The 55,844-nt window shown below is 67.4% G+C and carries 50 protein-coding genes (2 of these 50 only partly in view); 24 read left to right on the top strand and 26 right to left on the bottom strand.

Annotated elements, in window-relative coordinates:
- The 3 genes from BLQ28_RS16985 to BLQ28_RS16975 form a co-directional block, all read right to left on the bottom strand.
- On the bottom strand, positions 1-284 hold the start of the coding sequence (locus BLQ28_RS16985; protein ID WP_176801134.1) for an undecaprenyl-diphosphatase. It extends 307 nt beyond the left edge of the window; the window shows 284 of its 591 coding nt (coding positions 1-284); it begins with the start codon at positions 282-284; its stop codon lies beyond the left edge, outside the window.
- Positions 285-323: 39 nt separating this feature from the next.
- A complete protein-coding gene (locus BLQ28_RS16980; protein WP_093241804.1) occupies positions 324-2,273 on the bottom strand; it encodes a sensor histidine kinase in 1,950 nt (649 codons plus the stop codon).
- 118 nt (positions 2,274-2,391) lie between these two features.
- Positions 2,392-3,099 (bottom strand): response regulator transcription factor, encoded by a 708-nt coding sequence (locus tag BLQ28_RS16975; protein ID WP_093241540.1) that lies wholly within the window; start codon positions 3,097-3,099, stop codon positions 2,392-2,394.
- Between the two features lie 185 nt (positions 3,100-3,284).
- On the opposite strand from BLQ28_RS16975, the gene BLQ28_RS16970 reads away from it, so the two are divergent.
- From BLQ28_RS16970 to BLQ28_RS16955, 4 genes are all read left to right on the top strand, one after another.
- A complete protein-coding gene (locus BLQ28_RS16970) occupies positions 3,285-10,220 on the top strand; it encodes a YDG domain-containing protein (protein WP_093241537.1) in 6,936 nt (2,311 codons plus the stop codon).
- Between the two features lie 25 nt (positions 10,221-10,245).
- Positions 10,246-11,910: a ShlB/FhaC/HecB family hemolysin secretion/activation protein gene (locus BLQ28_RS16965; RefSeq protein WP_093241534.1), complete on the top strand. Its 1,665-nt coding sequence runs from the start codon at positions 10,246-10,248 to the stop codon at positions 11,908-11,910.
- A 161-nt stretch (positions 11,911-12,071) separates the two neighbouring features.
- Entirely contained in the window at positions 12,072-13,091 is a 1,020-nt protein-coding gene (locus tag BLQ28_RS16960) for a glycosyltransferase family 2 protein (RefSeq protein ID WP_093241532.1), read from the top strand.
- Positions 13,085-14,587 (top strand): ArnT family glycosyltransferase, encoded by a 1,503-nt coding sequence (locus BLQ28_RS16955; RefSeq protein ID WP_093241529.1) that lies wholly within the window; start codon positions 13,085-13,087, stop codon positions 14,585-14,587. Before BLQ28_RS16960 ends, BLQ28_RS16955 begins: the two co-directional genes overlap by 7 nt.
- 88 nt (positions 14,588-14,675) lie before the next feature.
- On the opposite strand, the gene BLQ28_RS16950 is transcribed toward BLQ28_RS16955, so the two are convergent.
- On the bottom strand, positions 14,676-17,042 hold the full coding sequence (locus BLQ28_RS16950) for a TonB-dependent receptor (RefSeq protein WP_093241526.1): 2,367 nt from the start codon (positions 17,040-17,042) through the stop codon (positions 14,676-14,678).
- Positions 17,043-17,355: 313 nt separating this feature from the next.
- Here BLQ28_RS16950 and BLQ28_RS33300 point away from each other — a divergent pair, with 313 nt between their 5' ends.
- The gene (locus BLQ28_RS33300) at positions 17,356-17,484 is read left to right on the top strand and encodes a hypothetical protein (RefSeq protein WP_256327328.1); all 129 of its coding nucleotides are present in this window, start codon (positions 17,356-17,358) and stop codon (positions 17,482-17,484) included.
- A gap of 49 nt (positions 17,485-17,533) precedes the next feature.
- Here BLQ28_RS33300 and BLQ28_RS16945 read toward each other — a convergent pair whose 3' ends face one another.
- Together BLQ28_RS16945 and BLQ28_RS16940 are read right to left on the bottom strand one after the other, a co-directional pair.
- Complete coding sequence (locus BLQ28_RS16945) at positions 17,534-17,881, bottom strand: c-type cytochrome (protein WP_371126678.1); 348 nt, start codon at positions 17,879-17,881, stop codon at positions 17,534-17,536.
- Positions 17,881-18,324 carry a DUF3592 domain-containing protein gene (locus BLQ28_RS16940; protein WP_093241523.1) on the bottom strand — a complete coding sequence of 148 codons (444 nt, stop codon included), beginning with the start codon at positions 18,322-18,324 and terminating at the stop codon, positions 17,881-17,883. The genes BLQ28_RS16945 and BLQ28_RS16940 overlap by 1 nt, the downstream gene beginning before the upstream one ends.
- 206 nt (positions 18,325-18,530) lie before the next feature.
- On the opposite strand from BLQ28_RS16940, the gene BLQ28_RS16935 reads away from it, so the two are divergent.
- A complete protein-coding gene (locus tag BLQ28_RS16935) occupies positions 18,531-19,202 on the top strand; it encodes a hypothetical protein (protein WP_093241520.1) in 672 nt (223 codons plus the stop codon).
- 75 nt (positions 19,203-19,277) lie between these two features.
- Here BLQ28_RS16935 and BLQ28_RS16930 read toward each other — a convergent pair whose 3' ends face one another.
- Genes BLQ28_RS16930 through BLQ28_RS16915 form a run of 4 tightly spaced genes read right to left on the bottom strand, consistent with a single transcriptional unit; the run spans position 19,278 to position 22,677 of the window.
- Positions 19,278-20,084 carry a PPK2 family polyphosphate kinase gene (locus BLQ28_RS16930; protein WP_093241518.1) on the bottom strand — a complete coding sequence of 269 codons (807 nt, stop codon included), beginning with the start codon at positions 20,082-20,084 and terminating at the stop codon, positions 19,278-19,280.
- 44 nt (positions 20,085-20,128) lie between these two features.
- On the bottom strand, positions 20,129-20,572 hold the full coding sequence (locus BLQ28_RS16925; RefSeq protein ID WP_093241515.1) for an RNA-binding S4 domain-containing protein: 444 nt from the start codon (positions 20,570-20,572) through the stop codon (positions 20,129-20,131).
- Between the two features lie 3 nt (positions 20,573-20,575).
- A complete protein-coding gene (locus tag BLQ28_RS16920; protein WP_093241512.1) occupies positions 20,576-21,997 on the bottom strand; it encodes a sensor histidine kinase in 1,422 nt (473 codons plus the stop codon).
- On the bottom strand, positions 21,994-22,677 hold the full coding sequence (locus BLQ28_RS16915) for a response regulator transcription factor (protein WP_093241510.1): 684 nt from the start codon (positions 22,675-22,677) through the stop codon (positions 21,994-21,996). The genes BLQ28_RS16920 and BLQ28_RS16915 overlap by 4 nt, the downstream gene beginning before the upstream one ends.
- A 136-nt stretch (positions 22,678-22,813) precedes the next feature.
- On the opposite strand from BLQ28_RS16915, the gene BLQ28_RS16910 reads away from it, so the two are divergent.
- The 3 genes from BLQ28_RS16910 to BLQ28_RS16900 all read left to right on the top strand — a co-directional run bounded on the left by BLQ28_RS16910 (position 22,814) and on the right by BLQ28_RS16900 (position 25,974).
- Positions 22,814-23,773 (top strand): tripartite tricarboxylate transporter substrate binding protein, encoded by a 960-nt coding sequence (locus tag BLQ28_RS16910; RefSeq protein WP_093241507.1) that lies wholly within the window; start codon positions 22,814-22,816, stop codon positions 23,771-23,773.
- Positions 23,774-23,915: 142 nt separating this feature from the next.
- Entirely contained in the window at positions 23,916-24,452 is a 537-nt protein-coding gene (locus BLQ28_RS16905; RefSeq protein WP_093241505.1) for a tripartite tricarboxylate transporter TctB family protein, read from the top strand.
- A gap of 1 nt (position 24,453) precedes the next feature.
- The gene (locus BLQ28_RS16900; protein WP_093241502.1) at positions 24,454-25,974 is read left to right on the top strand and encodes a tripartite tricarboxylate transporter permease; all 1,521 of its coding nucleotides are present in this window, start codon (positions 24,454-24,456) and stop codon (positions 25,972-25,974) included.
- 109 nt (positions 25,975-26,083) lie between these two features.
- Here the strand turns inward: BLQ28_RS16900 and BLQ28_RS16895 are convergent, their stop codons facing one another.
- From BLQ28_RS16895 to BLQ28_RS16865, 7 genes are all read right to left on the bottom strand, one after another.
- Positions 26,084-27,484 (bottom strand): dihydroorotase, encoded by a 1,401-nt coding sequence (locus BLQ28_RS16895; RefSeq protein WP_093241500.1) that lies wholly within the window; start codon positions 27,482-27,484, stop codon positions 26,084-26,086.
- Between the two features lie 40 nt (positions 27,485-27,524).
- Positions 27,525-28,085: a gamma carbonic anhydrase family protein gene (locus tag BLQ28_RS16890; protein ID WP_093241497.1), complete on the bottom strand. Its 561-nt coding sequence runs from the start codon at positions 28,083-28,085 to the stop codon at positions 27,525-27,527.
- Positions 28,082-29,002, bottom strand: a complete 921-nt coding sequence (gene folE2, locus BLQ28_RS16885; protein ID WP_093241495.1) for a GTP cyclohydrolase FolE2 — start codon at positions 29,000-29,002, stop codon at positions 28,082-28,084. The genes BLQ28_RS16890 and folE2 overlap by 4 nt, the downstream gene beginning before the upstream one ends.
- 108 nt (positions 29,003-29,110) lie before the next feature.
- A complete protein-coding gene (locus tag BLQ28_RS16880) occupies positions 29,111-32,221 on the bottom strand; it encodes an efflux RND transporter permease subunit (protein ID WP_093241492.1) in 3,111 nt (1,036 codons plus the stop codon).
- Between the two features lie 18 nt (positions 32,222-32,239).
- A complete protein-coding gene (locus BLQ28_RS16875; protein WP_093241489.1) occupies positions 32,240-33,445 on the bottom strand; it encodes an efflux RND transporter periplasmic adaptor subunit in 1,206 nt (401 codons plus the stop codon).
- Positions 33,442-34,938 (bottom strand): efflux transporter outer membrane subunit, encoded by a 1,497-nt coding sequence (locus BLQ28_RS16870; protein WP_093241487.1) that lies wholly within the window; start codon positions 34,936-34,938, stop codon positions 33,442-33,444. Before BLQ28_RS16870 ends, BLQ28_RS16875 begins: the two co-directional genes overlap by 4 nt.
- Positions 34,935-35,672: a TetR/AcrR family transcriptional regulator gene (locus BLQ28_RS16865; protein WP_176801133.1), complete on the bottom strand. Its 738-nt coding sequence runs from the start codon at positions 35,670-35,672 to the stop codon at positions 34,935-34,937. Before BLQ28_RS16865 ends, BLQ28_RS16870 begins: the two co-directional genes overlap by 4 nt.
- A gap of 137 nt (positions 35,673-35,809) precedes the next feature.
- Between BLQ28_RS16865 and BLQ28_RS16860 the strand changes: the two genes are divergently transcribed.
- From BLQ28_RS16860 to BLQ28_RS16800, 13 genes are all read left to right on the top strand, one after another.
- Complete coding sequence (locus BLQ28_RS16860) at positions 35,810-37,351, top strand: sigma-54 interaction domain-containing protein (RefSeq protein ID WP_093241795.1); 1,542 nt, start codon at positions 35,810-35,812, stop codon at positions 37,349-37,351.
- Positions 37,348-37,710 carry a hypothetical protein gene (locus BLQ28_RS16855; protein WP_143012499.1) on the top strand — a complete coding sequence of 121 codons (363 nt, stop codon included), beginning with the start codon at positions 37,348-37,350 and terminating at the stop codon, positions 37,708-37,710. The genes BLQ28_RS16860 and BLQ28_RS16855 overlap by 4 nt, the downstream gene beginning before the upstream one ends.
- A gap of 23 nt (positions 37,711-37,733) precedes the next feature.
- The gene (locus BLQ28_RS16850) at positions 37,734-38,069 is read left to right on the top strand and encodes a hypothetical protein (RefSeq protein ID WP_093241482.1); all 336 of its coding nucleotides are present in this window, start codon (positions 37,734-37,736) and stop codon (positions 38,067-38,069) included.
- A 56-nt stretch (positions 38,070-38,125) separates the two neighbouring features.
- Positions 38,126-38,329 (top strand): hypothetical protein, encoded by a 204-nt coding sequence (locus BLQ28_RS16845; protein WP_256327327.1) that lies wholly within the window; start codon positions 38,126-38,128, stop codon positions 38,327-38,329.
- A gap of 156 nt (positions 38,330-38,485) precedes the next feature.
- Positions 38,486-39,673, top strand: coding sequence for a substrate-binding domain-containing protein (locus BLQ28_RS16840; RefSeq protein WP_093241477.1), 1,188 nt, complete (start codon positions 38,486-38,488; stop codon positions 39,671-39,673).
- A 253-nt stretch (positions 39,674-39,926) separates the two neighbouring features.
- On the top strand, positions 39,927-41,378 hold the full coding sequence (locus BLQ28_RS16835) for an extracellular catalytic domain type 2 short-chain-length polyhydroxyalkanoate depolymerase (protein ID WP_093241475.1): 1,452 nt from the start codon (positions 39,927-39,929) through the stop codon (positions 41,376-41,378).
- A 44-nt stretch (positions 41,379-41,422) separates the two neighbouring features.
- A complete protein-coding gene (locus BLQ28_RS16830; RefSeq protein WP_093241472.1) occupies positions 41,423-42,190 on the top strand; it encodes an ABC transporter ATP-binding protein in 768 nt (255 codons plus the stop codon).
- Positions 42,191-42,335: 145 nt separating this feature from the next.
- On the top strand, positions 42,336-43,073 hold the full coding sequence (locus BLQ28_RS16825; RefSeq protein ID WP_093241470.1) for an ABC transporter ATP-binding protein: 738 nt from the start codon (positions 42,336-42,338) through the stop codon (positions 43,071-43,073).
- A gap of 148 nt (positions 43,074-43,221) precedes the next feature.
- Complete coding sequence (locus BLQ28_RS16820; protein ID WP_093241467.1) at positions 43,222-44,205, top strand: branched-chain amino acid ABC transporter permease; 984 nt, start codon at positions 43,222-43,224, stop codon at positions 44,203-44,205.
- Between the two features lie 17 nt (positions 44,206-44,222).
- Positions 44,223-45,290: a branched-chain amino acid ABC transporter permease gene (locus BLQ28_RS16815; protein ID WP_093241465.1), complete on the top strand. Its 1,068-nt coding sequence runs from the start codon at positions 44,223-44,225 to the stop codon at positions 45,288-45,290.
- Between the two features lie 14 nt (positions 45,291-45,304).
- On the top strand, positions 45,305-46,177 hold the full coding sequence (locus BLQ28_RS16810; protein WP_093241792.1) for an alpha/beta fold hydrolase: 873 nt from the start codon (positions 45,305-45,307) through the stop codon (positions 46,175-46,177).
- Positions 46,178-46,233: 56 nt separating this feature from the next.
- Complete coding sequence (locus BLQ28_RS16805; protein ID WP_093241462.1) at positions 46,234-46,740, top strand: DUF1993 domain-containing protein; 507 nt, start codon at positions 46,234-46,236, stop codon at positions 46,738-46,740.
- Positions 46,741-46,878: 138 nt separating this feature from the next.
- Complete coding sequence (locus BLQ28_RS16800; RefSeq protein ID WP_093241789.1) at positions 46,879-47,442, top strand: thioredoxin family protein; 564 nt, start codon at positions 46,879-46,881, stop codon at positions 47,440-47,442.
- A 29-nt stretch (positions 47,443-47,471) separates the two neighbouring features.
- Here the strand turns inward: BLQ28_RS16800 and BLQ28_RS16795 are convergent, their stop codons facing one another.
- From BLQ28_RS16795 to hemH, 3 genes are read right to left on the bottom strand one after another with little or no spacing between them, the layout of a single operon-like run.
- Complete coding sequence (locus BLQ28_RS16795) at positions 47,472-48,581, bottom strand: hypothetical protein (protein WP_093241460.1); 1,110 nt, start codon at positions 48,579-48,581, stop codon at positions 47,472-47,474.
- Positions 48,578-49,426 (bottom strand): class I SAM-dependent methyltransferase, encoded by an 849-nt coding sequence (locus tag BLQ28_RS16790; RefSeq protein WP_093241457.1) that lies wholly within the window; start codon positions 49,424-49,426, stop codon positions 48,578-48,580. The genes BLQ28_RS16795 and BLQ28_RS16790 overlap by 4 nt, the downstream gene beginning before the upstream one ends.
- Entirely contained in the window at positions 49,423-50,454 is a 1,032-nt protein-coding gene (gene hemH / locus BLQ28_RS16785; RefSeq protein ID WP_093241455.1) for a ferrochelatase, read from the bottom strand. The genes BLQ28_RS16790 and hemH overlap by 4 nt, the downstream gene beginning before the upstream one ends.
- Before the next feature lie 17 nt (positions 50,455-50,471).
- Here hemH and BLQ28_RS16780 point away from each other — a divergent pair, with 17 nt between their 5' ends.
- Complete coding sequence (locus tag BLQ28_RS16780; RefSeq protein WP_093241452.1) at positions 50,472-51,203, top strand: HAD family hydrolase; 732 nt, start codon at positions 50,472-50,474, stop codon at positions 51,201-51,203.
- A 16-nt stretch (positions 51,204-51,219) separates the two neighbouring features.
- Here the strand turns inward: BLQ28_RS16780 and BLQ28_RS16775 are convergent, their stop codons facing one another.
- Positions 51,220-51,525, bottom strand: a complete 306-nt coding sequence (locus BLQ28_RS16775) for an NIPSNAP family protein (protein ID WP_093241450.1) — start codon at positions 51,523-51,525, stop codon at positions 51,220-51,222.
- A gap of 111 nt (positions 51,526-51,636) precedes the next feature.
- Between BLQ28_RS16775 and BLQ28_RS16770 the strand changes: the two genes are divergently transcribed.
- The gene (locus tag BLQ28_RS16770; RefSeq protein ID WP_093241447.1) at positions 51,637-52,281 is read left to right on the top strand and encodes a LysE family translocator; all 645 of its coding nucleotides are present in this window, start codon (positions 51,637-51,639) and stop codon (positions 52,279-52,281) included.
- A 24-nt stretch (positions 52,282-52,305) separates the two neighbouring features.
- Here BLQ28_RS16770 and BLQ28_RS16765 read toward each other — a convergent pair whose 3' ends face one another.
- The 5 genes in view from BLQ28_RS16765 to hpnC are tightly spaced (at most 11 nt apart) and all read right to left on the bottom strand, a layout consistent with a single transcriptional unit that may run on beyond the window.
- Entirely contained in the window at positions 52,306-52,608 is a 303-nt protein-coding gene (locus BLQ28_RS16765) for a hypothetical protein (RefSeq protein WP_093241444.1), read from the bottom strand.
- Positions 52,605-53,870 (bottom strand): hydroxysqualene dehydroxylase HpnE, encoded by a 1,266-nt coding sequence (hpnE, locus tag BLQ28_RS16760; protein WP_093241442.1) that lies wholly within the window; start codon positions 53,868-53,870, stop codon positions 52,605-52,607. Before hpnE ends, BLQ28_RS16765 begins: the two co-directional genes overlap by 4 nt.
- Positions 53,867-54,691: a hypothetical protein gene (locus tag BLQ28_RS16755; protein WP_093241439.1), complete on the bottom strand. Its 825-nt coding sequence runs from the start codon at positions 54,689-54,691 to the stop codon at positions 53,867-53,869. Before BLQ28_RS16755 ends, hpnE begins: the two co-directional genes overlap by 4 nt.
- A gap of 11 nt (positions 54,692-54,702) precedes the next feature.
- Complete coding sequence (gene hpnD, locus BLQ28_RS16750; protein WP_093241437.1) at positions 54,703-55,542, bottom strand: presqualene diphosphate synthase HpnD; 840 nt, start codon at positions 55,540-55,542, stop codon at positions 54,703-54,705.
- Positions 55,539-55,844 carry the 3' end of a squalene synthase HpnC gene (gene hpnC / locus BLQ28_RS16745; protein WP_093241786.1) on the bottom strand. It continues 609 nt past the right edge of the window, so only the last 306 of its 915 coding nucleotides appear in the window; its start codon lies off the right edge, out of view; its stop codon occupies positions 55,539-55,541. The genes hpnD and hpnC overlap by 4 nt, the downstream gene beginning before the upstream one ends.

Raw genomic sequence — 55,844 nt, 5'->3', positions numbered from 1 at the left:
ACATGCGCCAGGTACTGGTGGCCCATGTGCAAGGCGAACGGCCGTGGCGAGGGCCATGCCAGGCCCACGAGCTGCGCGAGGCCGAGTGCGATGAATACGGACAGCGCCACATGCAGCAGGTCGAGCCGGGTGCGCTGGCCACCGCGCAGCCAGAGCACGCCGCCGACGAGCGGAAGGGCGACGATCAGCCATTGCGCGACGAAGCGCGCGAACGCCAGCGTCAGCGGCGCCGGTTGCGTGCCTGCGTTGAAGAGTTCGAAAAGGTGTGCGTTGCTCAGGACCATGGGGTCGGGCATCGTCGATGGCCGACCCTTAAGTGCGCCTTAAGCCCTTGCGCGCGTGCCGGCGTTGGCTGACTGCATGGATGACTGCACGGCCGGCGCCACCTTGCCCGCACGCTCCAGCGGCAACCACAGCATGAACCGCGTTCCGCTCGCACGCGATTCCCATGTCACCGTGCCCTTGATCGCCTGCGCCCGGCGCAACTGGTTCTGCAGGCCGCGGCCCGAGGCGGATGCATTGCCCAGCGCCTTGTCGACATCGAAACCCTGGCCGTTGTCTTCGATGGTCACCTGCACGCCCGATGCCGACAGCGCGGTGCCCACGCGGATCTCGGTGGCGCGCGTGTGGCGCAGGATGTTGGCGATGCTCTCCTGCACGATGCGAAGAATGTGCAGTGCGCTGGACGGGTCGAGCCACGGCAGGTCGGGCAGTTCCTGCACCTCCCATTGCAGCGACACGCCCGTGCCTTCGAGCCGTGGCTCCAGCCGGTAGCGCAAGGTGGCGAGCAGCAGCAGCAGATCGGCCTCGACGGGCTCCAGCGAATCGAGCGTGAGCTTCAGGTCGTCCAGGCAGCTCTTGAGAATCTGCGAGACCTTGGTGTCGCTCATGCCGCCACCTTCCACCGAGCGGATGGCGCTGATCAGCGACGAGCCGAGTCCGTCGTGCATGTCCTGCATGAGGCGCTGGCGTTCGTCGCTGATGGTCTGGCGGCGTTCCACCTCGCGCAGCCGCCGGTGGCTGTCTTCGAGTTCGGCTTCGCGCTTCTGCAGGCGCTCGGCCAGGCTGGCATTGAGGTCTTCCACCTCGGCGATGGCATCGACATAGCGCCGGTACATCAGCGCGCCGAACACGCTGAACGCCACCGCGCTGGTGTAGGCGCCCAGGTACCAGGATTCAGGGCTGATGAAGTTGTTCTGCAGCAGCCAGTCGGTCACGCCGAGCAGCGTGCACACGCCGATGCCGGCCGCGACCAGCCGGCCTTCGTTGGAGCGGCGCCAGGCGCTGATGCCGCCCACCAGGCAAACGGCGGCGCCCATCAGCGCGGCAACGGAGTAGATGAGCGGCGTGACCTGCGGCGTGTTCCGCAGGATGGCGAGGTTGGGCATCGTCAGCACCGCGATGGTGGCCGTGATGCCCACCACGCCATAGGTCAGCCATTTGAGTGGCCGGCCATGCAACTGGCGCAGGAAGAAGTGCACCACCATCACCAGCCAGAACAGCGCGTTGACGGTCAGCCAGGCAAACCAGTCGTTGGCGACCGGCAGGCCCACGTAGAAATGCAGGCCCCGCAGGAAGGACGTGGCGGCGAGATTGAAGAACAGCAGGTAGCCCATTTCATGCTGCCGCTTGAACCACACGAACAGCGCGAACACGCCCACGGCCATGAAGGCCGCGCCGAGCATCGCGGGCAGCTCCTGCTGGAGCCATTCGCGCAGGCGGTAGCTGCTTCGCAGTGCTTCGGGAGGGCCCAGCCACAGGGAAGACAGCGCCACCTGCGCGCTCTGGGTGTGCTCCAGGCGAAGCAGGATTTCTTTCAGCGGCGTGCCGTCGGCGTTCTTCTCCAGAATCACCCACAGCGGGGTGCGGGTGCTGTTCCACAGCGGGCCCTGTTGCTGCGCGCGGTGCACGAGGTGGCCGTTGGCGTAGACCGCAATGGTGCCGTCCGTCTTGACCCGCACGCCGTACAGCGCCAGAGGCCCCGAGGTGGGCGGCAGGTCGCGCGCGGACAGTCTGATCCACGTGATGCGGGTGGCACCGGTGGAGGCGCCGTCCTTGGCCTGGCGCAGCAGCGCGATGGGCAGCGCCAGCGGCAGTTCCACATGCGCCCATGTGTCCGGCAGGGCCGTGCTGTCTTGTGTGAGCGGTGGTGCGCTGAAGCCCGATGCGTCTTCGACCTGCCAATCGGCCTGCGTCATGTGCAGCAGCGCCTCGGGATGGCGCTCGCCACCGGCTCCGCCGAACAGGGCGCCCATGGCGGCCAGCAGAGCCATGGAAAACACAAGCACCACGATGGCGAGAAAGGGCGCGGGGCGATGGTTCAAGGGACGTTGGGAAGGGCGCGTTCGGAGTTGACGCACCGCATGTGTAACTTATTTTGTCGCGATGTTACTAATCGGCGAGTATTCCCTGGGTCCTTGCTTCGTAGATCGCTTCTGCCTTGGACGTGACTTTCAGCTTGGTGTAGATGCGCCGCACGAAGGTCCGCACCGTGAAGTGGGACAACTGCATGAGCTTGGCGATCTCGTGCGCGGTGAAGCCCTTGGTGATGAGGTCGAGCACTTCTTTCTCGCGGGCCGACAGCGGTGCCGAATCGCTGCCCGCAGGCGCCGCCTGTGAACTGGTGGCGGTGCCGCTGCCCGACACGCCTTGCCGGAAACGCTCCAGCACCTGCCGCGCGATGAGCGGGCTGATCGGGCTGCCGCCGCTGGCAAGGCTGCGGATTTCGTCGACGGTCTTGGTGGGGGAGCTGTCTTTCAGCAGGTAACCGGCGGCGCCGGCCTCGATCGACTGCATCACGTGCATCTCGTCGCCGAAATTGGTGCTGACCATGATGCTGCAGCTGGGCCATTGCTGCGCCGCGGCCCGGATGATGTCGATGCCCGAGCCGTCCGGCAGGCCCAGGTCGACCAGCAGCACATCGGCCGGCGGTCCCTGGAGCATGGCCAGCCCAGCGGCGCGCGTGCTGGCGATGCCTGCCAGGTGCATGTCGGGCGCGTCCCGCACGACCTTGCTCAGCGCATCGCTGAAGCAGGGGTCGTCCTCGACGATGACGACGTGGATGGGGGGCTGGTCCTGTTCGGTGCGCGCGCGTTGCATCGGGGCGCCATTTTGCGACGGATTCAAGAGGGAGGCCGTAGCGCATTCGTTCTACGGACAACTGCTGCCGTCGCTCATAGCATCCCGCCGCAGCCATGGAGCCGACGCCGGCCGTGCGCACGACATTGCTGCGCAGCGCCTCGGGCGCCCCCATTTCCATCTTTCAGTTTCGTTGAGGTCCTGCCTTGAACCACGCCTATCGCCTTGTCTGGAATCATGCGGCCCGTCGCTGCGTTCCCGCGCCCGAAACGGCCAGGGGGCGCGGCAAATCGGCAGGGCGGGGCGCTGTCGTCGTGGCCTTCTGTGCGGCCGTGTCGGGGGCGTGGGCTGCACCCAGCGGCGGCAGCGTCAGCGCGGGCAGCGGGAGCATCACGCAGAACGGCAGCACGACCACCATCGTCCAGGGCAGCCAGAACCTGTCGATCAACTGGGCCCGCTTCGGCATTGCGGCGGGCGAGAGCGTCAATTTCATCCAGCCGGGCAGCAGCGCGATTGCGCTGAACCGCGTCACCGGCACGGAGGCTTCGGCCATCCACGGCAGCCTCACAGCCAACGGGCAGGTGTGGATACTGAACCCCAATGGCGTGCTGTTCGGCAACGGCGCCAGCGTCAATGTCGGCGGGCTCGTGGCCTCGACGCTGTCGTTGAGCGATGCCGACTTCATGGCCGGCAAGCGCAGCTTCTCGGGTGACGGTACGCAGGGCACCGTGGTCAACCAGGGCCACCTGACCGGCGGCTACGTGGCGTTGCTGGGCAAGCAGGTGCGCAACGCCGGCACCATCACCACCGCCAACGGTACTGCCGCACTGGCCGCCGGCGACAGGGTGTCGCTGGACTTCAGCGGTAACCGCCTGCTGTCGGTGCAGGTGGACGAAGGCACGCTGAACGCGCTGGCCGAGAACAAGGGGTTGATCCGCGCCGACAACGGCACGGTGATCCTGAGCGCCAGCGCCAAGAATGCGCTGCTGGACACGGTGGTCAACAACGAGGGCGTGATCGAGGCGAAGGGCATCGACAGCAGCGGCGGCACCATCCTGCTGCTGGGCGGCATGAATGGCGGCACGGTCAAGGTGGCGGGCAGTCTCGACGCATCCGCCGCGGGCAGCCGCAACGGCGGCTTCGTCGACACCAGCGGCGCCCACGTGCAGGTGGCCGAGGGCGCCAGGGTCAGCACGCGGTCGGACAGCGGCAAGACGGGCACCTGGCTGATCGATCCGACTGACTTCACCATCAGCGCGGGCAGCAACACCGGCACGGCCAGCGGCATCGGCGCCGCCACGCTGGCGAGCAACCTCGCCAACAACAGCGTGACGCTGCGCACCAGCAACGGCGCGGGCAGCGACCCGGGCGACATCAACGTCAACGCGGCGGTGAGCTGGAGCGCCAACACGGTGCTCACGCTGGAGGCCTGGCGAAACATCAACGTCAACGCGCCCATCACCGCCACCGGCGCCACCGCTGGCCTGGTGCTGAACTTCGGCAACTACGCCAACACCGGGAGCGTCGCGAGCGGCACCGACTACCAGCTCGCCGCGCCGGTCACGCTCAGCGGCGCCAACGCGTCGCTGGTCATCAACGGCAATGGGTACCGGCTGATCCACAGCATGGCCGACCTGCTGACCATCAACAGCCAGGGCCTGGGCGGGCGCTATGCGCTGGCGCAGGACCTGGACGCGGCCGGCACGACCTACGGCGATGCGCTGGTGGCGTCGGGCGGCAACGCGTTCGGCGGGACCTTCGCGGGGCTGTACCACACCATCTCCAACCTGAAGATCGTTTCGACGAACGGGGCCGTGGGGCTGTTCGGCACCACGGGTGGCGGCGCGATGGTTCGCGACATCGGCCTGGCGGGCGGCAGCCTGAGCGCGGGCGGCACCATCGGCGGGCTGGTCGGGCGCAATGGCGGCAGCATCTTCAACGCCTACAACACCGGCACCGTCAGCGGGGGCGCCGATGGGGTGGGTGGACTGGTCGGCGAGAACAGCGGCAGCGGCAGCATCCGCAATGCCTACGCCACGGGCCAGGTGAGCGGCAGCGCGCGGTACGTTGGCGGACTGGTTGGGCGCAGCTACGGCGCGATCGACAGCGCCTATGCCACAGGCGACGTGAGCGGCGACCGCGGCATCGGCGGGCTGGCCGGCGGTGGCGACGGGCACATCGACAACGCCTACGCCACGGGCGCGGTGAGCGGCAACAACTACATCGGCGGGCTGGTCGGCATCACCACAGGCGGCGCCAGCCTCAGCAACGTGCGCGCGGGCGGCCAGGTGACCGGCACCGCCAGCTTCATCGGCGGGCTGGTGGGGCAGAGCGCCGGTGCGATCAACAACGCCTATGCCACGGGCTTCGTGACAGGCACTGGCAGCAGCGGCAACCACGTGGGCGGGCTGGTAGGCCAGAACTCCGGCAGCGGGTCTGTGCGCAACGCCTATGCCACGGGCAATGTGCGTGCGGCGGGCCACTCGTACGTCGGCGGGCTGGTCGGCTCCAGCCTTGGCACGATCGACAGCGTCTATGCCAAGGGCAACGTCGAGGGCCAGCAACGGGTGGGCGGACTGGTGGGGCAGAACCAGGGGGCCAGCCTCTCCAACGCCTATGCAACGGGCACCGTGACGGGCACTTCCTACGCGATCGGTGGCCTGGTCGGCACGAACACCAGCGGCGGCACCATCACCAGCGCCTTCGCCACCGGCAACGTGAGCGGCCAAGGAGCGAGCGTCGGCGGGCTGGTGGGTGAAAACACGAGCGGCACGATCGACACCGCCTATGCCACGGGCAGCGTGAGCGGCGGAGGCGACGGTACCGGCGGGCTGGTCGGGCAGAACCAGGGCAGTGTCAACAATGCCTACGCCAGCGGCCAGGTCAACGGCCCCTCCGCGACGGGTGGCCTGGTGGGCTGGAACCTGGGGGGAAGCACCAGCAACAGCTACTGGAACACCGAGACCACCGGGCAGGGCGGCAGCGGTGGCGGCGGCACCGGGCTGACCAGCGCGCAGATGATGCAGGCCAGCAGCTTCGCCGGCTGGAACATGGCAACCACAGGCGGCAGCTCGGCGGTCTGGCGCATCTACCAAGGCAGCACCGCGCCGATGCTGCGCGCGTTCATGACCGGGCTGACGGTGAGCGCCGACAGCGCCACCAAGACCTACGACGGAACCACCGCCTTCGGCAGCGGCAGCGGCTATGCGACCAGCGACCCCGGCGCGAATCGCGGCCTCATCCTCGGCACGGTGGCCTACGGCAACAGCAGCAGCAAGAACGTGGGCAGCTACAGCATCGGCATCGGCGGGCTGTACTCGTCGCAACTGGGCTACGACCTGAGCTTTGCCGCCGGTACGGCCACCATCACCGCCGCCACGCTGACGGTGAACGGCACGACGGCGAGCAACAAGACCTACGACGGCACCACGGCCGCGACCGTCGGCGGCGGCAGCCTGGGCGGGCTGGTCGCTGGCGACAACGTCACGCTGAGCCAGAGCGGCACGTTCAGCGACAAGAACGCGGGCACGGGCAAGTTGGTGAATGTGGCCAACAGCCTCTCCGGCAGCGACGCCGGCAACTACATCGTGGTGGCGGGCCTTACGCCCACCACGGCCGACATCCGCGCCGCCACGTTGACGGTGAACGGCACGACGGCCGCCAACAAGACCTACGACGGCACCACCGGTGCCGTGCTCAGCGGCGGCAGCCTCGGTGGCCTGATCGGTGGCGACATCGTCACGCTGAGCCAGAGCGGCAGCTTCAGTGACAAGAACGCGGGCACGGGCAAGACGGTGACCTACGCCAGCAGCATCGCGGGCGGCGATGCGGGCAACTACGTGCTGGCATCCGGCAGCGGCACGACCACCGCCAACATCGGCGCGGCGACCTTGACGGTGAACGGCACGACGGCCGCCAACAAGACCTACGACGGCACCACCGGCGCCGTGCTCGGTGGCGGCACTCTGGGCGGTCTGATTGCCGGCGACACCGTCACGCTGAGCCAGAGCGGCAGCTTCAGCGACAAGAACGCCGGCACGGGCAAGACGGTGAGCTACGCCAGCAGCATCGCAGGCAGCGATGCCGGCAACTACGTGCTGGCGTCGAACAGCGGCACGACCACGGCCGACATTGCCCGCGCCGCGTTGAGCGTCAGCGGGACCACGGCCGCCAACAAGACCTATGACGGAACGACCGCTGCCACGCTCAGCGGCGGCACCTTGGGCGGCGTGATCGGTGGCGACATCGTCACGCTCAGCCAGAGCGGTGTCTTCGGCAACAAAAACGCCGGTACCGGCAAGACAGTGACCATCGCCAACAGCCTCGGCGGCAGCGACAGCGGCAACTATTTCGTGGTGGCGGGCAGCACCACCGCGGACATCGGTGCGGCGACCTTGACCGTCAGCGGCACCACGGCAGCCAACAAGACCTACGACGGCACCACGGGCGCCGCGCTGAGCGGGGGCGCGTTGGGTGGCGTGATCGCCGGCGATACCGTGCTGCTCAACCAAAGCGGCAGCTTCAGCGACAAGAACGCGGGCACCGGCAAGACGGTGAACTACACCAGCAGCCTGTCGGGCGGCGATGCCGGCAACTACGTGCTGGCGTCGAGCAATGGAACGACCACGGCCGACATCGCCCGCGCCATGCTGTCAGTCAACGGCACCACCGCCGCCAACAAGACCTACGACGGCACGACGGTGACCACGCTGAACGGCGCAAGCCTCGGTGGGCTCATCGCAGGCGATACCGTCGTGCTCAGCCAGAGCGGCAGTTTCGGTGACAAGAACGCCGGCACGGGCAAGACGGTGAGCTACGCCAGCAGCATCACGGGCAGCGACGCCGGCAACTACCTGCTGGCGTCGAGCAGTGGAACCACCACCGCCGACATTGCGCGCGCCACGTTGTCGGTCAACGGCACCGCGGCGCTCAACAAGATCTACGACGGCACGACGGCCGCGACGTTGAGCGGCGGAGCCTTGGGTGGCGTGGTCGCCGGCGACGCCGTCACGCTGAGCCAGAGCGGCACGTTCGGCGACAAGAGCGCCGGCACGGGCAAGACGGTCAACTACGCCAGCAGCATCACGGGCAGCGACGCAGGCAACTACGTGCTGGCGTCGAACAGCGGCACGACCACCGCGGACATTGCCCGCGCTACGCTGTCCGTCAACGGAACGACGGCTGCCAACAAGATCTACGACGGCACGACCACCGCCACGCTGAGCGGCGGTGCGCTGGGCGGCGTGGTCGCCGGCGACACCGTGGTGCTCGGCCAGAGCGGCACGTTCAGCGACAAGAACGCAGGCACGAGCAAGACCGTGAGCTACGCCAGCAGCATCACGGGCGGCGATGCCGGCAACTACGTGCTGGCATCGAGCAGCGGTACGACCACCGCGAACATCGGCGCGGCGACCTTGACGGTGACTGGCACGACGGCCGCCAACAAGACCTACGACGGCAACACGTCCGCCACGCTCAGCGGTGCAAGCCTGGGTGGCCTGATCGCCGGCGACAGCGTGGTGCTCGGCCAGAGCGGCACGTTCAGCGACAAGAACGCGGGCACGGGCAAGACCGTCAGCTACGCCAGCAGCCTCTCGGGCGGTGACGCCGGCAACTACGTACTGGCATCGAGCAGCGGCACGACCACGGCCGACATCGCCCGCGCCACGTTGTCCGTCAACGGTACCACCGCCGCCAACAAGACCTATGACGGCACCACGAATGCCACGCTCAACGGTGGCGCGTTGGGTGGCGTGATCGCCGGCGACACCGTCACGCTGAGCCAGAGCGGCAGCTTCGGCGACAAGAACGCCGGCACGGGCAAGGTGGTGAACTACGCCAGCAGCATCGCAGGCAGCGACGCCGGCAACTACGCGCTGGCGTCGGGCAGCGGCACGACCACGGCCGACATTGCGGCAGCCATGCTGATCGTCAGTGGCACGACCGCTGCCAACAAGGTCTACGACGGCACCACCGGCGCCACGCTGAGCGGTGGGGCATTGGGTGGCGTGATCGCTGGCGACACCGTCACGCTCAGCCAGAGCGGCAGCTTCGGCGACAAGAACGCTGGCACCGGCAAGACGGTGAGCTACGCCAGCAGCCTGTCGGGCGTGGATGCCGGCAACTACGTGCTCGCGTCGGGCAGCGGAACGACGACGGCCGATATCGCGCGCGTGACCTTGTCCGTCAATGGCACGACCGCGGCCAACAAGACCTACGACGGCACTACTGCCACCACGCTGAGCGGCGGCACGCTGAACGGCCTGATCGCCGGCGACAACGTGATGCTGAGCCAGAGCGGCGCATTCGGCGACAAGAACGCCGCGACGGGCAAGACCGTCAGCTACGCCAGCAGCATCACCGGCGGTGACGCCGGCAACTACGTGCTGGCATCGAGCAGCGGCACGACCACGGCCGACATCGCGGCGGCCACGCTCACCGTCAGCGGCACGGTTGCCGCCAACAAGACCTACGACGGCTCCACCACGGCCACGCTCAACGGTGGCGCGTTGAATGGCCTCATCGCGGGCGACAGCGTGGTGCTGCAGCAGAGCGGCGCGTTCGGCGACAAGAACGCCGGCACAGGCAAGGCGGTCCACTACGCGAGCAGCCTGTCGGGCAGCGACGCAGGCAACTACGTGCTGGCATCGAACAGCGGCACGACCACCGCCGACATCGGCCGCGCCGCGTTGACCGTGACGGCCAACGACGACAGCAAGACCGCCGACGGCCGCGCCTACAGCGGTGGCAACGGCGTGCGCTACAGCGGCTTCGTGGTCGGCGAGAACAGCGGCGTGCTGACCGGAAGCCTGGTCTATGGCGGCACCGCGCAGGGCGCAACGGGCGCGGGCAGCTACGGCATTGCCGTCAGCGGGCTCGGCGCGGACAACTACGCCCTGAGCTTCGCGGACGGCACGCTGCTCGTGCGTGCCGCGCCCGTTGTGCCTGTCGCGCCGGCCGTGCCTGTCATGCCGGTCACAACGACCGATCCGTTGCTGCGCGTGGTCCAGCAGCGCTTGCAGGCCGACCCACCGGGTTCGGTGTTCGAGCCACCGGAGCGCGCCGCGCCGAACAGCCAGACGGCGGTGTTGAACGTGCAGGACTGCGGCCTGCGACTGGCTCCGGGCCAGACCTGCAATTGATGCCCCTTTCACGAGACACGCCCCGATGCCTTCCACGTTCCGCACCTGCCGTCTTCCGCAGGCCCTGTTGTCCAGCGCGCTGGCGCTTGCCGCAGCGCAAGCTTTCGCCGCACCGCCCGATGCGGGCCAGATCCTGCAGGAGCCGCGCGGCCCGGTGCCGTTGCCGCCTGCGCCGGCACCCACGCTGTCGGTTGCAGACCCTGTCGCCGGCCGGGTGCCTGAAGGCGGCCCGCGCGTGGCGCTGCTCGCCATCCGTTTCAGCGGCAACACAGCCTTCGCCACCGACGCTCTTCAGCGTCTCGTGGCCGACGCCGTGGGCAAGGAGCTGAGCTTTGCCGAACTCACCGGGCTGGCCGAACGCGTCACCCGCCACTACCGCGAAGCCGGCTACCTTGTCGCGCGTGCCTACCTGCCGGCACAGGAGGTCAAGGGCGGCGTGCTCGACATCGCCGTGCTCGAAGGCACGCTGGGCCAGGTCGAACTGCGCAACGCAGCGGGGCTCGAAGCTTCGGCGCTGGCGCCGCTGCAGCGCCTGCCGCTGCAGTCGGCCGTGCAGGAGCAGACGCTGCAGCGCAGCCTGCTGGCGCTGGCCGACCTGCCCGGCGTGGCGGTCCAGTCCACCCTGCGGCCGGGCACGGCGGTCGGTGCATCGGACCTGCTGGTCGAGGTGCAGAAGACCCGCGCGTTCCAGGGCAGCGTCGACCTCGACAACTACGGCAGCGTCTACACCGGCCAGTACCGCGTGGGCACCAGCCTGTACTGGAACAACCCGCTCGACCGCGGCGACCAGCTCAGCCTGCGGCTGCAAGCCAGCGACGCGCGACTGCACTACGAGCGCATCGGCTACCAGTTGCCGCTGGGCGAGTGGGGCACGCGGGTGGGCGTGGCGTACTCGAACATGCACTACCGGCTGGGCAAGAACTTCGAGGTGCTCGACGCGGACGGCAGCGCCCGCATCGCCAGCATCTACCTGCGCCAGCCCTTGCTGCGCAGCCAGACGGCAAACTGGTACGCGCAACTGCAGTTCGACGACAAGACCCTGCGCGACACCGTGGGCCGCACCGCGACCACGACGAAGAGCGATCTGCGCAACGTCGTGCTCGGCCTCAATGGCGACTGGCAGGACGACGTGGGCGGTGGCGCGCGCAACGCGCTGGCGCTGAACCTCACGACAGGGCGGCTCCAGCTCGATGCGGACAGCCTGCTGCAGGACGCGGCGAGTGCAAAGAGCGCGGGCAGCTTCAGCAAGTTCAACTACCAGCTGCAACGCCTGCAGGCACTGACACCGGGGCTCGCGCTGGCGCTGAGCCTGGGCGGCCAGCAGGCGAATCGGAACCTCGCGTCGGCGGAGAAGTTCAGCCTTGGCGGCAGCCAGGGCGTGCGCGCCTATGCGCAGGGCGAAGCGAACGGGGACGAAGGCTGGCTGGCCACGGCGGAACTGCGCTGGCAGGCCGCACCCGGCTGGCAGGTGCTGGCCTTCCATGACTCGGGTTCGGTGAAGACCAACCGCCGCCCCTGGACCCGCGACAGCAATCGGCGTCACCTCGAAGGCGCGGGGATGGGCGTGCTCTGGAGCACGGAGCGGCTGAGCTTTTCGTTCACCGCGGCGTGGCCGATGGGGCGTGAAGCGGCCCAGCCCGATATGAACCGCGGGCCGCGCCTGTGGGGTCAACTCGCCGCCATGTTCTGAATCAGCCGCTGGTCGAGCCGCCGGCTGCTGCCCAACTTCCGCAGGCGCAGCGCGATGACATATTCGTCATGTTCACGACGGATGACTGTCAGTTGCCTTTCCTAGAGTCGCGTCGCTCCCCATCGATGCCGTCCCGGCATCGCAGCGCCTCCCGGACTTCAATGAACCTGCTCTCATCGCAACTGCTTCGGTCGTCGGGTGGCCCGCAGCCGTCGGTCTCGCTCAGCGTCGTGGTGCCTGTCTTCAACGAACAGGCGGTGCTCGCCGAGTTCCATCGGCGATTGCGTCGTGTGCTCGAAGGCATCGGCTTGCCGTATGAAGTGGTGTATGTCGATGACGGCAGCGACGACGATACGCCGCGTTTGCTGCAACAGCTGCACGCGAGTCATCCGGAGATCGCATATGCACGCCTGACCCGCAATTTCGGCAAGGAAGCCGCCATGAGCGCCGGCTTGGAACTGGCCAGGGGCAGGGCGGTCGTCGTCATCGATGCCGACCTGCAGGACCCGCCCGAGCTGATTCCCCTCATGGTGGAGGCATGGCAGGACGGCTTCGATGTCGTCAACATGCGCCGCCGCAGCCAGGACGGGGTGTCCTGGCTGCGGCGCGGTATTGCCAGGGCCTTCTATCGTTTCATCGAACGCATCAGCGAGGTGTCGATTCCTCGCGACGTGGGCGACTTCCGCTTGCTGAGCCGTCGCGCGGTGGACGCGTTGAACCAGCTCCCGGAGCGCGGGCGCTTCATGAAGGGCTTGTTCGCCTGGATCGGATTTCCGCAGACGACCCTCGACTTCGACCGCGATGCGCGCGCGGCCGGCACCACCAAATGGCCCTTCTTCAAATTGGTCGGTCTTGCCGTCGAAGGCGTCACTTCGTTTTCGGCCATGCCGCTGAGGCTTGCCACCTGGCTCGGACTGGCCACTGCCGGTGGCGCCTTCGCCTATGCCTTCTACTTTTTCGTCAAGGCCCTGATCGTGGGCGACTCGGTGCACGGGTTTCCTACCCTCATCGTGAGCCTGCTTTTTCTTGGCGGGCTGCAACTGCTCTGCATCGGTGTGCTGGGCGAATACGTCGCGCGGATCTTCACCGAGGCGAAGCATCGCCCGATCTTTCTCATTGATGTCTTCCTGCCGGCGCAGGCGCCGAAGATGGACAGCCACATCGCCGGCAGCCCGTGCTGACCCCGGTGGCCCGTGCCTGGCACGCCGCGCGCCTGTCGCTCGGCGGTGGTGTTGCCGGTCTGCTGATCGTGCTGGCCTTGCTGCGCCTTGCATCGCTGGGTGCCTATCCGTTGATGGACACGACCGAGGGGCGCTATGGCGAGATCGCGCGCCGGATGGTCGAATCCGGCGACTGGATCACGCCGTGGATCGCGGACGGCGTGCCGTTCTGGGGCAAGCCGCCGCTGTCGTTCTGGCTGTCCGCCGGCAGCATGCGGATGTTCGGCGTTGGCGAGTTCGCGGTCCGACTGCCGCATTTCCTGATGGCCGTGACGATTGTGCTGCTGGCCTTCGACTGGGCTCGCCGCACCGGCATGCGTCGCGCCATCTACGTGCTGCCTGTTCTTGGAAGCACTGTTCTTTTCTGGGTATCCGCCGGGGCCGTGATGACCGACATGGTGCTGTGCCTGGGCGTGCTGCTGTCGACGCGCGGCTTTTGGTTGGCATTGCATGGATCGTCCGAAGACAGGCGGCGCGAAAGCTGGCTGTTCTTTGTCGGGCTCTGGATCTCTGCCCTGGCCAAGGGGCCGGTGGGGTGGGTGCTGGTGCTTCTGCCGCTCGGGGCCTGGTCCTTGTGGGCGGGCAATGTCCGGCTCGCGTGGCGCGCGCTGCCATGGCTGCGAGGTGGACTCCTGCTGCTCACCGCCGTTGCTCCGTGGTATGTGCTGGCCGAGTGGAAGACGCCGGGATTCCTGTCGTATTTCTTCGTCGGCGAGCATTGGAGCCGCTTCGTGGTGGCCGGCTGGCAAGGTGATCGCTACGGTTCGGCGCATGCCTTTCCGCGCGGAACCATCTGGCTCTTTGGCCTGATCGCCAGCTTGCCGTGGAGCATCGTGTTGCCGTGGGTCGCGTGGCGGGCGAGAAGGCAGGGGCGGCCCGTTGCGCGACAACATGGGCGCGAGTCGGCGGAGCGTTCCTTTGGCCTCTACCTGTTGATGTGCGGCATGGCGTCGTGTGTCGTCTTCACCGCGGCCGGCAACACCCTCTGGACCTATGTGCTCCCCGGCCTGCCGCCCATGGCACTGTGGGCTGCGCGGTACCTTGGCAGCCTCGATGCGCGGCTCGCGCGGCGCGCATTGTGGGCCGGTACGCTGGCCAGCACCACGCTGCTCGGCGCAGGACTGACAGCACTGACTCTGGGTGGCCGCGCCGGCAGCGAGTCGGCGAAAGCGGTGGTGCAACTCCACGCCGCGCAACGGCGTCCCGACGTTCCGTTGGCATTCATGCAGGCGCACATGCTCTCGGCGTCTTTCTATTCGAGCGGGCGTGCGCTGCAGATTCCAGATGTCCGGCAACTGGCCACTGTGCTTGGCGAGCCATCGCCCGCCCCCTTGTTCATTGCTGTGCCGCTTTCCGTTCTGCCGCGCCTGCCGCCGCTTGATATGCATGGTCTGCGGACCGTGGGCGATGCAGGAGCGTATCGCCTGTTCCTGCGAGAGGGCGTATCCGGCGGCTGATGCCGCCGGGCAAAAAAATACCCGCCGAAGCGGGTATCGCGAAGAGCGGGCGAAGGTACCGCAAAGGCGCGGTACCCGCCCGGCTTCATCAGAAGCTGAAGCTGCCCGTCAACGAGGCCGAGCGGCCTGCGCCCACGGTCGCGTAGTGCGATGCGTATGCCTTGTCGAAGTAGTACTTGTTGGTCAGGTTCTGGATGTTCAGTTGCAGGCTGAAGTTCTTGTTGACCACGTAGCTCACCATGGCGTCGTACTTCACGTACGACGGAATCCACTTGGTGTTGTTGACGTTGCCGTACTGCTTGCCCATGTACGTGGCGCCGCCGCCGATCGTCAGGCCCGGCATGATGGTGTAGGTGGTCCACAGCGTTGCGCTGTTCTTCGGCGTGTTCGGGAAGAAGTTGCCGTTGAAAGGCGAGGGCGTGCCCGTTGCCGTGTAGCCGTTGTCGGTGAGCTTGGCGTTCAGGTGCGTGAAGCCGCCGAAGACCTGCCAGTCGCGCGTGATGCTGCCAGCCACGCCGAACTCGATGCCTTGCACGCGCTTCTTGCCGACGTTCTGCGTCGAGCCGTCCGCGGCGGTGGTGCGGGCATTGTTCATGTCCGTGCGGAAGATCGCCGAGGTGAGCACAAGGCGGCGGTCCAGCACTTCCCACTTGGTGCCGATCTCGAAGCTGCGGCTGTCTTGCGGCTTCAGGTTGCGGATGGCGGCGGAAATGCCGTCAGCGCCGTCGCCACCGTCGGTGCCGGGCGGCGTCGACGAGGTGCCGTAGGACACATAGATGCTGCCGTTGGGCGCCGGCTTGTAGACCGCGCCGACCTGGTAGTTCAGGAACGAGGCCTTGTTGGCGAGTTCGATGCCGGGCACGAGGCGGCCGGCGGCAACGGCCACGCTGGTCGAGCCGGTTGCGGCAAGGCTCGGCACGGCGGCGGTGGTTGCGATCGGCGTGAGGTATGCGGGCGTGACGGCGTTCGTCTTGTAGTCGTCCCAGCGCAGGCCCAGGTTCAGCGACCACTGCGGGTTGAACTCGATGGTGTCGAAGGCGTAGACCGAGGTGGTCTTGGTCTTGACTTCGGTGCTGGCCGGCGAGCGCACGATGCCGCCCATCCACGGGTCATAGGGCGTGGGGCTGTAGGCCGAGGTGCAGTTGAAGTCGCTGCGGATGCCCGAACCCACCGCGCAGTTCAGCGCGCCGGCGGGTGCGCCGGGGACCGTCGCTCTCGGGTAGCTCTCGAAGCCCGTGCGGGCGTTCTGCAGGAACAGGTAGCTGGCCTTGGTCGTGGCCTCTTTGCCGATCTCCAGGCCGGCCACATAGGTGTGCTTGATGCCGGCGGCTTCGAACTTGCCCGACAGGCTGGTCTGGTTGACCAGCGATTCGGAGTCCGACACGCGGCTGTTGGGCCGGCGCCAGACCGTGCCGTTCAGCAGGAAGTTGCCGCGGCTGTCGTCGGGCTGCGTCCAGATGTAGTCGTTGCCCGACTTGCTGGAGCGCGTGACGTTGCGCAGCACCAGGCCGCCGCCGAAGTCGTGCTTCACGTCGACCGTGCCGGCATCGACCTTGGTGCGCTGGTAGTCGCGGTTGACCACGCCGTAGTAGGTGCCGCGCGGCACCACGATCGGCTGGCCGTCGCCGTTGCGCAGCTGGTTGACGCCGGAGGTGAACGGGTTGTTGTACGGAATGCCCGAATCGGGCAGGTCGTTGGTCTCGTAGTGGTAGTAGCTCAGCGTGACCTGGGTCGGCGTGCCGAGGCCGAAGGTGACGCTCGGCGCCACGCCCCAGCGCTTGACGTTGACCGGGCCGCGGCCGGCGACGTCCGACTTGAAGTTCATCACGTTCAGGCGGGCGGCGATCGTGTCGGACAGCTTGCGGTTGATGTCCAGCGTCTCGCGCTGGTACGAGTCGGTGCCCAGGCCGATGCTGCCGCTGAAGAAGTTTTCAGCTTGCGGCGTCTTGCTGATGATGTTGACCGAGCCGCCGGCCGAGCCGCGGCCGCCGAACGCGGAGCTGGGGCCCTTGACGACTTCGACCGATTCCACGTTGAAGATTTCGCGCGTCTGCGCGGCGCCATCGCGCACGCCGTCCACGTAGGTGTCGCTTTGCGAGTCGAAGCCGCGGATGAAGGGGCGGTCGCCGACGGGGTTGCCGCCTTCGCCCGCGCCGAAGGTGATGCCGGGCGTGGTGCGCAGCGCGTCGACCAGTGTGGTCGCGCCGGTCTGGCGGATGACTTCCTGGGGAATGACCGTGACCGACTTGGGCGTGTCCAGCAGCGGGGCGGTGAATTTCGGGGAGGCGGACTTTTCGACCTTGTAGTCGGTCGTGGCTTCGACGCGGACTTCGTTCAGCGTGCTTTGCGCCTGGGCCGACATGGAGGCGCCGAGCGCAACCAAGGTGGCAGTGGTGGCCGCGCGGCCAGGAATGTAACGCGCAGGCGAATGCTTGCGGCTCTTGATGTACGCCATGAATGCTCCAGAAGACAGGATGAGGTCGTGAACCTCTTGAATGGCTGTCCGGCGCGGAGCTCGGAGTGGCTAGAGGCGTGGCCGTGGGGCCAGACGACACGGAATGATAATGACTAGCATCTGACTTGCTCTCTGATTTTTGAGAACTTTACAATTCAGACGCAAAAAAACTGGAACCAAACATCCAAATTAAGACAGCAAGCGCTACTTGTTTGCCATTGTCGAAGGGATGCGAACCTTCTTTTGCGATTGACAACATCCTGGCCGCACGCGCATCGTCGGCGCCCGAACTACCTGCAAAGCGAGGGCCTCCATGACACACAACGATGTGCGCCGTTCGAGAACCCGGGCCAGCGCCCCGCGCCTTCCCTACGACGGCATCGCGCTGTTTGCCGTGCTGGTTTCGCTCGGTTCCTGGCTGTTCTTCTGGTTCGGGGACTGAGCCGGCAGTGACTGACGCGCCACGGTGACGAGCCGGTTGCCGGCCCGGTTCAACCCGGCGATGGCTGCGACAGCACCCAATGCGCCAGCGCCTGCGCATCGGCAGGCGAGACCTGCGTTTGCCGCGGCATGATGACCCGCCCCCAAGTGCCCACGCTGCCATCGCGGATCTTGTCGGCGAGCCGTGCGGGCGCTTCGGCGTCTTTCAGGTAGCGCTGCGCGATCTGCGCAAAGCCCGGCCCCACCTGCTTGTGGACCAGGCCGTGGCAGGCCATGCAGCCGTTCTTTCTGGCCAGTGCCTCGGGTGCAACCTGGGCCGAGGCCGGAAGCGAAAACGCAGCCAGCATCGCCGCGATTGCGATGAAGTGCCCCTGAAAGCATGGGAACTGCGTCGCCATCACGCAACCCCCGTCTTTTCGTTTTGCCCGATCTTCCTGAGGAGCCACGCGAAGCCGAGGAACACGGCTCCGATGACGCCCGCGATGGCCGCGCCGCCCCACAGTTCGAACAAGTCATTGAGCAGGGCGTTGTTCGGGTTCGACGGCTGATAGAACACATCGACCTTCTCGCCGATCTCGTAGCCCGGCGAGCCGCTGCTGCTCGAAGTCGTGAAATCGATGATCGCGCCCGACGGCAGCCGGAACTGCACGACCGGCCGCCACGTGCCGTCGGTGTTGTTCTTGTTGGTGCTGCGCACGTGCTGCAGATCGGTCACCTGGCCCTGCACCCGCTGGGCCGATGCAATGAAGGCCACCCGCTGGTAGAGCAGCACGCCGCACAGCGCGAGCAGCGCAATGCCGATGAGTCCGAAAAGGAATTTGGCGAGGGTCTCGAACTTCATGCAGCAGGCTTCGGCGCTTTCTTTTCTTGTCCGGGGCCGCAGGGTGCGGCTGGCCGCCGCATCGTCGCATGGCTTTGCTGGAGGGCCTGAAACAGCCTCCGTTCGCGCCAATGCGAGCCGTCGTGCATTCGCGACAAGGCGATTCAAGAGTAACTATATGTATGGTTAAATCCCCGCAACTATCGCGAAGAAGACGAGGGAATTCCATGAAGCTGATGCTGAGCGTTGCGTTCGCCGCCATGGCGCTGGTGGGCTGTGCAAGCACGCAGCCACCGACCGAACCCGGCACGGGCTCCGGCAAGTCCTACGTGCCCATGGTCGCGATGCAAGGCGTCGACAAGGTCCGCTACGACAACGACGTGGCCGAATGCCGGGTCGCGGCGAACCGCATCGAGGCTCGCAGTGACACCAACGACGGCGGCTGGGCCGCATTGGGCCTCGGCCTCGTGACTTGGTACAGCCGTGGCCTGGCCACGGGTGCCGCGGTGGCTGGCATCGGTGCTTCGATTGCCGACTGGGTCGGCCGTCCGCCGGACAGCGTGATCGCCGAGCACCAGCAGATCGCGATCGTGCATTGCATGGCCAAGCGGGGCTATCGCAACCTCGACCCGAACGTGCGGGACACCTTCTACGCGCATAACAACTTCGACCCCGCCGCCGTCACGGCCAAGCCGCGCCGCACCGGCGTCGACACGTACAACGTCGAGACCCTGGCCAAGGCCGGCCGCTGCAACCTGCAGCCGCGCGCCGAACTTACGGCCAAGGGGCCGGGCTTCGAAAACTACAACGTGCCTTGCGACAACGGCGGCACCTGGGCCGTGCGCTGCGAATTCGGCAAGTGCCGCGTGCTGGCACAGGCGGTGATTCGCCGCTCGTGAACTGAGTGAATCAGCGACGCCGCGTCTTTACGCACTTCGCGTCGCTTTCACCGGGCCGGGTCACCGGCGCCGGGCTCACTTGACGATCATTCCCTTCAGCGCCGGGTCTGGCGGCGGCGCCTTGAGCTTCATCTGCCGCAGCGTCTTCACCAGCAATTGCGCAACCATCACATTGCGATGCCGCTTGCTGTTGGCGGGCACCACGTGCCAGGGTGCGTGGTCGGTCGACGTCGCGCCGAGCGCGCTCTGATACGCCTGCTGGTAGGCGCTCCACTTGGTGCGCACCTCCAGGTCGTCCATGCTGAACTTCCATTGCTTGCCCGGCGTGTCGATGCGGGCCTGCAGGCGTTCGCGCTGCTCGTCCTTGTCGATGTGCAGCATGCACTTGACGATCACCGTGCCGGTCTCGGTCAGCAGCCGCTCGAAGTCGTTGATCTGCGCATAGCGGCGCTTGGCCTCGGCCTTGTCGATCCAGCCTTCGACCACGGGCACCAGCACGTCTTCGTAGTGGCTGCGGTTCCACACCATGATCTCGCCGGTGCGCGGCACCGCGGCATGGCAGCGCCAGAGGTAGTCGTGTGCGCGCTCCAGGTCGTTGGGCGCCTTGAAGGCCATCACGCGCACGCCCAGCGGCGAAGTCCGCGAGAACACCCAGCGCACCGTGCCGTCCTTGCCGCTGGTGTCCATGCCCTGCAGCACCAGCAGCAGCTTGCGCCGGCCTTCGGCGTGCAGCAGGTCCTGCAGTTCATCGAGTTCGACGGCCAGTGCGTCGACCTCCGCGCGCTGCGATGCCTCGTCGCCCTGGCAGAAGGGCGTGTCGTCAGGATCGATGTGCGAGAGCTTGAACTTGCTGCCGACGCGGTACTTCTTGAAGCTGGCCATGTCCCGGATCTCCGTGAGAAAGGAAAGGCGACAGCGTACGCGAATCAGCGGTCGGTTTCGTCGGGGTCGAGCGAGGCGCTCCAGCGGCTGTCCCATTCGGCATGGCGCACCGCGCCGTCCAGGTCGCGCCGGTCGCGCTTGGTCGGGCGCCCCTGTTCGATGGCCAGGGCCGGCTCGCTCCCCATGCGGCGCTGCTCGCGCAGGGCGGCCTGCGCCGCGATGCTCTCGGGCGTTTCTTCGTAGAGCTGCTGGGCCACGGGCGCCGGTCCGCGCTGGCCGCTGATGCCGCGCACCGTCACGGTTCGCGTCTGCACGCCCAGGCGCATCGTCACCGTGTCGCCGGCCTTGACCTCGCGCGAGGCCTTGGCGATGTCGCCGTTCACCTGCACCCGGTTCTTGCCGATTTCCTCCGCGGCCAGCGAGCGCGTCTTGAAGAAGCGGGCGGCCCAAAGCCATTTGTCGATGCGCAGACGTTCCGGAGATTCCATAGATCAGGAATTGTGCCGCGAGAGCGGCAGCCGCACGACGGCATCGAGCCCGATCACCTGCGCGGCGTCGTCCTTTGCCGTGCGGTTGTCCAGGCTGATGCGCCCGTTCAGCGCCAGCACGATCTCGCGGCAGATCGCCAGCCCCAGCCCCGAGCCGCTCGACGTACTGCCGGCCGAGAAGGGCGCGAACAGCCGCTGGCGCAACTCGGGCGAGATGCCCGGGCCGCCGTCGCGCACCGTGAGCACGGCGTCGTCGCCCTCGGCGTGCACCGACACCGACAGCGCTGCGCCCGCCGGGCTCAGCTTGATCGCGTTGTGCAGCAGGTTGCGCGTGAGCTCCTGCAGCATCCACTGGTGCGCGCGCACCGTCACCGGCTCGTCGATGGCCAGCTCGAAGTCGAGCGCCTTGTCGGCCACCAGCGGCGACAGGTCGAGCGCGATGTGGCGCACCACCTCGCCCAGGTCGAGCGCCACCGATTCCGGCTGCTGGCGCAACTGCTCGACCTTGGCAAGCGACAGCATCTGGTTGGCCAGCGTGGTGGCGCGCTCGACCGTCTGGCTGATCTCGCTGAATGCCTGCTCGGGCGCGACGTCGCCGCGCCGCGCCGACTGCACCTGCGCCTTGAGCACCGCCAGCGGCGTGCGCAACTGGTGGGCGCTGTCGCGCACAAAGCGCTTCTGGTGATCGAGCAACCGCTGCAGCCGCCCCATGACCTCGGTGGTGGCATCGACGAGCGGACGCAACTCGCGTGGTGCATCGGGTGCGTCGATGGGCGAAAGATCGTCGGCTGCGCGCTTGCCGATGGCTTCGCCCAGCTCGCGCACCGGCCGCGTGGCGCGCTGCACCACGAACACCGTCACCAGCGCGATCACGCCCATCAGCAGCAGCTGCCGCCACAGCGTGTCGACCAGCAGCTTGCGCGCCAGTGTCTCGCGGATCTCCAGCGTCTCGGCCACCTGCACCACGGCCATGCCGCGCCCGCGCGCGCTGGACACGGGCTGCAGCAGCACGGCGACCCGCACCGGCTGGTTGCGGAACTGCGCGTCGTAGAAATCGACCAGCGCCGCGTAGGCGCTGCGGTCGGGGATGCGGCCGCGCCAGAACGGCAACTCGGCAAAGCCCGAGATCATTTCGCCGTCGAGCGCCGAGACCCGGTAGAACAAGCGGCTGCGGTTGTCGGCCTCGAAGGCTTCGAGCGCGGAGTAGGGCACGATCGCGCGCAGGTGCGCCAGCTCGTCGTAGCCCTCCACGTCGAGCTGTTCGCCGATGGTCTTGGCCGAGGCGAGCAAGGTGCGGTCGTAGGCCGTGGTGGCCGCCGCCAGGCTCTGGCGGTACAGGCTCACGCTGTTGATCACGATGAACACCGCAATCGGCGCGAGGATGCCCAGCAGCAGCCGCGCGCGAAGCGACAGGATGCGGGTCATGCTTCCGGTCGCACGAGGTAGCCGAGCCCGCGCATCGTCATCAGCACGGCCCCGGTGCCCGCGAGCTTCTTGCGCAGGCGATACACCACCACCTCGATGGCCTCGTACTGCACCTCGGTCTCGCCCGGAAACACCAGCTCGAACAGGCGTTCCTTGGTGACCGCATGGCCCGGTTTCATCATCAGCGCCTTCAGCAGTGCCAGCTCGCGCGGCGTGAGTTCGAGCAACTCGGCGCGGTTGTAGATGGCGCCGTTGTCGGGCTCGAAGCGCAGCCCGCCGATCTCCTGCGGGTTGAGCCCGGCGTCCGGCCCGATCGCGCTGTGGCTGCGGCGGCGCAGCGCGCGGATGCGGGCTTCGAGTTCGTCCAGGTCGAAGGGCTTGGGCAGGTAGTCGTCGGCGCCGGCATTCAGGCCGACGATGCGGTCGCCCACCGTGCCGCGCGCGGTCAACAGCAGCACCGGCGTGCGCAGCCCTTCCGCGCGGGCCTGGGCCAGCACCTGCAGGCCGTCGAGGTTGGGCAGGCTCAGGTCGAGCGCCACCACGTCGGGTTCGATGGCGCGCCATTGGGCGACCGCCTCGGCCCCGTCACCGCAGACGCGCACGTCGATCCGCCGGCGCCCCAGCGTGCGCTGCAGGGTGATTTGCATCGAGGGGTCGTCTTCGACCAGCAGCAGCTTCATACGGTGGCGGCAGGGGTGTGTACTTTGGTGTTTTCCCCAGTCTGGCGGACAGCCAACTGACAGCGGGGCGGCGCATGATAGCGCTCAGGTTCAAGTCAGGTTCCTTTCAAGTTCCTTCCAGTTTCAGGAGACAACAATGCGTCGCGACACCTTTTTGAAGTCATTGGCCGCACTGGCCGCCGCCGGGGCGCTGCCGCTGTCGGCCCGGGCCGCCGCCAACGTCAAGATGATGATTCCCGCCAACCCGGGCGGCGGCTGGGACACCACCGGCCGCGCACTGGGCAAGGCGCTGAACGACGCCAAGGTGGCCGACACCGTCACTTATGACAACAAGGGCGGCGCCGCCGGCGCGCTGGGCCTGGCCCAGTTCGTGAACGGTTCCAAGGGCGACGCCAACGCGCTCATGGTGATGGGCTCGGTCATGCTGGGCGGCATCATCACCGGCAAGCCGCCGGTCAAGCTCGAGCAGGCCACGCCCATCGCGCGCCTGACCACCGAATACAACGTGTTCGTGCTGCCGTCCAACTCGCCTTTCAAGACCATGAAGGACGTGATCGACCAGCTCAAGAAAGACCCGGGCAGCGTCAAGTGGGGCGGCGGTTCGCGCGGTGCCACCGAGCACATCGCCGCGGCCATGATCGCGCAGAAGGTCGGCGCCGATCCGTCGAAGATCAACTACGTGGCCTTCCGTGGCGGCGGTGAAGCCACGGCCGCCATCCTGGGGGGCAACGTCACCATCGGCGGCAGCGGCTACAGCGAATTCGCCGAATACATCGCCGCCGGCAAGATGAAGGCCATTGCCGTCACCTCCGGCCAGCGCCTGCCTGGCATCAACGTGCCGACCCTGAAAGAGCAGGGCATCGACGTCGAGATCGGCAACTGGCGCGGCGTGTACGGCGCGCCCGGCATCTCGGCCGAGCAGCGCAAGGCGCTGACCGACATGGTGCTGGCCGCCATGAAGAGCGCGTCGTGGGCCGAGTCGCTCAAGAAGAACGACTGGACGCCGGCCGTGCTGTCGGGCGACGCCTTCGCCAAGTTTGTCGACGACGACTTCGCCAGCCTGCGCGCGATCATGACCAAGTCCGGCATGGTCTGAATTGGGCTCGCCCCCAGGCTGCGCGCACTTCGCATCGCGCGCGCCTTCCCCTGCCGGGGGCAACACCCGAGACCCGGTGACGCCGGTTTTCTCGGGGGTTTCTGGCAGGGACGCTTTCTTTCCCTGACTCCGGGAGCAAAAAATGACAACTCCAGATTCCTCGGCCTTGCCGCAACCCGCGGTCACGTGGCCGCAAACCCTGGTCGGCGCCGGCGTGCTGCTGACCGGCCTGGCGCTGGCCTTCGGCGCCATCGGCATTTCTTCCGAGGCCGGCTACGGCGGCGTCGGTCCCAACTTCCTGCCTTGGCTGGTGTCGGGCGTGCTCATGCTCTGCGGCGCGTGGATCCTGTGGGAAGCGCGCACCGGCGGCTTTCGCGAGCTCGATGCGCCTTCGGGCGCCGCGCATGCCTACTGGCCCGGCTTCATCTGGGTCTCGGCGGGGCTGCTGCTCAATGCCGCGCTCATCACCACCCTGGGTTTCATCCTCAGCTGCACGCTGTGCTACGTGCTCGCGGTGCAGGGGCTGCGCCGCGCCAGCGGGCAGGCGGGTGCGAACGCGCCGCGCACCTGGCTGACCGACTTCATCGCCGGCGCGCTGATCTCCGCGCCCGTGTTCTGGACATTCACGCAATTCCTGGCGATCAACCTGCCGGGCCTGACTTCCTCCGGCTGGTTCTGACATGGACATCTTCAACGCACTCATGGCGGGCTTCGCCACGGCGATCACCCCGATCAATCTGCTCTGGTGCCTCGTGGGCTGTGCCCTGGGCACCGCCGTCGGCGTGCTGCCCGGCATCGGCCCGGCGGTGGCCGTGGCGATGCTGCTGCCCATCACCGGCAAGGTCGACATCACGGCCTCGATGATTTTCTTCTCGGGCATCTACTACGGCGCCATGTACGGCGGCTCGACCACCTCGATCCTGCTGAACACGCCCGGCGAAACCGCCAGCATGGTGACCGCGATGGAGGGCAACAAGATGGCCAAGAGCGGAAGGGCGGGCGCGGCGCTTGCCACCTCCGCCATCGGCTCCTTCGTGGCCGGCACCATCGCCACCGTCATCGTCACGCTGTTCGCGCCGTTCGTGGCCGAATTCGCCGTCAAGCTCGGCCCGCCTGAATATTTCCTCTTGATGCTGCTGGCCTTCACCACGGTGAGCGCGGTGCTCGGCAAGAGCACCCTGCGCGGCATGACGGCGCTGTTCGTCGGCCTGGCGGCCGGTTGCGTCGGCCTCGACCAGATCTCGGGCCAAGGCCGCTACACGGGCGGCGTGCCCGAGCTGCTCGACGGCATCGAGATCGTGCTGGTCGCGGTGGGCCTCTTTGCCGTGGCCGAAGTGCTCTACGCTGTGCTCTACGAGGGCCGGGTGGTCGAGGGCCAGAACAAGCTGAGCCGCGTGCACATGACCAAGCGCGACTGGAAGCGCTCGATTCCCGCATGGCTGCGCGGCACCGCCATCGGCACGCCGTTCGGCTGCATCCCGGCCGGCGGCACCGAGATCCCGACCTTCCTGAGCTATGCGATGGAAAAGAAGCTCGTGAAAGACCCCGAGGACAAGGCCGAGTTCGGCACCAAGGGCGCCATCGAAGGCGTGGCCGGCCCCGAGGCCGCCAACAACGCCACGGTGACGGCCGCGCTGATTCCGCTGCTCACGCTGGGCATTCCGACGTCGAACACCACGGCCATCCTGCTGGGCGCGTTCCAGAACTACGGCATCCAGCCGGGCCCGCAACTCTTCACCACCTCGGCCGCGCTGGTGTGGGCGCTGATTGCCTCGCTCTACATCGGCAACGTCATGCTGCTGGTACTGAACCTGCCGATGGTCGGCCTGTGGGTCAAGCTGCTGAAGATTCCGAAGCCACAGCTGTACGCCGGCATCCTGATCTTTGCGACGGTGGGGGCCTACGGCATGCGCCAGAGCGCGTTCGACCTGTTCCTGCTGTATGCCATCGGCCTGCTGGGCGTGGTGATGCGGCGCTTCGATTTCCCGACCGCGCCCGTGGTGGTCGGCATGATCCTCGGCCCGCTGGCCGAAGCGCAGCTGCGCAACGCCATGTCGATCGGCGAAGGCAGCGCGGCGGTGTTCTTCCAGCGGCCGATGTCGATCACGCTGGTGGTTATCGTGGTGGCTGTGCTGGTGTTGCCTCGCGTGGCCAAGCGCATGAGCGAACGCAAGGTGGCGAGGCTCGCGGCCTCCACCTGACGACGAAGGCTTCTGAAACGAGGGGCGCGACGCTGAAAGGCATCGCGCCCCTTTTTGCTTTTTCGACGCCAGAGTTTTTCGGGCCAATGGATGGATCGAATCGGTGTGTTCACCGGCTGTCGCCTGGATGCGGAGAGGGCTGCATCGGCATCGCTTGCCCCAGGAACCGCACGGGGCGCCCCGCCGGCGCGGCGGACAACTCGCCATCGCGCATCACGACCCTGCCGCGCACGACGGTCGCCATCGGCCAGCCGGTCACCCGCAGCCCGTCGTACGGCGTCCAGCCCACCACGCTGGCGATCCACCGGTTCGTGATTTCCCGGCGTGCCGCGAGGTCGACCAACGTGAGGTCCGCGTCGAAGCCCACCGCGATGCGTCCTTTTCCCTCGATGCCGAAGACGCGGGCTGGCCCTGCGCTGGTCAGGTCCGCCAGCCGCTGCAAGCTCAGGCGGCCGTGGTGCACGTGATCGAGCATCACCGGCAGCAGCGTCTGCACACCCGTCATGCCGCTGGGCGAGCGCGGATAGGGCAGTGCTTTTTCCTCGCGCGTGTGGGGTGCGTGATCGCTGCCGAGCACGTCGACCACGCCATTGCGGACCGCTTGCCAGAGCGCCTCCTGGTGGCGTGCGCGGCGGATCGGTGGATTCATCTGCGCCAGCGTGCCCAGGCGCTCATAGCACTCGGGCGCGCTCAGCGTCAGATGGTGCGGCAGCACCTCGACGGTCACGCGCGCCTTGTGCTGCGCGAGAAACTCGATCTCCTCGGCCGACGAGATGTGCAGCAGATGAAGGCGGCGGCCGCTTTCCCGCGCCAGCGCCACGATGCGCCGGGTGGCGCGCAGCGCGCTTTCGATATCGCGCCAGACCGGGTGGTTGCGCACATGGCCCAGGGTCTCGGCGATGCTCCTGCGCTCGCGAAGGCGCGCCTCGTCCTCGGCATGCACCGCCATGCGCCGGCGGCCGTGGCGCAGGATGCGGCGCAGCACCGCGTCTTCATCGGCGAGCAGGTCGCCGAACGAGCTGCCCATGAAGACTTTCACGCCGGCGCAGCCTGGCAGCATTTCGAGTGACGCCAACTGCTCGGCGTTGACGCCGGAACCACCGATGTAGAAGGCGTGGTCGCACCAGGCCTGCGTCTGTGCAATGGCGAGCTTGGCGTTCAGGTCGGCTTCGTGCAGCGTCAGCGGCTGCGTGTTCGGCATCTCGAACACGGCGGTGACGCCACCGAGCACGGCGCCGCGCGTGCCCGCCTCGATGGTTTCCTTGTGCGTGAGGCCCGGCTCGCGGAAATGGACCTGGCTGTCGATCACGCCCGGAAGCACGTGTAGGCCCCGTGCATCGAGCGTTTCGTCGGCGCTCCAGCCGGTGGTGTCGAGCGCCGCGATGCGGCCGTCCACGCAGGCGATGTCGATCGTCTCCACGCCGTTGGGCGTGAGGACCGTGCCGCCGCGAACCAGCAACTCGGCGTGGCGCGTCCGCAGGCGCAGGCGTTGCTGCGCATCGAGGGGCATGGCGCGGCGTTCTTCTCCCGCGCCGCAGAAGCGTTCGCGCTCAGAACTCATTCTGGATTCGCTTGTAGCCCTCGACCAGACGGTTGTTGGTGCGCGCCACGTCCTCCGAGAACTCGGAGGCCCGCGCGGTGACCTTGGGGATGGTGGAAAGATCGGTCTTCGCGCCGATGCGCTCGGTCGACGGCACGTAGAAATCCGGCGGCAGATGGCAGTCGTCGAGCACCGCGTTGTGCCGCACCACGCAGCCGCGCGCGACGGTGCAGTTGAAGAGCACGCTGTTGAATCCGATGAAGACACCGTCGCCCACGGTGCAGGGGCCGTGCACGATGGCGCGGTGCGCGATCGAGGTGCGCTCGCCGATGGTCACGGCGGCACCGGACTTGGAGTGGATGACCACGCCGTCCTGGATGTTCGAGTGCGCGCCGATCACGATCGGGTCCATGTGGCCGTCCTCGTCGACCTCGTCGGCGCGGATCACCGCGTACGGGCCGATGAAGACGTTCTCGTGGACCACCACGCGGCCGCACAGGATGGCGGTGGGGTCGACAAAGGCGCTCGCATGGACCTGGGGCAGGTCGCCCCGTGGGTTGCGGCGGATCATGCAAACACCTCCCCGGCGGATGCGTTGGAAACCCGCGCGAAGGCGTCGTGCGGATGCAGGCTCTCCAGGTGGCGCACGTCGATGCGCGTGACAGCGAAAGACCCGGCGAGCGCCGCCTGCAGCCTGCGCGCCGCGTCCTCGACGTACATGAGGTTCTGGCCGTTCAGCCGCGCAAAGGCCTGCTCGTCGGCGCGCTTGACTGCCCCCTGTGCCGGCGTGCCGAGCGCGGCTTCCGCGAGGTCGATGAGCCGCAGCAGGCCCAGGTCGGGCGCATCGTGCGGCAGGCGGACCTGGATGTCGGCAATGCTTCGCTGGCTGTGCGGCGTGGCCAGGGTCGCATTGTCTTGCAGCCAGGCCAGGGCATCCGCCGTTGCCATCGTCTTGTGCGTGGCGAACCGTGCATCGAAGGCCTGGGCGATCAGTTGCCGCGACAGCGCGGCCGAGCAGGGGCAGGTGGAGGCGTAGGTGACGCGGACCTGTGCGTCGAGCGTGAAGCTTCCGTCGCGCCAGAGGGCCTCCAGCCGCACCGGATAGGCGTTCCAGCCGTGAAGCCCCGGCGTGACGAGTGCGGCGCGCTTGCACAGGAGCTCGAACGACAGCACGAGCCGTGCACGTGCCGAGCCGCAGTCGGCGTGGCTCTCGACCATGGCCCGCAGCAGTTTTTGAAGCGAGGCCGCGCCCAGCTTCTGGCTTTCGGCGCTGTCGCACAGCAGGCGGTACAGGCGCGACATGTGGATGCCCTTGACCTGTGGGTCAGGCAGGTCGACTTCGACGTCGGCGCGCGCATGGACCGGGTGGCGTACGCCGGGATCGTCGGGCCAGATTGGCAGTTCGACACCCCGCATGCCGACTCCATCGAGCGGCAGGGGCATGGGGGAGGCTTCGGTCAGGGCAATGTCGGGTAGTCGCGCGGTCATGATGAAGTGTCGTCAATTAATGCAATTATGTTGCATTAATTGACGGCGGCGCAATGAAGCTCCTTTATCCGGATTCGCGCTGCTTGAGTGCGCGCGCGAGTCCCCTCATCAGTGCTGAGGCGTTTCGACCAGGTCGTCGTCGATGTGCGGATCGGCCGGCTGCCCGCGCAGCTTGCGCACGGTGCGCCGCAGCCAGTGCTCGATGTCGTCCACGTAGGTGAACACGGCCGGCACCACCAGCAGGCTCAGCACCGTCGAGGTGATCAGCCCGCCGATCACCGCCATCGCCATCGGCGAACGGAAGCTCGAATCGGCCGAGCCGAAGCCCACGGCAATCGGCAACATGCCGGCGCCCATGGCGAGCGTGGTCATGATGATCGGCCGCGCCCGTTTGTGGCAGGCGTCGCGCAGCGCGTCCCAGCGGTTCATGCCGTGGTCGCGGCGCGCCACGATGGCGTACTCCACCAGCAGGATCGAGTTCTTCGTGGCAATGCCCATCAGCATGATCAGGCCGATCAGCGAAGGCATCGACAGCGCCTTCTGCCCGATCAGCAGGCCCACGAAGGCCCCGCCCAGCGCGAGCGGCAGGGCGCACAGAATGGTCACCGGGTGCAGGAAGTCCTTGAACAGCAGCACCAGCACGATGTAGATGCACAGCACGCCGGTCAGCATCGCCAGGCCGAAGCTGTTGAACAGCTCGGTCATCACTTCGGCGTCGCCCACTTCGGCCACGCGCACGCCGGGCGGCAGCTTCTGGATCGAGGGCAGCGCCGCCACCGCGGTCTTGGCGTCGCCCAGGCCCACGCCCGACAGTTCGATCTCGAAGTTGACGTTGCGCGAGCGGTCGTAGCGGTCGATCACCGCCGGGCCGCCTTCCATGGTGAGCGAAGCCACCTGGCTCAGCATCACCGGGCCGCGCGCACCGGGCACCGAGAGCCGGCCGAGCAGGTCGAGATCTTGCCGCGCGGAGTCTTGCAGCTTGACCACGATGGGCACCTGCCGCTGCGCGAGGTTGAGCTTGGCCAGCGCCTGGTCGTAGTCGCCCAGCGTGGCCACGCGCAGCGTCTCGGCGATGGCGGAGCTGGTCACGCCCAGGTCGGCGGCGCGCGCGAAGTCGGGGCGCACCGCGATCTCGGGCCGGATCAGGCTGGCGGTCGAGGTGACGTTGCCCAGGCCGGGGATGGTGCGCAGGTCTTTCTCGACCGCGCTCGCGGCAGCGGCCAGCGCCAGCGGGTCTTCGCCGGTCAGCGCCAGGATGTACTTTTCGCCCGAGCCGCCGAGGCCCACGGTGCTGCGCACGCCGGGCAGCGTTTCGAGCGCGGCGCGGATCTGGTTTTCGATCACCTGCTTGCGCGGCCGGTCGCCGCGTGGGTCGAGCTTGATGGTGAGCGTGGCCTTGCGCGTCTCGGGCGTGCCGAAGTTCGCGAACGGGTCGCCGCCCGCGCTGCCGCCCGCCACCGTGGTGTAGACGCTCTTCACGTGGTCGAGCTTCATGACGCGGTTGCGCGTTTCTTCCGCCGCGGCCGTGGTCTGCGCCAGCGTGGAGCCAGGCGCGAGCGACAGGTACACCTGCGTCTGCGAGTTGTCGTCCGGCGGAATGAAGCCGGTCTTGAGCAGCGGGATCATGGCCAGCGAACCGAAGAAGAAGAGGGTGGCCAGCACCATCGTCTTGAAGCGGTTGTGGGTGCTCCACGTCACTGCGCGCATGTACCAGCGCAACCAGCCGGGCTCGGTTTCCTGCGTGACGATGGGCTTGAGGATGTAGGCCGCCATCATCGGCGTGAGCACCCGCGCCACCACCAATGACGCGAACACCGCGAGCGACGCGGTCCATCCGAACTGCTTGAAGAACTTGCCGGCCACGCCGCTCATGAAGGCCGTGGGCAGGAACACCGCGATCAGCGTGAAGGTGGTGGCGATCACGGCCAGGCCGATCTCGTCAGCCGCTTCCATGGCCGCCTGGTAGGGCGTCTTGCCCATGCGCAGGTGGCGCACGATGTTTTCGACCTCCACGATGGCGTCGTCCACCAAGATGCCCACCACCAGCGAGAGCGCCAGCAGCGAGATCACGTTGACCGAGAAGCCCAGCAGGTACATGCCGATGAAGGCCGGAATCGCCGACATCGGCAGCGCAATCGCCGAGACGAAGGTGGCGCGCCAGTCGCGCAGAAACAGCCACACCACGATCACCGCCAGGATGGCGCCCTCGTACAGCAGATGCAGCGAGCCGTTGTATTCCTCTTCCACCGGGTCGACGAAGTTGAAGGCCTCGGTCAACTCCACGTCGGGCCGCTGCGCGCGCAGGTCGGCCAGCGCCTTCTGCACCGCGTGGCCCACTTCGACCTCGCTGGCGCCGCGGCTGCGGGCCACCTCGAAGCCGACCACCGGTTTGCCGTTGAGCAGCGCTGCGGCGCGCGGCTCGGCGATGGTGTCGCTGATGCGTGCCACCTGGTCGAGCCGCACGCGGCGGCCGTCGCTCAGTGCGATCTGCATGTCGGCGAGCTGGTCGGCCGACTGCACCGTGGCCATGGTGCGCACGGGCTGCTCGCTGCCGCCCAGGTCGAAGCGGCCGCCCGCGCTTTCGGTTTGCACCTGGCGCAGCTGGCGCGAGATGTCGGCCGCCGAGGCGCCCAGCGCCTGCAGCTTGGCCGGGTCGAGGTCGACGTGCACCTGGCGCGTGACGCCGCCCACGCGGTTCACCGCGCCCACGCCGGGCAGCGCGAGCAGCTTCTTGGTGACGTCGTTGTCGACGAACCAGCTCAGCGCCTCGTCGTCCATGCGCGACGATGCGATGGTGAAGGCCAGCACCGGCTGCGCCGCGAAGTCGAGCTTGGTGACGACCGGGTCGCGCACGTCGGCCGGCAGGTCGGCACGCACGCGCTGCACGGCGGAGCGCACGTCGTCCACGGCCTCCTGCACCGGCTTTTCGAGGCGGAATTCAACGATCAGCGTGGCGGCGCCGTCCTGCACCTTGGTGGTGATGTGCTTGAGGCCCTGCACGGTGGCGATGGAGTTCTCGAGCTTGCGCGCGACGTCGGTTTCGAGCTGCGAAGGCGCGGCACCGGGCAGCGACGCCGAGACCGTCACGGTCGGCAGGTCGATGTCCGGAAAGTTCTGCACCTTCATCGCGTTGAACGACAGCAACCCACCGAAGGTGAGCAGCACGAACAGCATCACCGCCGGAATCGGGTTGCGTATGGACCAGGCGGAAACGTTCATGGGCGAGTCCTTGTTGTCTTACTTGGCTGCATTGGCCGCGGCGGCGGACGCGGCAGCCTTGGCGGGCCGGGCCCCGGCGGGTGGCGCGTCGACCACGCGCACCAGGTCGCCGTCGTTCAGGAAGCCCGCGCCCTGCACCACGACCTGCGCGCCGTCGGGCAGTGCGCTGGTGATCTCGATGCGGTCGTTCAGGCGGCGGCCGATCTGCACCTTCAGCTGCGACACGTGGTTGTCGGGGCGCAGCAGGAACACGTTGTTGAAGCCGTCGCGCGGCACGATGGCGCTTTGCGGCACCGTGGGTGCCGAGCTGCGGCCGAGTTCGAAGTCGCCGCGCGCGAACATGCCGGCCTTGACGCCGGTGTTCTGCAGCACGTTGGGCAGGTCGACATAGACCAGCGCCGCGCGCGTCTGCGGATCGACCGTGGGCGCGATGCTGCGCACGGTGCCGCGCACCTGCGCGCCGGCGGCGCTGACCACGAAGGCCGGCGTGCCCACCGAGATGCGGCCGAGTTCGGCCGAGGTGACTTCGGCGCGCCATTCGAGCCGGCCCTGGCGGATCAGGCGGAACAGCTCCGTGCCCGCCGAGACCACGCTGCCCACCGTGGCGGTGCGCGCCGAGATCACGCCGTCGTCGGGGGCCAGCACCTGCGTGTTGCGCCCGCGCACCTGCTGCGCCGCCAGCACCGCTTCAGCCGCCTCGACGCGCGCCTTGGCGGTCTGTTCGGTGGTCTGGTACTGGTTGATCTGCTGCTGGCTCAGTGCGCCGGTGGCTTCCAGCGTGCGGGCGCGCGCGGCGTTGCCGGCAGCGTCGGCGGCGGTGGCACGGGCTTCCGCCAGCGAGGCGCGCGACTGCGCGATGTCGGCCTGCACCGTCTCGGGCGAGAAGACCGCGAGCACCTGGCCCTTCTTGACCACGTCGCCCACGTTCACCCGCACTTCGGCCAGCTTGAGCCCGTTGGATTCGGAGCCGACCACGGCCTCTTGCCAGGCCGCCACGTTGCCGTTGGCCGCGAGCGTGAGCTGCAGTTCGGTGGCTTCGGGCTTCGCCACGGTGACGGTCAGGGCCGGCTTGGGCGGATGGGCGCCGTCCTTGGCCTTGTTGTCCGCCGTGGCGGATTCGGCGGCCTTGTCGGCGGGCTTGCGCGACATCCACGTGGCCGCGCCGCCGACGACGAGCAGCGCCAGCAGCGCGATGACGAGAGTGGAACGTTTCATTCTTTTCATGGCGACTTCGCAACCTTGGCGGCCGGTGTGAGGGTCATGGGGGACGATTCGGGGCGGCTCCAGCCGCCGCCCATCGAGCGGTAGAGCGCAACCCAGGCTTCGGTGCGCTCGCGTTGCAGCGAGACGCGCGCGGTCTGCGCGGCGTACAGCGTGCGGCGCGAATCCTCCAGCTCGAACAGGCTGGCCAGGCCGCTGCTGTAGCGGGCCTGCGTGGCATTGAACGAGGCCTGGTAGTTCTGCACCGCGCTGTCGGCATCGGTGGTGCGGGCGGCGGTGGCGTCGAGGTTGACGAGGGCTTCTTCCACCTCGCGCACCGCCTGCCGCACGCTCGCGCGGTAGGTCGACACCGCCTCGGCGTAGCGCGCCTTGGCCGCCTCGCTGTTGGCGATGCGGGAGCCGCCGTCGAGCAGCGGCACGCTGAGCGACAGCGGGCCGATGGTCCAGGTGTCCAGCGACTGCCTGAAGCCGTCGGTGCGGTACTGCAGGCGGCCGATGGAACCCGACAGCGTGAGCTTGGGGTAGCGCTCGGCCTCGGCGGAGCCCACGTCGGCGCTGGCCGATGCCACGCCGAGCTCGGCCGCGTACACGTCGGGCCGCTGCGAGATGGCTTGCGCCGGCACGCTGGCGATGCTGCCCACGACCGGCAGCACGCGCTGCGCGGGCGAGGCCGCGAGCTTTTGCTCGAGCGTGGTTTCGTCGATGCCGCTGAGCGCCACCAGCGCCTTGCGCTGCACCGCGCACTGCGCACGCTGCTGGATGAGCCGGCCCGATGCATCCGAAGCGCTGGCACGCGCCAGCGCGGCGTCGGCCGGCGAGGTGAAGCCGGCGCGCGCCGACAGCTCGGTCAGCCGCGAAGTCTCGGCGCGCGAATGCGCGTCGGCTTGTGCCACCCGCAACTGCTCCTGGCAGGCGCGTTCGGCGAAATAGGCATTGGCCGTTTCGGCCGCCACCGACACGCGCGCGTCGTGCCACTTGGCGTCGGCGCTGTTCTGCTTGGCCTCGGCGGCGTCGCGGTCGGCGCGCAGGCGGCCGAACAGGTCGATCTCCCACTTGGACTGCAGGCCGGCCTGCAGCGTGGTGAGCGGCGCGACCGCCACGCTGCTGCTGCTCGTGGTGCTGCCGGCGCCGCCTGCGCCAAGCGCCGAGCCCGAGACACCGCGGCTGGCCGACGCCGTGCCGTCCAGGCTCGGCAGCAGCGCGGCGCCGGCCTGCACGCGGGTCGAGCGCGCTTCGGCCACGCGCGCCGCGGCGCTTGCGACATTGGGGCTGACGGCTTCGGCCGCGGCGATCAGCTCGACCAGCAGCGGATCGTTGAGCTGGCGCCACCAGTCGGCCAGCGAGGCGAGCGAGCCGCCGTGGGGCAGGGGGGCGTGCCATTGCGCGGGCACGGGCGCCTCGACCTGCGCGGGCGGACGCGTCAGGGCGCAGCCCGAAAGGCCCAGGCCCAGCCCGACCGGCAGGCAGAGGGTGGCAATCAGTCGGAGTCTTCTCATTTCTTCTTTCTCGCAGCAGGTGCGGGAGCCGGAATGCTGGCGGCGGCCGCGGTGCGGCGGCGTGCCTCTTCAGCCTGTACCAGTGCCAGCGCATAGCCCGTCAGGCGGTCGGCCCAGGTGTCGACGCCGCGCGCGGTGCGCAGCAGCGAAGGCCGGATCGCCTCGATGAAGTCCTGGCTCACGTAGAGCTGCATCGACAGGCCGGTGATGGCGAAGGTCAGGCGGTGGATGTCGTCGTCGGCCCGGTCCACCTTCAGGTGGCGGCACAGCAGGTCGGCAATGGCGCGGTGCGGGCCCTTGATGTCCTGTTCGAGCTCTGCGGCCCAGCGGCTGGAGGGCTCCAGCATCTCGCGCATGTGCAGCTGGATGCATTGCCGCACGATCTCGCCCTGCTTGAGCGGGTCGATCATGGCCGACATGCAGATGCGCAGCGTGGTTTCGAGCGACTGGCCGGGCACGTTGCAGGCGGCCACGAGGTCGCTCGAATCGCCGCCCATCGGCTCGTTGAAGGTGGCGGAGTAAAGCCCTTCCTTGTCGCCGAAGTAGTAGCTGATGGCCGAGATGTTGACCTCGGCCTCGCGGGCGATCTCGCGCGTGGACGTCTTGGCAAAGCCCTTTTGCGCGAACAGCCGCAGCGCGGTGTGGAGCAGCCGGTGGCGTGCCTCGGCGCCGTCGCTGCGCGGTGCGCGGCGCGGGGCCTGGGTGATGGTGGCTCTCGCATTCATGGGCGGCATTACACCACGCGGGAAATCAAACGATTGATTAACTTAAGGCTTTATGAAGGCTTTGTTGCAAGGCTTGCAACCTGAGCATTTCATGAACGCCGGCGGCGCCCGGTTTTCCCTGTGTGAGGGCGCGCTACGATCCGCGCATGCCAGCCGCCCCCACAGTCGCCGCACCGCCCGCCTTGCCCCTCGATGCCGAAGGCATCCTCGCGCTTGCCGCGCGCTCGATGTTTCATTTGTTTTCCAGCATCAGCCAGGGCATGTTCCTGGTGGACAGCAGCGGGCGCATCGTGTGGGTCAACGAAAGCTACCGGCGCTTTCTTCCGGCGCTGGGTTTTTCGTCCATCGACCAGTTCATGGGCCACATGGTCGAGGACGTGATCCCCAACACCCAGATGCGGCGCGTGCTCGAAACCGGCGAGCCGATATTGATCGACCTGCTGACCAACAAGGCGGGCACCTTCGTCGTGAGCCGCATCCCGCTGCGCGAGGAACGCGGAGGCGGCGAAGGCGGCATGGGCGAGGTGATCGGCGCCATCGGCATCGTGCTGTTCGACCAGCCCGAGACCACGCTGCAGCCGCTCATCAGCAAGTTCGCGCTGCTGCAGCGCGACCTCGACGATGCGCGGCGCGAGCTGGCCAGCCAGCGCAACAACCCGCTCTACCAGCATGCCGACGGGCAGCGCCGCTCCAAGTACACCTTCGCGAGCTTCATCGGCAGCAGCCCGGCGGCGGTGGAGGTCAAGCGCCATGCGCGCCGCGCTGCGCAATCGGCCAGCCCGGTGCTGCTGCTGGGCGAGACCGGCACCGGCAAGGAACTGCTGGCGCATGCCATTCATGCATCGTCCGCGCGTGCCAAGGGCCAGTTCGTCAGCGTCAACATCGCGGCCGTGCCCGACACCTTGCTGGAGGCGGAGTTCTTCGGCTTCGCACCCGGCGCCTTCACCGGCGCCGACCGCAAAGGCCGCGAAGGCAAGTTCAAGCTCGCCGATGGCGGCAGCCTGTTCCTCGACGAGATCGGCGACATGCCGCTCGGCCTGCAGGCCAAGCTGCTGCGTGCGCTGCAAGAAGGCGAGATCGAACCGCTCGGCTCCAACAAGCTCGTGCCCTTCGATGCCCGCGTGATCGCCGCCACCTCGCGCGACCTGCCGGAGCTGGTGCGCCGCGGCCTGTTTCGCGAAGACCTTTATTACCGCCTCAATGTGCTGCCGCTGCGCGTGCCGCCGTTGCGCGAACGGCGTGCCGACATTCCGGCGCTGGTCGAGGCGCTGGGCGAAGACATGGCCCTGCGCAGCGGCGAGGCGCCGCCCGAACTCACGCCCGATGCGCTCGCGTTGCTCGCCGGCCAGCACTGGCGCGGCAACATCCGCGAGCTGCGCAACGTGCTGGAGCAGGTGACGATGCGCAGCGATTCGCAACGCATCGACGCTGCGCAGCTCGAACGCATCCTGCGCGAAGCGGGGCTGGAGCAGATCGAGCTGCCGGATACCTCGCTGAACGCGCCCGATGCCGATGAAGAAGCGGCCCTGTTGCGCCCCCTGGCGCAGCAGGTCGCGGAGCTGGAGCGCAAGGCCATCGCCGCCGCGCTGGCATCGACCGGCGGGAACAAGCTGGCGACCTCGCGGCTGCTCGGTATTTCGCGTGCGACGCTGTATGAGCGGATGACCAGCCAGGAGCGGCCGGCGTGACGATGCAGGGCCACTTGCGCCAGATCGATCTGGCCGACATCGGAGTCGGAGAGCCCGTGATCAGCGTCAAGATGCCGTACGAAGCGTTCGTGACGCGATTCGGCGAAAAGCACTCGGACCATCCGGCCGACTGGGATGCGCCCGGCCCGGTGGAGCTGTGGTTCTTCGAGCTTCCATGGGGACACAAGATCATCCTGGAATACCACTTGGCCATCACCCACTTCAGCATCCATCTCGAATCTCTTGAGGTCGATGCGGTGCTCGACTTCCTCGATCTGAGAGGCTTTGAAGTTCACGTAAGTGCATTCGTAGCGGACTTATTGAGAGAGCAGGGGGTCAAGCGATACTCCGGCCCCTGAACGCAACCCAACCCCAACGACCCATGAAAGCTCTTGCCCGTATCGCTGCCTGCCTCGTCCTTTGCTCCGTGGCAGGCATCGCCAGCGCAGCACCGCCCCAATGCGCGAGCGAAGCCGTCGTGCAGGCCAAGAAGCTCCTCACCTTTCACTTCGGGCCCGACGACCGCATCCAGATCGACCCCGAGGTCAAGGAGCTTGCGCCGATTCGCAACCCGGCCGACAAGAAGCAGCAGTTCAAGGTGCTCGAAGTCTGGGGCTCGATCTACAAGGGCAACTACCGGATGCGGCTGATCTACTTCCCCATGGACAAGAGCTGCGTGCTGATGGGGCAGGAGATCCTCGAGCTGGCGCGGCTGTGAGCGTCCGGGCGCTCCGGTCGAGCTTCGGCCCCAATTGCCACTGGTGCGGCCTGCCCATGGATTTCGACGAGCCCTGCGGCCGCCCCGAGTCCGCGACCATCGAACACCTCATCGATGCCACGCTCGGTGGCGTGCGCACGCAGAAGCATCGGCGCCTGGCCCATGCGATCTGCAACCACACGCGCAACGAATTCCGGATGCAGGCCGAGCGCGAGTTCCAGCGCTGGATCGCCGCGCGGCAGGGTGCTAGTAAACCCTGACTGATAAAAATACAGTTGTCTGAAAATTGAACATGCGAAGTGTTCTGAAATAAGGCGAATCGGGTTTCTCTCCAATGAAGAAACCTTTGTTATCAATGAGTTGGGCGGGTGGCACGAACTGTGCAATATTCAGTCACCATTTTCAGGAGACAAAGAATGAACCGTCGCCACCTCGTCGCCCTGGCCGCGCTCGCCACGTGCGTTGCTGCCGCTCCCGCCTGGGCCCAGTCCAACGAAATCCGCATCGCCCACGTCTACAGCAAGACCGGCGCGCTGGAGGCCTACGGCAAGCAGACCCAGACCGGCTTCATGATGGGCCTGGACTACGCCACCGGCGGCACGATGATGGTCAACGGCAAGAAGCTCGTGGTCATCGAGAAGGACGACCAGGGCAAGCCCGATCTGGGCAAGTCGCTGCTGGCTGCCGCGTACTCCGACGACAAGGCCGCGCTGGCCGTCGGCCCGACCGCCTCGGGCGTGGCGCTGGCCATGCTGCCGGTGGCCGAGGAATACAAGAAGATCCTGATCGTCGAGCCCGCCGTGGCCGACTCGATCACGGGCGACAAGTGGAACAAGTACATCTTCCGCACCGGCCGCAATTCGAGCCAGGACGCGATCTCGAATGCGGTGGCGGTCGACAAGGCCGGCGTCACCGTCGCCACGCTCGCGCAAGACAACGCCTTCGGCCGTGACGGCGTGAAGGCCTTCGGCGCCGCGCTCAAGAAGGCGAAGCTGGTGCACGAGGAATACCTGCCGCCCGCCACCACCGACTTCACCGCCGGCGCGCAGCGCCTGATCGACAAGCTGAAAGACCAGCCGGGCCGCAAGATCATCTGGATCGTCTGGGCCGGCGCGGGCAATCCGTTCAAGATCGTCGACCTCGACCTGAAGCGCTACGGCATCGAGATCGCCACCGGCGGCAACATCCTGCCGGCCATGACGGCCTACAAGGCGCTGCCGGGCATGGAAGGCGCGGCGTACTACTACTTCGGCATCCCGAAGAACCCGGTGAACGAGGCGATGGTCTCGGCGCACTACAAGCAGTTCAAGGCGCCTCCGGACTTCTTCACGGCCGGCGGTTTCTCCGCCGCGATGGCGGTGGTGACGGCGCTGAAGAAGACCAACGGCGACACCAACACCAACAAGCTCATCAGCACGATGGAAGGCATGAGCTTCGACACGCCCAAGGGCAAGATGACCTTCCGCAAGGAAGACCACCAGGCCATGCAGTCGATGTACCACTTCAAGATCAAGGTCGATCCGGCGTTCGCCTGGGGCGTGCCCGAGCTGGTGCACGAGATCAAGCCCGAAGAGATGGACATCCCGATCAAGAACAAAAGGTAAAGCTCGCCCCCAGGCTGCGCGCACTTCGTGTCGCTTCGCCAACCCCCTACCGGGGGCAACACCTGCGGCCCGGCAAAGCCGGTTCCGCGGTGTTCTTGAAAGTTCAGCGACCCGAGAAGCACCTCTCCCTATTTCGCCCCGGATGGCCGCCGGGCGAAGCGCCAGCCTGCGCCTTCATGGCGCAGGTGGCGCGATCCACGGCCGATTCGTGAGCAAGCAAGCGTTCGACAAACCACAACAGAAGGAGACAGCGATGCCAGCGATGCGATTGAACTGGAAGGGCCTTGCCGCAGCTGCGGCGATGACGGTGGCGGCGCATGCCGCAACGGCGGCGGTGCCGCTGCCGGCGCTCGGCGCCAACCCGGCGGAGGTGAGCGTGTCCGGCCTGTCGGCCGGCGGTTTCGCGGCGGTGCAACTGCACGTGGCTTACTCGGCCACCTTCAAGCGCGGCGCCGGCGTGGTGGCCGGCGGCCCGTACTACTGCGCCGAGGGTTCGGTGCTCAATGCCACCGGGCGCTGCATGACGCACAGCACGAGCATTCCGGTGTCGTCGCTCGTGAGCACCACCAACAGCTGGGCTGCCAGCGGTGCGATCGATCCGGTCTCGAACATGAGCGGATCGAAGGTGTACATGTTCTCGGGCACCTCCGACAACACCGTCAAGCAGCCGGTGATGGACGACCTGAAGACCTACTACCAGAGCTTCGTGCCGGCGGCCAACATCGTCTACAAGAACAACATCGGCGCGGGCCACGCGATGGTCACCGACGACTACGGCAGTGCCTGCAGCACCACCGCCGCGCCCTACATCAACAACTGCGGCTTCGACCTGGCGGGCGAGATCCTCACGCAGCTCTACGGTCCGCTGAACCCGCGCAACAACGGCACGTTGGGCGGCACCTTCACCGAGTTCAACCAGTCGGAGTTCATCACCGGCCACGGCGTGGCCGCCACCGGCTGGATCTACGTGCCGCAGGCCTGCACCACCACCTCGTGCCGCGTGCACCTGGTGCTGCACGGCTGCAAGCAGAACTACACCGACGTGGGCGACCAGTACGTGAAAAAGACCGGCTACAACCGCTGGGCCGACACCAACAACATCATCCTGATCTACCCGCAGACCAGCACCGCTGCCACCAACAGCTGCTGGGACTGGTGGGGCTACGACAACGCGAACTACGCGAAGAAGTCGGGGCCGCAGATGGTGGCGCTGAAGGCCATGGTCGACCGCGTGGTCAGCACCGGCGGCGGCTCGTCGCTGCCGGCACCAACCGGCGTGGGCACCTCGGGCGCGACCAGCAGCAGCATGACGATCGCATGGACCAGCGTGTCGGGTGCCAGCGGCTACAACGTCTATCGCGGCGGCAGCCAGGTCAACAGCGCGGCCGTCACCGGCACCAGCTACACCGACACCGGCCTGGCCCCGTCCACCAGCTACAGCTGGACCGTGGCCGCGCTCGACGCCAACGGCGCCGCGGGTGCGATGTCGGCGGCGGCCACGGGCACCACGTCCGCGGACAACGGCGGTGGCGGAACCTGCTATACCGCGAGCAACTACACGCACACCATTGCCGGGCGCGCCTATGCGCTGTGGGGCCTGACCTATGCCTACGGCTCGGGGCAGTCGATGGGCCTGTGGAACATCTACGCCATCACCACGCTGAAGCAGACCGGCCCCAACTACTACGTGATCGGCAGCTGTTGACGCCGATCGTCATCGACACACTTTTCCATCTGCAATGACCAACGATGCTTGAGACCCGAGACCTGACCATCCGCTTCGGAGGGCACGTGGCCGTCAATGGCGTGAGCTGCGCTTTTGCGCCGGGCACGCTGACGGCCATCGTCGGCCCCAACGGGGCGGGCAAAACCACTTACTTCAACCTGATCTCGGGCCAGCTCAAGGCGAGCGCGGGCACGGTGTCGCTCGACGGGCAATCGCTGTCGGGCCTGTCGCCGTCGGCGCGCACGCATGCGGGGCTGGGGCGTGCCTTCCAGCTCACCAACCTGTTCCCGAACCTTTCGGTGCTGGAGAACGTGCGGCTGGCGGTGCAGGCCACGCGCGAGGGCGCGCACCGGCGCGGGCTCAATCTGTGGAGCATCTGGAGCGACCACAAGGCGCTGACCGAACGCGCGGACCAGATCCTGGCCGACGTCGCGCTCAAGTCGCGCGAGCATGCGACGGTGGCGAGCCTGCCGCACGGCGACCAGCGCAAGCTCGAAGTGGCATTGCTGATGGCGCTGGAGCCCAAGGTCTTCATGTTCGACGAACCCACGGCCGGCATGAACGCGGCCGAGGCGCCGGTCATCCTCGACCTGATCCGCAAGCTCAAGCAGGACAAGACCAAGACCATCCTGCTGGTCGAACACAAGATGGACGTGGTGCGCGAGCTGGCCGACCGCATCATCGTGCTGCACAACGGCACGCTGGTGGCGGACGGCGAGCCGGCCGAGGTGATCGCCTCGCCGGTGGTGCAAGAGGCCTACCTGGGTGTTGCGAAGGAGGCCGCTGCATGACGCGCCCGATGACGAATCTGAATTTCTCCCTCCCCCGCTGGGGGAGGGCAGGGGTGGGGGCTCGCGGCCTTCACTTCGCTGCGGCCTTGCCAGCGCCGCTCGCCCCCATCCCAACCTTCCCCCGGAAGGGGAAGGAGCAAGACCGATGACTGCTCAGAACCTGTTGACCCTCGAAGGCGTGCAGACGCACATCGGGGCGTATCACATCCTCCACGGCGTCGACCTTGCCGTGCCGCGCGGCCAGCTCACGATGCTGCTGGGCCGCAATGGCGCAGGCAAGACGACCACGCTGCGAACCATCATGGGCCTTTGGCATGCGTCGCAGGGCAGCGTGCGGTTCGGTCACGACAAGGCCGTGGACATCACCGCGCTGCAAACCCCGCAGATCGCCAGCCTCGGCATCGCCTACGTGCCCGAGAACATGGGCATCTTCTCGGACCTCACGGTGAAAGAGAACATGCTGCTCGCCGCGCGCGGCGCCAAGAACGCCGCGCAGATCGACGACACGCGGCTGAAGTGGATCTTCAAGCTCTTCCCCGCGGTCGAGAAGTTCTGGAACCACCCGGCCGGCAAGCTGTCGGGTGGACAGAAGCAGATGCTGGCCGTGTCGCGCGCCATCGTCGAGCCGCGCGAGCTGCTGCTGATCGACGAACCCAGCAAGGGCCTGGCGCCCGTGATGATCAACAACATGATCGACGCGTTTGCCGAGCTCAAGCGCAGCGGCGTGACGATCCTGCTGGTGGAGCAGAACATCAACTTCGCCCAACGCCTGGGCGACACCGTCGCGGTGATGGACAACGGCCGCGTGGTGCACAGCGGTTCGATGGCGGCGTTCTCCGAGGACGCGCAATTGCAGCAATCTCTCCTGGGTCTCGCGCTATGAAGTATTCGATGTTTTTCTCCCTCCCCCTCTGGGGGAGGGTTGGGGTGGGGGCTCGCGGCCTTCGATGCAGCGCGGGCCTGCAGGCGCCGTCAGCCCCCATCCCTGCCTTCCCCCGGAGGGGGAAGGAGCAAGAGAAGGGAGCGCTGCAATGAAGGCACTCGACTTCGACTGGAAGCCGCTGCTTCTCGCCCCCATCCTCGCGCTCATCGCGCTGCCGCTCACCGGCTCCTTCTCGACCTGGCTCACGCTCACGGTCGCGGGCCTGGCGATGGGCATGATCATCTTCATCATCGCCTCGGGCCTCACGCTGGTGTTCGGCCTGATGGACGTGCTGAACTTCGGCCACGGCGTGTTCATCGCACTCGGCGCCTTCGTGGCGAGCAGTGTGCTCGGCCTCATGGGCGATTGGACGGGCTCGGGCGAACTCTGGCGCAACCTCGTGGCCGTGTTCCCCGCGATGCTGGTCGCGATGCTCGTGGCCGGCGCAGTGGGCCTCGCGTTCGAGCGCTTCATCGTGCGGCCGGTGTACGGCCAGCACCTGAAGCAGATCCTCATCACCATGGGCGGCATGATCATCGGTGAAGAGCTCATCAAGGTGATCTGGGGCCCGGCGCAGATTCCGCTGCCGCTGCCCGAGGCGCTGCGCGGTTCGCTGCTCGTCGGCGACGCCGCCATCAGCAAGTACCGCCTGCTCGCGGTGGCCGTGGGCGTGGTGGTGTTCGGCCTGCTCGCATGGACGCTGGGCCGCACCAAGATCGGCCTGCTCATTCGCGCCGGCGTGCAAGACCGCGAGATGGTCGAGTCGCTCGGCTACCGCATCGGCCGGCTCTTCGTCGGCGTGTTCGTGGTCGGCAGTGCACTGGCCGGCCTGGGCGGCGTGATGTGGGGGCTGTTCCAGCAGAACCTGGTGCCGCAGATGGGCGCACAGGTCAACGTGCTGATCTTCATCGTCATCATCATCGGCGGGCTGGGCTCGACGGGCGGGGCGCTCATCGGCGCGCTGCTGGTGGGCCTCATGACCAACTACATCGGCTTCCTGCTGCCGACCCTCACGCAGTTCGCGAGCATCTTCCTGATGGTGGCCGTGCTGTTGTGGCGTCCGCAGGGTGTGTACCCCGTGGCGAACCGTTGAGAAAGAAAAAAGCCGTCATGTTCCTGAAACGACTTCTCTCCAACGACACCCCGCGCAGCCGCCTGCTGGCGCTGCTGCTGGTGGCCGTGTTCCTTGCGCTGGCCTTCGCGCCTTTTATCTTCCCGGGCGTCAAGGCGCTCAGCGTCGCGGCCAAAATTTTGGTGTTCGTGGTGCTGGTGGCTAGCTTCGATTTGCTGCTGGGCTACACCGGCATCGTGAGCTTTGCGCACACCATGTTCTTCGGCATCGGTGCCTATGGCATCGCGATCTCGGCTTCGCGGCTGGGCCCCAACTGGGGTGCAGTGCTGGTGGGGCTGGGCGCATCGCTGGCGGTGTCGCTGGTGCTCTCGTTCGCCATCGGCCTGTTCTCGCTGCGGGTGCGCGCGATCTTCTTCGCGATGATCACGCTGGCCGTGGCCTCGGCCTTCCAGACGCTGGCCTCGCAACTGTCGGACTTCACCGGCGGCGAAGACGGCCTGACCTTCAAGCTGCCCGAGCTGATCTCGCCGAGCTTCGAGTTCTCCGAAGAGCCTTTCCTCGGCGTCTCGCTCGACGGGCGCTTGCTCTGCTACTACCTGCTGTTCGTGGCCGCCGTGGTGCTGGTGCTGGCGCTGCTGCGCATCGTGAACTCGCCCTTCGGCCGCGTGCTGCAGGCGATCCGCGAGAACGAGTTCCGCGCCGAGGCCATCGGCTACCGCGTGGTGGTGTACCGCACCACGGCCGCCGTGCTGTCGGCGCTGTTCGCCACGCTGGCCGGCGCGATGCTGGCGATCTGGCTGCGCTACAACGGGCCCGACACCTCACTGAGCTTCGAGATCATGATCGACGTGCTGCTGATCGTGGTGATCGGCGGCATGGGCACCATCTACGGCGCGGCCATCGGCGCGGTGCTGTTCGTGGTGGCGCAGAGCTACCTGCAAGACCTGCTGCGCCTTGGCAACGAGGCCGCCAGCGGCCTGCCGTGGCTGGCGGCGTTGCTGTCGCCCGACCGCTGGCTGCTGTGGCTGGGCGTGCTGTTCGTGCTCTCGGTGTATTACTTTCCCACCGGCATCGTGGGCAAGCTGCGGGCGAGGGCGGCACGATGAGCGACCGCAACGTCATGACGCCCCTGTCGCGCTATGCGCAGCTCGCGGGCCGCGAGATCCACTGGCTCGAATGGGGCGCACCCGAGGCGCCGGTGGTCATCGCCTGGCACGGCCTGGCGCGCACCTGCCGCGACATGGACGAGCTGGCGCAGCACTTCGCGTCGCGCGGCTTCCGCGTGATCTGCCCCGACACCATCGGCCGTGGCCTGAGCCAGTGGAGCCCGCTGCCGGACGAGGAATACCAGCTGTCGTTCTACGCACGCATCGCCAATGCGCTGTGCGACGAGCTGCGGATCGGCCGCGTGCACTGGGTCGGCACCTCGATGGGCGGTGCCATCGGCACGGTCTGCGCATCGGGCCTGTTCGAGCCGCGCATGAAGGCGCGCATCGCGAGCCTGGTGCTCAACGACAACGCGCCGCAGCTTGCGCAGGCGGCCATCGAGCGCATCCGCGCCTATGCGGGCCAGCCGCCCGCGTTCGACACCGTGGCCGAGCTGGAGGCCTTCTTTCGCACCGTCTACAAGCCCTACGGCTGGCTCAGCGACGCGCAGTGGCGCCGCCTGACCGAAAGCTCGACGCGTCGCCTGCCTGACGGCCGCGTCACGCCGCACTACGACCCCGCCATGGTTCGCCAGTTCAGCGCGCACGACAACGACTACCTGATCTGGCCGCACTACGACGCCATCGAGGTACCGGTGCTGTGCCTGCGCGGCGCCGAGTCCGACCTGGTGCTGCCCTGCGTGGTCGAGGAGATGGCGCGCCGCGGTCCCGGTGCGGCCGGGCGGCTGCAGGTGATCGAAGTGCCTGACTGCGGCCACGCGCCCGCGCTCAACGTGCCGGCACAACTGGAGCCGATCGAAGGGTTTATTCGCGCCGCCAGTCGTTGAAGACACGGCGGCGAGACAATCGCCGCCGACTCCAACCACCACAAGGCTCACCTCCCATGGCGCTCTCGATGTACGACCTGTCCGTGCCGGTCTTTGCACGCGGACTCGGACAACTCACCCACCTGCTCGACAAGAGCCTTGCGCACGCACAAGCCAACGGCATCGACCCGGCGACGCTGGTCGAGGCGCGGCTTGCGCCCGACATGCTCACGCTGGCCGGCCAGATCCAGCGCGCAAGCGATGCATCGAAGCTCGGCGTGGCGCGCATCGCGGGCATCACGGCCCCCAGCTTTCCCGATGAGGAAAAGACCTGGGACGAACTGCAGGCCCGCATCGCGAAGACGCAGGACTTCCTGAAGACCGTCGAGCGCTCGCAGGTCGATGGCCAGGAAGAGCGCCCCGTGGTCATCAAGCAGCGCGAGGGCGAAGCGCATTTCACCGCGCAGCGCTACCTGCTGCAGTTCGCGCTGCCGAACTTCTTCTTCCACGTGACCACTGCCTACGACGTGCTGCGCCACAAAGGCATGCCGATCGGCAAGATGGACTACCTCGGCAAGTTCTGAGCGATCTGCCCGCCAGGCCTTCACGCCGCCGGGACAAACTTCAAATTGCCGTGACACATGCGCGCATGCTGGGCGCGCGGCAAACAATCGCGCCTGACCGCTGTCGGTCTGACATGCACGAGGTTCGCGATCATGAAGATGTTGTCCAGAAGGGCGTTCTCGGGGCTGGCCGTGGGCTCGTCCGCACTCGTTGCGGCGGCCGGTGGTGGCTGGCCCGTGCGCAGTGCTTTCGCCGCGTCGCTGGGCTTGCAGGACTACGGCCGCGCGCCCGAGTTCGCGGGCATCGACAAGTGGCTCAATTCGGAGCCGCTCACCATGCAGGGGTTGGCCGGCAAGGTGGTGCTGGTCGACTTCTGGACCTACTCGTGCATCAACTGCATCCACACGCTGCCGCACGTGGTGCGCTGGTACGAGAAGTACAAGGACCAGGGCTTCGTGGTGGTGGGCGTGCATTCGCCCGAGTTCGCGTTCGAGAAGTCGACGCGCAACGTGCAGGACGCGATCGGCCGCTTCAACATCCGCTACCCGGTGGCGCAAGACAACAGCTTCGCCACCTGGAACGCCTACAGGAACCAGTACTGGCCCGCGTTCTACCTGGTCGACAGCAAGGGCCAGGTGATGCGGCAGCACTTCGGCGAAGGCGAATACGCGGAGATGGAAGCCGCGATCGAGGCGCTGCTGGCGCGCAAGGCTGCGGCCTGAGACGGGGCCTGCAGCCTATCGAGTGCGGCCTATCGCGTGCGAGCCACAGGCGGTGACGCCAGGATGCGCCGCACGGCCGCCTTGCCTGCGGGCGTGAGCATCGGGTCGAGGTCCGCGTAGGGCACTTCGACCGTGATCTCGCAGCCGTCGCCGTTCGCGGGTTGAGAAAAGCTCATGCCTTTGGTCTCCAGCGTCAGGTCGTACGGGCTGCCGTCCTCGTAGTTGTCCTTGCAGTTCTTTTCCGCCTGCGAGGGATCGATTTTTCCGTAGGCGAACAGAAAGCGCCGCAGCTTCGGAGTGAGCATTCCGCGGCCCGTGCCGCTCTTCTCGTGCGGGTCGCTCTGTTTCTGCGTGCGTGCGCCGAACCATGTCCACGGGTCGACCTGCTTGCCGGTCCTCAGGTCCCAGGTCCGAAAAAACCACGAGATGCCGCGGCTGCCGGTGCCTGCCGTCCAGCTGTAGTTGCGGATGCTGAGCCATTCGGAGGTCCAGTGATCGGGCGAGGCGGTTTTCTCGTCTTCGGCCGGCACGCCGACCTGGCCGAGGAACTCGCGCCGCGTATCGAAGTACGCCTTGACCGCCTCCTTGCTGGTGTCGAAGTCGCCGCGAAGCTCGCGGTTGATGGCGGCGAGCGTGGGCTCGGGGCCGAAGAGTTCCAGGGTTTCCTGTCCCGCGAAGCGGAGCGCGCGGAAGCTGCGGCCTGGCGTGTACTCCTCTTTCTTGCCGGTCTCGATCTTCGGCGGTGCTTCGAGCAGGCCCGCATAGCCGTCGGTGCCGCAGGCCGTGTCGCCGCCCGTTGCGTCGGCCAGGTTCAGCTGGATGGGCAGCGTGACGGGCTTGCCCTTCGCGCTTTTCCAGGTGCCCGTGAGCGTCGAGCCCTTGGCGGGGTCGAGCGACCAGAGGCCGGTGTCGTCGGCCTCGTGCCAGAACTCGTCCTTCTCGAGGCGGCGCAACTGGATCGGCTTCTTGTACTGCCGGTAGAAGTAGCTGCCGCTCGCAAACTGCGCGTTGAAGCAGGCCACGATGGCCTTGGTACCGAGCGTGCCTTCCCAGATGCCCTTGGGCACGTCGGCCGTCTTCGCGAAGGAAGCGAACGGCAGCAACAGGGCGCAGATGCAGAGCGCGGGAAGGCGGGTCATGGCTTGCGCGCGGCGAGCGAGTACATCAGCGGAATGCGGGCCATGCCCTCGGGCGCTGCCATGCGGCGGCCACCGATGTCGCGCATGCCTTCGAAGGGCTTCCAGCCGTTGGCGTACGGGTACTCGCCGAGGTGCTCGACGATCAGCCCGGACTGCCCGAGCGCGGTCGTCACCTGGCCCACGCCCCATGCGAACTCGAAGCTTGGATGCGGGTTCTTGAAGTCCTGCACGCCGGTCTGGTAGCCATCGGGGACGAGGCCGTCGCCCGACTGGGCCACGTAGTCGCCCACCCCTTCTTCCGGCACCGGTGCGTCGTTGAAGTAGTCGTAGTGAAACTTCCACGATGGGTCGAACACCATCGCAACGGGATGGAAGTCGATGAAGACGAAGCGCCCGCCGGGCTTGAGCATCTGCGACACGCCACGTGCCCAGGCCGACAGGTCGGACAGCCAGCAGAGCGTGCCGTACGAGCAGAAGACGATGTCGTAGCGCTCGCCGCGCGCCTGCGCATCGCGAAAGTAGTCGTAGACATCCGATCGCTCGAAGCGCGCCGCAATGCCCGACTGTGCCGAGAGCCGCGTGGCGAAGGCGATGGCTTCGTCGGAGATGTCCACGCCCGTCACCTGCGCGCCGAGGTGCGCGATGCTCAGGCTGTCTTGCCCGGCGTTGCACTGCAGGTGCAGCACGGCCAGGTCCTTCACGTCGCCGAGCAGTCCGGTTTCTTCGGGGAAGAGCGTGGAGCCGCCGTTGCGGAAGAAGGCGGCCTGGTCGCCCTTGTGGCTGTTGTGCGCGACGGTTGCCGCGTTCCACGAGAGCCGGTTGGCTTCGTGCAGTTCTTTCTTCATGGTGTGGGTGCTTGTGTGGGCCAGCCCGCCAGGTTGCGTTCGGCAATGCCCGCGAGCGCGGTGATCCATGCCGGGCTGTCGTTGAGACAGGGGATGTAGCTGAAGGCCTCGCCGCCCGCATGCATGAAAGCCTCGCGGCCTTCCATGGCGATTTCTTCCAGCGTTTCGAGGCAGTCGGCCGGAAAGCCGGGGCACACCACGTCGACCCGCTTGACGCCGGCGGCGCCGAGTTCGCGCAGGGTCGGCTCGGTGTAGGGCTCCAGCCATTTGGCGCGGCCGAAGCGCGACTGGAAGGTCACGCGGTATTGCGTGTCCGACAGGCCGAGCCGTGCCGCGAGCAGCCGCGCCGTGGCAAGGCACTGCGCCTGGTACGGGTCGCCGAGCGCGATGTTGCGCGCGGGAATGCCGTGGAAGCTCATCAGCAGCACCTGGCCGCGGCCTTCGGTCTTCCAGTGGCGCTCGATGCCTTGTGCGAGCGCTTCGATGTAGAGCGGATCGTCGTGGTACTGGTTGACGAAGCGGAACTCGGGCACGCGGCGCTGGCGGCGGCTCCAGTCGTTCACCGCATCGATCACGCTGGCCGTGGTGGTGGCCGAATACTGCGGGTAGGCCTGGAGCACCAGCACGCGTGTCGCGCCTTCGGCCTGCAGTGCATCGAGCCGCGAGGCGATGGACGGGTTGGCATAGCGCATGGCGTCGCGCACCATCACGCGGTGGCCGCGCTCGCCGAGCCAGCCGGCCAAGAGCGTCGCCTGCTTCTGCGTCCACACCTTGAGCGGCGAGCCTTCGGGCATCCAGATGCTGGCGTACTTGGCGGCCGACTTGGCGGGCCGGGTGCGCAGGATGATGCCGTGAAGAATCAGCGCCCAAAGCACCCTGGGAATTTCAACCACGCGCGGGTCGCCCAGGAAGTCGGCCAGGTACGGGCGCACGGCCGCGGCGGTGGGCGCATCGGGCGAGCCCAGGTTGCACCAGAGCACGGCGCTGCGTTCGACGGTCGATGCGACCTTCTCGTTGTCTTGAGGCATGCGATATTCTCAGGCAAATGACTTCCGCTCCTACGGCGCCTGCGAGCCCCGCGCCTCTCGATCTCTCTCGCATCTCGGCCATCTCCCTCGACCTCGACGACACCCTCTGGCCGATCTGGCCGACCATCGAGCGCGCCGAGATCGCGCTGCAGGAATGGCTGCTGCGCGAGGCACCGAAGACGGCCTCGCTGTTGCTGAAGCCGGGCATTCTTCGCGAGCTGCGCGAAGCCACCGCCAAGGAGCGCTCCGACCTTGCGCACGACCTGAGCGCGCTGCGCCGTGAATCGATCCGCACCGCACTCACACGCGCGGGCGAAGACCCGGCGCTGGCCGAGCCGGCCTTCGATGTCTTCTTTGCCGAGCGCCAGCGCGTGACGCTGTACGACGACGCGCTGCCGGCGCTCAAGTGGCTCAGCGAGCGCTATCCGCTGGTCGCGATCTCGAATGGCAACGCCGACATCCACAAGACCGGCGTGGGCCGCTGGTTTCGCACGGCCTTCAATGCGCGCGCCTTCGGCAGCGGCAAGCCGCATGCGCCGATCTTTCGTGCTGCCGCGGCCTCGATCGGCCTGTTGCCGAAAGACGTGCTGCACGTGGGCGACGACGCCGAGCTCGACGTGGTGGGCGCGCTCAACGTCGGCATGCAGGCGGCGTGGCTGGTGCGCGACGAGCGGCCCTGGGTGCATGGCGCGCGGCCGCAACTGATCGTGCCGAACCTGCACGCCCTGTGCGTGGCACTGGGCGCCTGATAAGGACGGCGCGGCCTTACTTGAAGACAGGTCGGAAGAAGCTGCGCTCGTAGCTCACGATGCAGCGGGTTTCTTCGGCGTACTTGAAGGCCGCCTGGCACTCGGCGTCCTGCATCGAGTCGGCGCGGTAGCGTTCGTACGCGGCGAGGCTGGGGAAGGTGAACATGGCCAACGCCACGTTGTTCGTGCCTTCCGAGGGCAGGAAGTAGCCATGGTGCTGGCCGCCGAACTTCTCGACCAGCGGAATCCAGAGCTTGCCGTAGTGCTCGAATTCCTTGAGCTTGTAGGCATCGACGATGTAGCGCAGGTAGCAGGTGACCATGTTCTTTCCGTAGGTGAGGGGTAATCGGCGCGACCCCGGCGGGCGGCGGGCCGTCGGACTATAGTTTCCCGCTCCCCGTCTTGTTCTTCCTTTCGCGCAGGAAATCCGAAAGTGCATCTCTCCAACTGGCTCATCTTCTGCGGCGTGACGCTGCTCGTCGCTTTCACACCTGGCCCGGCCGTGCTGCTCGCGGTGTCGAATTCGATCTCTGTCGGGCCGCGACGCGCGATGATCAGTTCGCTGGGCAATGCGATGGGGCTGTTCATGGTGTCGGCCGCCGCCATGGCCGGGCTGGGTGTGGTGCTGACCACTTCGGCCCATGCCTTCATGGCACTGAAGCTGGCCGGCGCGGCCTACCTGATCTATCTGGGCATCAAGCAGTGGCGCAGCCGGGGCAGCGTGTTCTCGGACCTGAGCCCGTCTGCCGCAGTGGGTGCGAATCGGTCCTCGTCATGGCGGCTGTTTGGCCACGGCGTGACGGTGGCGCTGACCAATCCCAAGGGCATCCTGTTCTTCTCGGCGCTGTTCCCGCAGTTCCTGACGCAGGACGCACCGATCCTCGAACAGTTCGCGGTGCTCACGACCACCTTTGCCGTGGGCTCGGTACTGTCGCACGCGTTCTACGTGCTGCTGGCGCGGATGCTGAAGAAGCAACTGGGCGACCCGCGCCGCTCGCGGATGTTCAACCGCGTGTCGGGCGGTGCATTCGTGCTGCTGGGCCTGAGCCTGCTGCGGCTGCCGAACAAGGCGGCCTGAGGCGGGCGCCCTGCGGCGCCTTCCTCAGTCGAGCGCGAACCGTTCGCGCAGCGCCGTGCAGAAATCCTCGGTGCCGACCAGCGAGAACGTGACCGTGTCGAAGCGCGGCGTTTCGCGCGTCTGCTGCAGGTCGTAGTCCCACGTCGCGCAGTCGTCGAGCGCACCGCGTCCGTCCGGAAAGGTGGCTTGCGCCCAGGCCAGCACCTGCTCGATTTCCGCGAGCACTTCATGCGTTTTTTCTGGCGTGGTCGACGCCATGGCGTCGAAGGTGCCGTGGCCTTCGGTGTCTTCGCTGTAGTCGAAATCCAGGTAGCGCAATTCGGTCATGGTGTCTTCTTCAACGCCTGGGCGACCGCGAGCCCGCCGAGCACCGCGCCTTCGAGCGTGGCGGGGTAGGGGCCTTCGGTGTAGTCGCCACAGGCCAGCAGGCCGGGCGCGATGGATGTGGGTGGCCGCGCGAGTGCGGGCGTGCAGGCGAAGGTGGCGCGCTTCTCGACCACGGTCTGTATCAGTTCCAGGCCGGTCTGCCCCAGTTGGGTGGCGGCCTGCGCGATGACCTGCCGCTCCAGGGTTTCGCGCGAGGCTTCATTGGCGCTGATGACCAGTGCGAGCACACCTTGCGGGCCGCCGAGCTGGCTCCGGTCGAAGACGAACTGCGCGGGTGCCGTGGCCGGGTTGCTGCGTAGCGCGAGCATGGGTTCGGCCATCGGCGCAGCGCCACGCACGTAGACCGTGGCGATGGCCTCGAAGCGCAAGGCCTCGGTGGTTTCGCACCACGAATCGGCCGGCACGCCCGAGGCGCGGACCAGCCGCGCGGCGTCCCATGGCGCACAGGCCAGCACGACCTGATCGAAGGCTTCTCCGTCGACGTGCCACTGGTCCCCTTCAGGCGCGATGGCCCGCACGCGGGTGCCGATGCGCAAGGTGGCATCGTGCGCGGCGAGCCAGCGGATGGCCGCATCGGGAAACAGCGCGCCCAGATCGACCCGAGGCAGCAGCAGGTCGGCGCCGCCGCTGCCGCTGAACAGCGCGTCGTTGAGCACGCGCAGGAACACCTCGCCGCTCGATTGGGCGACCGGTGTGTTGAGCGCGGAAACGCACAACGGCTCGATCAACTCCTGCATGACGCGCGGCGTGAGGCCGGCGCAGAGCGTGGCCACGGTGGTGTCGCTGGCGCAGCGGAATCCGGCAAGGCGCCATCCGATGGCGGTGCGCAGCAGCGAGGACTTGTCGCGCCATGTCCAGCCGCGGGCCGTGAAGATGCCGGCCAGCAGATCGAGCGGCGCGGGCAGCCGTGGCAGCTTCAGCCCGCCGCCATCGGCGAACCGCAACGAGAGCGGGAGGCGCTGCAGGGCGGTGTCGATATCGACGCCCACCTCGCGCATCAGCTTCAGCGTGGTGGTGTAGGCGCCGATGAGGATGTGCTGCCCGTTGTCCAGCGCAAGGCCGTGGATGTTGTCGACCCGGCGCGCGCGGCCGCCGGGCATGTGCGCGGCCTCGAAAAGCGTGACGGTGTGGCCCAGGCGCGTGGCTTCGACGGCGCAGGCAAGGCCGGCCCAGCCGGCGCCGATGACGGCGAGCTTTTTCATCCGGGGATGCGGGGAAGCCGGACTCGGTCGCCGTAGGGATACAGGTCGTCGTCCGGCTTCTCGCAGCGGATGAAACACCTGTGAGTGAGCAGCTCGATGCGCTCGGCAACTGTCAGGTCATCGTCGGAGGCCGGCAATCCGGGCGCGGCCAGGTCGTGCTTGCCGTCCGCATTGAAGAGCAGCTCGTCGCCAACGACATGGTCGCGGCGAAAGGTCGTTCTCCATTGCGAGTTGGAGCCCCAGCCATCCGACAGGTCCGAGGTGCGTCGGTGCTTGCGTCGGCATGCCCAAAAGAGAGTCGAGGACGTGGCGATCTCGGAATGCAGGGCGCCAAAGGCACAACTGACGGCGACGCCCGCGCGCGAGAACAACATCGTGCCCAGCATCAGCGCGGGCCAGTCGACCCTTGCCAGTTCAACGGCCTTGCGCCGCGATGAGCGATTTCTCTCTTCGCTGACTTCGACAATCTCATGGAAGAACGGCGAGTAGTCCGCTTCATCGGCCACGCGGCAACCGAGTCCCGTCATGAAGGCCAGGTAGTCCGGCAGGCTCAGGAGCGGGCCTGCCCAGCCTTCGCCTTCATCGTGTTGAAAGGCCAGCAGCAGGACCTGGTTGACGCGCGAGAGTGCGTAGAGGCGCCACGAGTCCTCGATGGCGATGGGCGCATGCGAGGTGCTGTGCGCGAACGCATTCAGCCAGTCGCGTTCCTCCTCGTGTGCATCGAGCCACGGGCGAAGCAGCGTCTGGAAGACATCTTCCGCGGGGCTGCTGTTGTAGAGCGCATCGAGCAGGTCTCGATACGGCACTTGGCACGGGTCCATGGGCGTGGCGGCTAGATGCGGCCCAGCGCCTGCACCTTCCAAGCCAGCCAGAACTTGCGCACCGGCGTCAGGCTCACGCGCTGGTTCAGCACCTGGAAGTCGTCGCGTTCGATCTCGCGCAGCAGCGTGCGGTAGATGCTGGCCATCATCAGGCCGGGCTTTTGCGTGCGGCGGTCGGCCAGCGGGAGCAGGGCGAGGGCTTCGTCGTATGCCGCGTGCGCACGCGCAGCCTGGAATTTCATCAGCGCGACGAAGCGGTCGGAATGCACGCGGTTGAGGATCTCGTGCGCCTTCACGTCGAACTTCTGCAGTTCGTTGACGGGCAGGTAGATGCGGCCGCGCAGCGCGTCTTCGCCGACGTCGCGCAGGATGTTGGTGAGCTGCAGCGCCAGGCCGAGCTTGTGGGCGTAGGCGGTGGTCTGCGGGTCGGTCTGGCCGAAGATGCGGGCCGCGACTTCGCCAACCACGCCGGCCACCAGGTGGCAATAGCGCGCAAGGCCGGGAAAGTCGAGGTAGCGGGTCTGGTCCAGGTCCATCTGGCAGCCGTCGATCACGTCGTTGAGCTGGCGGGCTTCGATGCCGTAGGCGGCGGCGTGCGGCATCAGCGCCTGCATCACCGGGTGGCGCGGCGGGCCGGCGAAAGACTGGGCGACCTCGGTGCGCCACCAGGCGAGCTTGGTGGCGGCCACGCCGGGGTCGGACACCTCGTCGACCACGTCGTCGATCTCGCGGCAGAACGCATAGAACGCGGTGATGGCAGCGCGGCGCGGCTTGGGAAGAAACAGGAAGGCGTAATAGAAACTGCTGCCCGAAGCGGCGGCCTTGTCTTGCACGTATTGCTCGGGGGTCATCGGGGAGGCGCTGCTTTCATGGGCCGCCATTGTCTCCGCATCCGCATGGCCTTCCAGAGCAGCCGCGGCGCATCGGCCTTGCCGATGGTGGGGCGTTGCGAGAAGGTGTCGAAGCCCAGGTCCTCGATCTTGTCGAGGATGCGCAGGCCGCCCTGCACGACAAGGCGCAGCTCCCAGCCGGCGCGACCGGGCAGGCGGTGCACGAGGGGCGCGCCTTCTTTCATCAGCTCGCGCGCCCAGAAAGACACGACTGCTATCAGATTGATAGCTTCCTGCGGAGGCGGGGCGTTCGAGAGCGGCGC

Origin of the sequence: Variovorax sp. EL159 (assembly GCF_900100965.1) — a bacterium.
Lineage (GTDB): Bacteria > Pseudomonadota > Gammaproteobacteria > Burkholderiales > Burkholderiaceae_C > Variovorax.
The sequence above is the reverse complement of the archived record's forward strand: the minus strand, read 5'-3'. Positions and strand labels throughout refer to the sequence as shown.

Excerpts from the sequence above, each read along its gene's own strand:
- BLQ28_RS16980 (WP_093241804.1), bottom strand. The coding sequence starts at position 2,273 with ATGGCTCTGCTGGCCGCCATGGGCGCCCTGTTCGGCGGAGCCGGTGGC.
- BLQ28_RS16975 (WP_093241540.1), bottom strand. The coding sequence starts at position 3,099 with ATGCAACGCGCGCGCACCGAACAGGACCAGCCCCCCATCCACGTCGTC.
- BLQ28_RS16965 (WP_093241534.1), top strand. The coding sequence starts at position 10,246 with ATGCCTTCCACGTTCCGCACCTGCCGTCTTCCGCAGGCCCTGTTGTCC.
- BLQ28_RS16960 (WP_093241532.1), top strand. The coding sequence starts at position 12,072 with ATGAACCTGCTCTCATCGCAACTGCTTCGGTCGTCGGGTGGCCCGCAG.
- BLQ28_RS16950 (WP_093241526.1), bottom strand. The coding sequence starts at position 17,042 with ATGGCGTACATCAAGAGCCGCAAGCATTCGCCTGCGCGTTACATTCCT.
- BLQ28_RS33300 (WP_256327328.1), top strand. The coding sequence starts at position 17,356 with ATGACACACAACGATGTGCGCCGTTCGAGAACCCGGGCCAGCGCCCCG.
- BLQ28_RS16945 (WP_371126678.1), bottom strand. The coding sequence starts at position 17,881 with ATGGCGACGCAGTTCCCATGCTTTCAGGGGCACTTCATCGCAATCGCG.
- BLQ28_RS16940 (WP_093241523.1), bottom strand. The coding sequence starts at position 18,324 with ATGAAGTTCGAGACCCTCGCCAAATTCCTTTTCGGACTCATCGGCATT.
- BLQ28_RS16935 (WP_093241520.1), top strand. The coding sequence starts at position 18,531 with ATGAAGCTGATGCTGAGCGTTGCGTTCGCCGCCATGGCGCTGGTGGGC.
- BLQ28_RS16930 (WP_093241518.1), bottom strand. The coding sequence starts at position 20,084 with ATGGCCAGCTTCAAGAAGTACCGCGTCGGCAGCAAGTTCAAGCTCTCG.
- BLQ28_RS16925 (WP_093241515.1), bottom strand. The coding sequence starts at position 20,572 with ATGGAATCTCCGGAACGTCTGCGCATCGACAAATGGCTTTGGGCCGCC.
- BLQ28_RS16920 (WP_093241512.1), bottom strand. The coding sequence starts at position 21,997 with ATGACCCGCATCCTGTCGCTTCGCGCGCGGCTGCTGCTGGGCATCCTC.
- BLQ28_RS16915 (WP_093241510.1), bottom strand. The coding sequence starts at position 22,677 with ATGAAGCTGCTGCTGGTCGAAGACGACCCCTCGATGCAAATCACCCTG.
- BLQ28_RS16910 (WP_093241507.1), top strand. The coding sequence starts at position 22,814 with ATGCGTCGCGACACCTTTTTGAAGTCATTGGCCGCACTGGCCGCCGCC.
- BLQ28_RS16905 (WP_093241505.1), top strand. The coding sequence starts at position 23,916 with ATGACAACTCCAGATTCCTCGGCCTTGCCGCAACCCGCGGTCACGTGG.
- BLQ28_RS16900 (WP_093241502.1), top strand. The coding sequence starts at position 24,454 with ATGGACATCTTCAACGCACTCATGGCGGGCTTCGCCACGGCGATCACC.
- BLQ28_RS16895 (WP_093241500.1), bottom strand. The coding sequence starts at position 27,484 with ATGCCCCTCGATGCGCAGCAACGCCTGCGCCTGCGGACGCGCCACGCC.
- BLQ28_RS16890 (WP_093241497.1), bottom strand. The coding sequence starts at position 28,085 with ATGATCCGCCGCAACCCACGGGGCGACCTGCCCCAGGTCCATGCGAGC.
- folE2 (WP_093241495.1), bottom strand. The coding sequence starts at position 29,002 with ATGACCGCGCGACTACCCGACATTGCCCTGACCGAAGCCTCCCCCATG.
- BLQ28_RS16880 (WP_093241492.1), bottom strand. The coding sequence starts at position 32,221 with ATGAACGTTTCCGCCTGGTCCATACGCAACCCGATTCCGGCGGTGATG.
- BLQ28_RS16875 (WP_093241489.1), bottom strand. The coding sequence starts at position 33,445 with ATGAAAAGAATGAAACGTTCCACTCTCGTCATCGCGCTGCTGGCGCTG.
- BLQ28_RS16870 (WP_093241487.1), bottom strand. The coding sequence starts at position 34,938 with ATGAGAAGACTCCGACTGATTGCCACCCTCTGCCTGCCGGTCGGGCTG.
- BLQ28_RS16865 (WP_176801133.1), bottom strand. The coding sequence starts at position 35,672 with ATGCCGCCCATGAATGCGAGAGCCACCATCACCCAGGCCCCGCGCCGC.
- BLQ28_RS16860 (WP_093241795.1), top strand. The coding sequence starts at position 35,810 with ATGCCAGCCGCCCCCACAGTCGCCGCACCGCCCGCCTTGCCCCTCGAT.
- BLQ28_RS16850 (WP_093241482.1), top strand. The coding sequence starts at position 37,734 with ATGAAAGCTCTTGCCCGTATCGCTGCCTGCCTCGTCCTTTGCTCCGTG.
- BLQ28_RS16845 (WP_256327327.1), top strand. The coding sequence starts at position 38,126 with ATGGATTTCGACGAGCCCTGCGGCCGCCCCGAGTCCGCGACCATCGAA.
- BLQ28_RS16840 (WP_093241477.1), top strand. The coding sequence starts at position 38,486 with ATGAACCGTCGCCACCTCGTCGCCCTGGCCGCGCTCGCCACGTGCGTT.
- BLQ28_RS16835 (WP_093241475.1), top strand. The coding sequence starts at position 39,927 with ATGCCAGCGATGCGATTGAACTGGAAGGGCCTTGCCGCAGCTGCGGCG.
- BLQ28_RS16830 (WP_093241472.1), top strand. The coding sequence starts at position 41,423 with ATGCTTGAGACCCGAGACCTGACCATCCGCTTCGGAGGGCACGTGGCC.
- BLQ28_RS16825 (WP_093241470.1), top strand. The coding sequence starts at position 42,336 with ATGACTGCTCAGAACCTGTTGACCCTCGAAGGCGTGCAGACGCACATC.
- BLQ28_RS16820 (WP_093241467.1), top strand. The coding sequence starts at position 43,222 with ATGAAGGCACTCGACTTCGACTGGAAGCCGCTGCTTCTCGCCCCCATC.
- BLQ28_RS16815 (WP_093241465.1), top strand. The coding sequence starts at position 44,223 with ATGTTCCTGAAACGACTTCTCTCCAACGACACCCCGCGCAGCCGCCTG.
- BLQ28_RS16810 (WP_093241792.1), top strand. The coding sequence starts at position 45,305 with ATGACGCCCCTGTCGCGCTATGCGCAGCTCGCGGGCCGCGAGATCCAC.
- BLQ28_RS16805 (WP_093241462.1), top strand. The coding sequence starts at position 46,234 with ATGGCGCTCTCGATGTACGACCTGTCCGTGCCGGTCTTTGCACGCGGA.
- BLQ28_RS16800 (WP_093241789.1), top strand. The coding sequence starts at position 46,879 with ATGTTGTCCAGAAGGGCGTTCTCGGGGCTGGCCGTGGGCTCGTCCGCA.
- BLQ28_RS16795 (WP_093241460.1), bottom strand. The coding sequence starts at position 48,581 with ATGACCCGCCTTCCCGCGCTCTGCATCTGCGCCCTGTTGCTGCCGTTC.
- BLQ28_RS16790 (WP_093241457.1), bottom strand. The coding sequence starts at position 49,426 with ATGAAGAAAGAACTGCACGAAGCCAACCGGCTCTCGTGGAACGCGGCA.
- hemH (WP_093241455.1), bottom strand. The coding sequence starts at position 50,454 with ATGCCTCAAGACAACGAGAAGGTCGCATCGACCGTCGAACGCAGCGCC.
- BLQ28_RS16780 (WP_093241452.1), top strand. The coding sequence starts at position 50,472 with ATGACTTCCGCTCCTACGGCGCCTGCGAGCCCCGCGCCTCTCGATCTC.
- BLQ28_RS16775 (WP_093241450.1), bottom strand. The coding sequence starts at position 51,525 with ATGGTCACCTGCTACCTGCGCTACATCGTCGATGCCTACAAGCTCAAG.
- BLQ28_RS16765 (WP_093241444.1), bottom strand. The coding sequence starts at position 52,608 with ATGACCGAATTGCGCTACCTGGATTTCGACTACAGCGAAGACACCGAA.
- hpnE (WP_093241442.1), bottom strand. The coding sequence starts at position 53,870 with ATGAAAAAGCTCGCCGTCATCGGCGCCGGCTGGGCCGGCCTTGCCTGC.
- BLQ28_RS16755 (WP_093241439.1), bottom strand. The coding sequence starts at position 54,691 with ATGGACCCGTGCCAAGTGCCGTATCGAGACCTGCTCGATGCGCTCTAC.
- hpnD (WP_093241437.1), bottom strand. The coding sequence starts at position 55,542 with ATGACCCCCGAGCAATACGTGCAAGACAAGGCCGCCGCTTCGGGCAGC.